This window comes from Rhodopseudomonas sp. (assembly GCF_036404135.1).
GTDB lineage: Bacteria > Pseudomonadota > Alphaproteobacteria > Rhizobiales > Xanthobacteraceae > Rhodopseudomonas_A.
Map to the genome: position 1 here is coordinate 1 of NZ_DASWPE010000014.1, position 43,607 is coordinate 43,607.

48 protein-coding genes and 1 pseudogene are annotated in these 43,607 nt (G+C 63.6%); 7 read left to right on the top strand and 42 right to left on the bottom strand.

Translation table 11 applies throughout. From position 1 onward, the window contains the following. A partial coding sequence (locus VGC77_RS01465) for an integrase core domain-containing protein (protein WP_331169797.1) occupies positions 1 to 241 on the top strand: 241 nt, incomplete at its 5' end. Here the strand turns inward: VGC77_RS01465 and VGC77_RS01470 are convergent. After that, entirely contained in the window at positions 238 to 792 is a 555-nt protein-coding gene (locus VGC77_RS01470; protein ID WP_331169798.1) for an ActR/PrrA/RegA family redox response regulator transcription factor, read from the bottom strand. The genes VGC77_RS01465 and VGC77_RS01470 overlap by 4 nt on opposite strands. Positions 793 to 907: 115 nt before the next feature. After that, positions 908 to 2,236: an ActS/PrrB/RegB family redox-sensitive histidine kinase gene (locus VGC77_RS01475; protein WP_331169799.1), complete on the bottom strand. Its 1,329-nt coding sequence runs from the start codon at positions 2,234 to 2,236 to the stop codon at positions 908 to 910. Between the two features lie 320 nt (positions 2,237 to 2,556). Between VGC77_RS01475 and VGC77_RS01480 the strand changes: the two genes are divergently transcribed. The 4 genes from VGC77_RS01480 (at position 2,557) to VGC77_RS01495 (ending at position 6,709) form a co-directional block, all read left to right on the top strand. Further along, positions 2,557 to 3,369 (top strand): ABC transporter ATP-binding protein, encoded by an 813-nt coding sequence (locus VGC77_RS01480; RefSeq protein WP_331169800.1) that lies wholly within the window; start codon positions 2,557 to 2,559, stop codon positions 3,367 to 3,369. Continuing rightward, entirely contained in the window at positions 3,366 to 4,181 is an 816-nt protein-coding gene (locus tag VGC77_RS01485; RefSeq protein WP_331169801.1) for an ABC transporter permease, read from the top strand. Before VGC77_RS01480 ends, VGC77_RS01485 begins: the two co-directional genes overlap by 4 nt. 114 nt (positions 4,182 to 4,295) lie before the next feature. Next, positions 4,296 to 5,624, top strand: coding sequence for a polyhydroxyalkanoate depolymerase (locus tag VGC77_RS01490; protein ID WP_331169802.1), 1,329 nt, complete (start codon positions 4,296 to 4,298; stop codon positions 5,622 to 5,624). A gap of 245 nt (positions 5,625 to 5,869) precedes the next feature. Beyond that, a complete protein-coding gene (locus tag VGC77_RS01495) occupies positions 5,870 to 6,709 on the top strand; it encodes a SprT family zinc-dependent metalloprotease (RefSeq protein WP_331169803.1) in 840 nt (279 codons plus the stop codon). Positions 6,710 to 7,047: 338 nt separating this feature from the next. Here the strand turns inward: VGC77_RS01495 and VGC77_RS01500 are convergent, their stop codons facing one another. From VGC77_RS01500 to VGC77_RS01670, 35 genes are all read right to left on the bottom strand, one after another. Further along, positions 7,048 to 7,842 (bottom strand): SDR family oxidoreductase, encoded by a 795-nt coding sequence (locus VGC77_RS01500; protein WP_331169804.1) that lies wholly within the window; start codon positions 7,840 to 7,842, stop codon positions 7,048 to 7,050. A 104-nt stretch (positions 7,843 to 7,946) separates the two neighbouring features. Then, the gene (locus tag VGC77_RS01505; protein WP_331169805.1) at positions 7,947 to 8,564 is read right to left on the bottom strand and encodes a hypothetical protein; all 618 of its coding nucleotides are present in this window, start codon (positions 8,562 to 8,564) and stop codon (positions 7,947 to 7,949) included. 43 nt (positions 8,565 to 8,607) lie between these two features. After that, complete coding sequence (locus tag VGC77_RS01510) at positions 8,608 to 8,808, bottom strand: hypothetical protein (protein WP_331169806.1); 201 nt, start codon at positions 8,806 to 8,808, stop codon at positions 8,608 to 8,610. 53 nt (positions 8,809 to 8,861) lie between these two features. Beyond that, positions 8,862 to 9,269 (bottom strand): 50S ribosomal protein L17, encoded by a 408-nt coding sequence (rplQ, locus tag VGC77_RS01515; RefSeq protein ID WP_331169807.1) that lies wholly within the window; start codon positions 9,267 to 9,269, stop codon positions 8,862 to 8,864. Between the two features lie 148 nt (positions 9,270 to 9,417). Then, positions 9,418 to 10,449 carry a DNA-directed RNA polymerase subunit alpha gene (locus tag VGC77_RS01520; protein ID WP_331169808.1) on the bottom strand — a complete coding sequence of 344 codons (1,032 nt, stop codon included), beginning with the start codon at positions 10,447 to 10,449 and terminating at the stop codon, positions 9,418 to 9,420. A 95-nt stretch (positions 10,450 to 10,544) separates the two neighbouring features. Continuing rightward, positions 10,545 to 10,934, bottom strand: a complete 390-nt coding sequence (gene rpsK, locus VGC77_RS01525) for a 30S ribosomal protein S11 (RefSeq protein WP_331169809.1) — start codon at positions 10,932 to 10,934, stop codon at positions 10,545 to 10,547. Between the two features lie 126 nt (positions 10,935 to 11,060). Next, positions 11,061 to 11,429, bottom strand: a complete 369-nt coding sequence (rpsM, locus tag VGC77_RS01530) for a 30S ribosomal protein S13 (protein WP_184259595.1) — start codon at positions 11,427 to 11,429, stop codon at positions 11,061 to 11,063. A 177-nt stretch (positions 11,430 to 11,606) separates the two neighbouring features. Beyond that, positions 11,607 to 12,629, bottom strand: coding sequence for an adenylate kinase (locus tag VGC77_RS01535; RefSeq protein ID WP_331169810.1), 1,023 nt, complete (start codon positions 12,627 to 12,629; stop codon positions 11,607 to 11,609). After that, entirely contained in the window at positions 12,626 to 13,957 is a 1,332-nt protein-coding gene (gene secY, locus VGC77_RS01540) for a preprotein translocase subunit SecY (protein ID WP_331169811.1), read from the bottom strand. The genes VGC77_RS01535 and secY overlap by 4 nt, the downstream gene beginning before the upstream one ends. A 144-nt stretch (positions 13,958 to 14,101) precedes the next feature. After that, complete coding sequence (gene rplO / locus VGC77_RS01545) at positions 14,102 to 14,590, bottom strand: 50S ribosomal protein L15 (RefSeq protein ID WP_331169812.1); 489 nt, start codon at positions 14,588 to 14,590, stop codon at positions 14,102 to 14,104. A gap of 12 nt (positions 14,591 to 14,602) precedes the next feature. Continuing rightward, positions 14,603 to 14,797, bottom strand: a complete 195-nt coding sequence (gene rpmD, locus VGC77_RS01550; RefSeq protein ID WP_331169813.1) for a 50S ribosomal protein L30 — start codon at positions 14,795 to 14,797, stop codon at positions 14,603 to 14,605. An 87-nt stretch (positions 14,798 to 14,884) separates the two neighbouring features. Beyond that, the gene (gene rpsE / locus VGC77_RS01555; protein ID WP_011473858.1) at positions 14,885 to 15,457 is read right to left on the bottom strand and encodes a 30S ribosomal protein S5; all 573 of its coding nucleotides are present in this window, start codon (positions 15,455 to 15,457) and stop codon (positions 14,885 to 14,887) included. A gap of 58 nt (positions 15,458 to 15,515) precedes the next feature. Beyond that, positions 15,516 to 15,878, bottom strand: a complete 363-nt coding sequence (rplR, locus tag VGC77_RS01560; RefSeq protein ID WP_011473859.1) for a 50S ribosomal protein L18 — start codon at positions 15,876 to 15,878, stop codon at positions 15,516 to 15,518. Between the two features lie 11 nt (positions 15,879 to 15,889). Further along, a complete protein-coding gene (gene rplF / locus VGC77_RS01565; protein ID WP_331169814.1) occupies positions 15,890 to 16,423 on the bottom strand; it encodes a 50S ribosomal protein L6 in 534 nt (177 codons plus the stop codon). Positions 16,424 to 16,436: 13 nt separating this feature from the next. Continuing rightward, positions 16,437 to 16,835 carry a 30S ribosomal protein S8 gene (gene rpsH, locus VGC77_RS01570; RefSeq protein ID WP_044411664.1) on the bottom strand — a complete coding sequence of 133 codons (399 nt, stop codon included), beginning with the start codon at positions 16,833 to 16,835 and terminating at the stop codon, positions 16,437 to 16,439. A 10-nt stretch (positions 16,836 to 16,845) separates the two neighbouring features. Next, complete coding sequence (gene rpsN / locus VGC77_RS01575; RefSeq protein WP_011473862.1) at positions 16,846 to 17,151, bottom strand: 30S ribosomal protein S14; 306 nt, start codon at positions 17,149 to 17,151, stop codon at positions 16,846 to 16,848. 42 nt (positions 17,152 to 17,193) lie between these two features. Continuing rightward, the gene (gene rplE / locus VGC77_RS01580) at positions 17,194 to 17,751 is read right to left on the bottom strand and encodes a 50S ribosomal protein L5 (protein WP_011473863.1); all 558 of its coding nucleotides are present in this window, start codon (positions 17,749 to 17,751) and stop codon (positions 17,194 to 17,196) included. Beyond that, positions 17,744 to 18,058: a 50S ribosomal protein L24 gene (rplX, locus tag VGC77_RS01585; RefSeq protein ID WP_331169815.1), complete on the bottom strand. Its 315-nt coding sequence runs from the start codon at positions 18,056 to 18,058 to the stop codon at positions 17,744 to 17,746. Before rplX ends, rplE begins: the two co-directional genes overlap by 8 nt. Then, positions 18,058 to 18,426: a 50S ribosomal protein L14 gene (rplN, locus tag VGC77_RS01590; protein ID WP_011473865.1), complete on the bottom strand. Its 369-nt coding sequence runs from the start codon at positions 18,424 to 18,426 to the stop codon at positions 18,058 to 18,060. The genes rplX and rplN overlap by 1 nt, the downstream gene beginning before the upstream one ends. 38 nt (positions 18,427 to 18,464) lie before the next feature. Continuing rightward, complete coding sequence (gene rpsQ, locus VGC77_RS01595) at positions 18,465 to 18,713, bottom strand: 30S ribosomal protein S17 (protein WP_011473866.1); 249 nt, start codon at positions 18,711 to 18,713, stop codon at positions 18,465 to 18,467. 9 nt (positions 18,714 to 18,722) lie between these two features. Further along, on the bottom strand, positions 18,723 to 18,929 hold the full coding sequence (rpmC, locus tag VGC77_RS01600; protein WP_331169816.1) for a 50S ribosomal protein L29: 207 nt from the start codon (positions 18,927 to 18,929) through the stop codon (positions 18,723 to 18,725). Positions 18,930 to 18,940: 11 nt separating this feature from the next. Next, positions 18,941 to 19,354 (bottom strand): 50S ribosomal protein L16, encoded by a 414-nt coding sequence (rplP, locus tag VGC77_RS01605; protein ID WP_331169817.1) that lies wholly within the window; start codon positions 19,352 to 19,354, stop codon positions 18,941 to 18,943. 32 nt (positions 19,355 to 19,386) lie between these two features. Continuing rightward, on the bottom strand, positions 19,387 to 20,085 hold the full coding sequence (rpsC, locus tag VGC77_RS01610; RefSeq protein ID WP_011473869.1) for a 30S ribosomal protein S3: 699 nt from the start codon (positions 20,083 to 20,085) through the stop codon (positions 19,387 to 19,389). Positions 20,086 to 20,108: 23 nt separating this feature from the next. Further along, positions 20,109 to 20,495 carry a 50S ribosomal protein L22 gene (gene rplV, locus VGC77_RS01615; protein ID WP_331169818.1) on the bottom strand — a complete coding sequence of 129 codons (387 nt, stop codon included), beginning with the start codon at positions 20,493 to 20,495 and terminating at the stop codon, positions 20,109 to 20,111. A 10-nt stretch (positions 20,496 to 20,505) separates the two neighbouring features. Further along, a complete protein-coding gene (rpsS, locus tag VGC77_RS01620; RefSeq protein ID WP_100417518.1) occupies positions 20,506 to 20,784 on the bottom strand; it encodes a 30S ribosomal protein S19 in 279 nt (92 codons plus the stop codon). Between the two features lie 12 nt (positions 20,785 to 20,796). Next, positions 20,797 to 21,630 carry a 50S ribosomal protein L2 gene (rplB, locus tag VGC77_RS01625; protein WP_331169819.1) on the bottom strand — a complete coding sequence of 278 codons (834 nt, stop codon included), beginning with the start codon at positions 21,628 to 21,630 and terminating at the stop codon, positions 20,797 to 20,799. Positions 21,631 to 21,643: 13 nt separating this feature from the next. Continuing rightward, on the bottom strand, positions 21,644 to 21,943 hold the full coding sequence (locus VGC77_RS01630; RefSeq protein WP_184259583.1) for a 50S ribosomal protein L23: 300 nt from the start codon (positions 21,941 to 21,943) through the stop codon (positions 21,644 to 21,646). After that, on the bottom strand, positions 21,940 to 22,560 hold the full coding sequence (gene rplD / locus VGC77_RS01635; RefSeq protein WP_011473874.1) for a 50S ribosomal protein L4: 621 nt from the start codon (positions 22,558 to 22,560) through the stop codon (positions 21,940 to 21,942). Before rplD ends, VGC77_RS01630 begins: the two co-directional genes overlap by 4 nt. Before the next feature lies 1 nt (position 22,561). Continuing rightward, positions 22,562 to 23,293, bottom strand: a complete 732-nt coding sequence (gene rplC / locus VGC77_RS01640) for a 50S ribosomal protein L3 (RefSeq protein ID WP_331169820.1) — start codon at positions 23,291 to 23,293, stop codon at positions 22,562 to 22,564. Between the two features lie 55 nt (positions 23,294 to 23,348). Beyond that, positions 23,349 to 23,657 carry a 30S ribosomal protein S10 gene (gene rpsJ, locus VGC77_RS01645; RefSeq protein WP_011473876.1) on the bottom strand — a complete coding sequence of 103 codons (309 nt, stop codon included), beginning with the start codon at positions 23,655 to 23,657 and terminating at the stop codon, positions 23,349 to 23,351. A 94-nt stretch (positions 23,658 to 23,751) separates the two neighbouring features. After that, on the bottom strand, positions 23,752 to 24,942 hold the full coding sequence (gene tuf / locus VGC77_RS01650) for an elongation factor Tu (RefSeq protein ID WP_331169821.1): 1,191 nt from the start codon (positions 24,940 to 24,942) through the stop codon (positions 23,752 to 23,754). 40 nt (positions 24,943 to 24,982) lie between these two features. Further along, positions 24,983 to 27,055, bottom strand: a complete 2,073-nt coding sequence (gene fusA, locus VGC77_RS01655; protein WP_331169822.1) for an elongation factor G — start codon at positions 27,053 to 27,055, stop codon at positions 24,983 to 24,985. Between the two features lie 30 nt (positions 27,056 to 27,085). Next, the gene (gene rpsG, locus VGC77_RS01660) at positions 27,086 to 27,556 is read right to left on the bottom strand and encodes a 30S ribosomal protein S7 (RefSeq protein ID WP_331169823.1); all 471 of its coding nucleotides are present in this window, start codon (positions 27,554 to 27,556) and stop codon (positions 27,086 to 27,088) included. Between the two features lie 15 nt (positions 27,557 to 27,571). Continuing rightward, positions 27,572 to 27,943, bottom strand: a complete 372-nt coding sequence (gene rpsL / locus VGC77_RS01665; protein WP_011473880.1) for a 30S ribosomal protein S12 — start codon at positions 27,941 to 27,943, stop codon at positions 27,572 to 27,574. An 838-nt stretch (positions 27,944 to 28,781) separates the two neighbouring features. Beyond that, complete coding sequence (locus VGC77_RS01670) at positions 28,782 to 29,924, bottom strand: GNAT family N-acetyltransferase (RefSeq protein WP_331169824.1); 1,143 nt, start codon at positions 29,922 to 29,924, stop codon at positions 28,782 to 28,784. A 159-nt stretch (positions 29,925 to 30,083) separates the two neighbouring features. Here VGC77_RS01670 and VGC77_RS01675 point away from each other — a divergent pair, with 159 nt between their 5' ends. Continuing rightward, the gene (locus tag VGC77_RS01675; RefSeq protein ID WP_331169829.1) at positions 30,084 to 31,289 is read left to right on the top strand and encodes an NAD(P)/FAD-dependent oxidoreductase; all 1,206 of its coding nucleotides are present in this window, start codon (positions 30,084 to 30,086) and stop codon (positions 31,287 to 31,289) included. A gap of 138 nt (positions 31,290 to 31,427) precedes the next feature. Here the strand turns inward: VGC77_RS01675 and VGC77_RS01680 are convergent, their stop codons facing one another. Next, positions 31,428 to 33,674 carry a M10 family metallopeptidase C-terminal domain-containing protein gene (locus tag VGC77_RS01680; RefSeq protein ID WP_331169825.1) on the bottom strand — a complete coding sequence of 749 codons (2,247 nt, stop codon included), beginning with the start codon at positions 33,672 to 33,674 and terminating at the stop codon, positions 31,428 to 31,430. A 15-nt stretch (positions 33,675 to 33,689) separates the two neighbouring features. On the opposite strand from VGC77_RS01680, the gene VGC77_RS01685 reads away from it, so the two are divergent. Next, a complete protein-coding gene (locus VGC77_RS01685) occupies positions 33,690 to 33,854 on the top strand; it encodes a hypothetical protein (RefSeq protein ID WP_331169826.1) in 165 nt (54 codons plus the stop codon). Between the two features lie 81 nt (positions 33,855 to 33,935). Here the strand turns inward: VGC77_RS01685 and VGC77_RS01690 are convergent, their stop codons facing one another. The 4 genes and pseudogenes from VGC77_RS01690 to VGC77_RS01705 all read right to left on the bottom strand — a co-directional run. Continuing rightward, positions 33,936 to 36,077 (bottom strand): ABC transporter ATP-binding protein, encoded by a 2,142-nt coding sequence (locus VGC77_RS01690; protein WP_331169827.1) that lies wholly within the window; start codon positions 36,075 to 36,077, stop codon positions 33,936 to 33,938. A 239-nt stretch (positions 36,078 to 36,316) separates the two neighbouring features. Beyond that, on the bottom strand, positions 36,317 to 38,371 hold the full coding sequence (locus VGC77_RS01695; protein ID WP_331169830.1) for an FAD-dependent oxidoreductase: 2,055 nt from the start codon (positions 38,369 to 38,371) through the stop codon (positions 36,317 to 36,319). Positions 38,372 to 38,667: 296 nt separating this feature from the next. Further along, entirely contained in the window at positions 38,668 to 42,873 is a 4,206-nt protein-coding gene (gene rpoC, locus VGC77_RS01700; protein ID WP_331169828.1) for a DNA-directed RNA polymerase subunit beta', read from the bottom strand. 224 nt (positions 42,874 to 43,097) lie between these two features. Continuing rightward, positions 43,098 to 43,607, bottom strand: a pseudogene (locus VGC77_RS01705) (DNA-directed RNA polymerase subunit beta); the annotation flags it as partial.

Consider the following 43,607-nt stretch of genomic DNA (forward strand, 5'->3'; position numbering starts at 1 on the left):
GCATGTCCGCACCAGGCCCTATACGCCCAAGACCAACGGCAAGGCCGAGCGCTTCATCCAAAGCGCCCTCCGAGAATGGGCCTATGCAAAAGCCTATCCGACCTCACAACGCCGCGCCCTCGAACTGCCGGTCTGGCTGCACAGATACAACTGGCATCGCCCCCACGGCGGCATAAAATCACAAACACCCATCAGCCGACTCGCTCTGTTCGGGGACAACCTGTTGAGGCTCCACAGCTAGCGCGGCGCGCGCTTCGCCAAAATGCGCTGCAGGGTGCGGCGGTGCATGTTGAGCCGGCGCGCGGTTTCCGAGACGTTGCGGTTGCACATCTCGTAGATCCGCTGGATATGCTCCCAGCGCACCCGGTCGGCCGACATCGGATTTTGCGGCAGTTCGGATTTTTCGCTGCCCGAGGCGAGCAGGGCGGCGACCACGTCGTCGGCGTCCGCCGGCTTCGACAGATAGTCCACCGCGCCCATCTTCACCGCGGTCACTGCGGTGGCGATGTTGCCGTAGCCGGTCAGCACGATGGCGCGGGCGTCGGGGCGCTGCTGCTTCAGCGCGGCGACGACGTCGAGGCCGTTGCCGTCGCCGAGCCGCAGATCCACCACCGCGAAGGCCGGCGCCGCGCGGCCGATCTGCACCAGGCCCTCGGCGACGTTGTCGCAGGCGGTCACGGCGAAGCCGCGGGTCTCCATGGCGCGCGACAGCCGCTCGAGAAACGGCTTGTCGTCCTCCACGATCAGCAAAGAGCGATCGGCGTAGCCGGACAATTCGGGAATGGCGTTCACGGTTCGTGCATCTCCTGGCGGCCCTTCAACATATGGCGAGCCGCGCCGGCGCTGCCAAGCCCGTCGGCCGCGGATCGGGCCGGCGCGCTGCGCGACAAAAGCGCGCGACGCCGGCTCAGGCGTCGGCTTCGGCCTCCGCCGAGGGGTGGACGGTTTCGAAATCGGCGCGCGGCCAGACGATCTGCACCACCGCGCCGTGGTCGGGGAAGGTCTTGTTGCCGAACGAGACCTTGGCGCCGGTGCGCTCCAACAGGGTGCGGGCGATGAACACGCCGAGCCCGAGCCCGACATGTTCGCCCTGCGCCTCGGCGGCGCGGCGGCGCGACAGATACGGCTCGCCGATCCGCCGCAGCATGTCCGGCGCGATGCCGGGGCCGTCGTCGGAAATCACGATCTGCACCGTCTCGGCATTCCACCAGGCGTTGACCTCGACGGTGGCACGGGCGAAGTCGACGGCGTTCTCCAGAATGTTGCCGACGCCGTACAGAATCGCCGGATTGCGCATCACCACCGGCTCCCTGACCCCGGCGACCGCGATCCGCACCCGGATGTCGATGCCGAAATCGCGGTGCGGCGCCACCGCCTCCTCGATCAGCGTCGACAGCGGCATGCGGTCGAACGGCGCGCCGGAGGACGACAACTGGGTGATCTTGCCGAGGATGTCGCGGCAGCGCTGCGCCTGTTCGCGCAAGGTCTTGAGGTCGCCGGCGATCGGGCTGCCGGCGGGGACGCTGTGATCGAGTTCGCGCGCGATCAGGAAGATGGTCGACAGCGGCGTGCCGAGTTCGTGCGCGGCGGCGGCGGCGAGGCCGTCGAGCTGGGTCAGATGCTGCTCGCGGGTCAGCACCAGCTCGGTGGCCGACAGCGCGTCGGACAATTTGCGCGCCTCCTCGGTGACCTGGAAGGTGTAGAGGCTGGTGACGCCGATCGCCAGCAGGATCGAGAGCCAGACCCCCATCAGATAGATCTGCGGCAGCACCACCGGGTCCTCGGGGTCCCACGGCAGCGGCAGGTGGTAGAACAACAGCGCGCCGGCGCAGCCCGCCGCGAAGATGCCGAGCGCGATCGTCATCCTGGTCGGCAGCGCGGTGGCGGCGATCAGCACCGGGCCGAGGAACAGGAACGAAAACGGGTTCTGCAGCCCGCCGGTCAGAAACAACAGCCCGGCGAGTTCGGCGATGTTGAGCGCCAGCAATGCTGCTGCATGCAGCGGTTCCAGCCGCTGCATCGGATTGAAGGCGATCTGCAGCGCCAGATTGACGAGGCCCGACAGCGCGATGATGGCCAGGCAGGGCACCACCGGCAGCTCGAATTCGAGGCCGTGGGCGACCACGAAGACCGCGGCGAGCTGCCCTAGCGCCGCCAGCCAGCGCAGCCGCAGGATGGTATCGAGCCGGACGTGGCGGCGCGGATGGCGGAAATCGGCGGCTGCGGTATCGGTCATGCGGGAACACTAGCCGTGGCGCCGCGCGATCACAAACCGGATATGCCGTCATTCCGGGGCGGGAGGGCGACAGCCCGGGCGAACCCGGAATCTCGCAACTCGTAGGAGGGGCGATCCGCCGTAACGTGCGGCAAGATTCCTGGTTCGCTCGCAGCAAGCTGCTCGCGCCCCGGAATGACCCGGTGGTTTGTGGGCGAGCCGCTCGGGACCGGAGCCACCGCACGTCCGCGCGGTCAATCACCGCCGCGCCGCCGCGCGATCACAAATCCACGCCGCGCCGCATCTTGCGCTGGCGGCGCTGATGGCTCAGGAACGGCGGCATGACCCACAAAAGATCCGCCTCGCCGCAAGGCACCCCTGCGCCCGATCCGGACCACGCCGCGGCGATCGACGTTGCGCATCTGGTCAAGATCTACAAGACCGCCCGGGCGGTCGACGACGTCTCGTTCAGCATCGCGCGCGGCAGCATCACCGGGCTGCTCGGCGGCAACGGCGCCGGCAAGACCACCACCATCGCGATGATCATGGGGCTGGTGCTGCCGACCTCCGGTTCGGTGCGGGTGCTGGGCTACGCGATGCCGGCGCAAAGCGAGGACGTGCTCGGCCGGATGAATTTCGAAAGCCCCTATGTCGACATGCCGATGCGGCTGACGGTGCGGCAGAATCTGACGGTGTTCGGCAAGCTCTATGCGGTGCCGGACCTGCGCGAGCGGATCGCGCAGCTCGCCAGCGATCTCGATCTCAACGAGTTCCTCGATCGCGCCAACGGCAAGCTGTCGGCCGGGCAGAAGACGCGGGTGGCGCTGGCGAAAGCGCTGATCAACCGGCCCGACCTGCTGCTGCTCGACGAACCGACCGCCTCGCTCGATCCGGACACCGCCGACTGGGTGCGGCAGCGGCTGGAGGCCTATCGCAAGCAGCACGGCGCCACCATCCTCTTGGCCTCGCACAACATGCTGGAGGTCGAGCGGTTGTGCGACCGCGTCATCATCATGAAGCGAGGCCGCATCGAGGACGACGATAGCCCGGACGCCATCATGCAGCGCTACAATCGCGCCACGCTGGAAGAGGTGTTTCTCGACGTCGCCCGCGGCCGGGTGCAGGACGGGGTGTTGCAGGGCGAGGAATCATGAACGCCGTGGTCCATCGCGGCATCGCCGCCCACCGCATCGGCGCGATGATCCTGCGCTACTGGTATCTATTGCTGTCGTCATGGCCGCGGCTGTTGGAACTGGTGTATTGGCCGGCGCTGCAGATCGTCACCTGGGGCTTCCTGCAGAACTACATCTCGCAGAATGCCGGGTTCTTCGCCCAGGCCGGCGGCACGCTGATCGGCGCGGTGATCCTGTGGGACATCCTGTTCCGCGGCCAGCTCGGCTTTTCGATCTCGTTCCTGGAAGAGATGTGGGCGCGCAATCTCGGCAATCTGATGATGAGCCCGCTGAAGCCGATCGAATTCCTGATCGCCTTGATGCTGATGAGCCTGATCCGGCTGGCGATCGGCATCGTGCCGATGCTGGCGCTCGCCACCCTGATGTTCGACTTCAACCTGTTCGGCTTCGGGCTGCCGCTGGTGGCGTTCTTCTGCAACCTGATCTTCACCGGCTGGGCGCTCGGTATCTTCGTCTCCGGGCTGGTGCTGCGCAACGGGCTCGGCGCCGAAAGCATCGTCTGGACCGTGATGTTCGGGCTGATGCCGCTGGCCTGCGTGTACTATCCGGTTACGGTGTTGCCACATTGGCTGCAGTTGGTGGCATGGATGTTGCCACCGACCTATGTGTTCGAAGGCATGCGGGCGCTGTTGATCGAGCATGTCTTTCGCGCCGATCTGATGATTTCCGCGTTGCTGATCAATGCGGTGCTGTTCGCGGCGTCATTTGCGAGCTTCCTGTGGCTGCTCAACAGCGCGCGGCGGTATGGCTCGCTGATCCAGGGTGGTGAGTAATTCTACCGGGCGCGCGCGGCGGAACCTGATCTTGCCCAATCAAGGAACTGCGCATTGACGCTGTGCTGCGCAATCGCCACTATGCCGCGCTGGAACCGGATGTAGAGGGACGCGATGCCGAACGTCATTGGTGAATTTGGCCGCCCGCCGGAGCTGCCGGCCGAAGTCAGTCCGGCGCTGACCACGCCGATGTACTGGTTCTACGAGCTGGCGCATGCCTCGCTCAATCCGGCGCGGGCGCTCGGCGACGTCACCAAGATCATGTTCCAGAATCCGCTCAATCCGTGGACCCATACCGAGCTCGGCAAATCGATCGCCGCGGCCTGCGAAGTGTTCGAGCGCACCACGCGGCGCTACGCTAAGCCGGAATGGGGCCTCGACTCTACCGAAGTGCTGGGCGTGCGGACCCCGATCGCGATCGAGCCGGTGTGGGAGAAGCCGTTCTGCCGGCTGTTGCATTTCAACCGCCTGCACGAGCGGCCGCTGCGTCACGCGCAGCCGCGGGTGCTGATCGTGGCGCCGATGTCCGGCCACTACGCCACTCTGCTGCGCGGCACCGTGGAGGCGTTTCTGCCGACCCACGACGTCTACATCACCGACTGGTCCGACGCCCGCATGGTGCCGCTCGCCGACGGCCGCTTCGATCTCGACGACTATGTCGATTACGTCATCGAGATGCTGCAGCACCTCGGCGGCAACGTGCACGTGATCGCGGTGTGCCAGCCCTCGGTGCCGGTTTTGGCCGCGGTGTCGGTGATGGAAGCCGCGCATGATCCGTTCGTGCCGCTGTCGATGACGCTGATGGGCGGGCCGATCGACACCCGCAGCAATCCGACCGCGGTCAACAATCTGGCGGCGGAACGCGGCATCGACTGGTTTCGCAACCATGTCATCACCAAGGTTCCGTTCCCGCATCCCGGGGTGATGCGCGACGTCTATCCGGGATTCCTGCAGCTCAACGGCTTCATCAGCATGAATCTCGACCGCCACATGGACGCCCACAAGAACCTGTTCAATCATCTGGTGCAGGGCGACGGCGACCTCGCCGACAAGCACCGCGACTTCTACGACGAATATCTCGCGGTGATGGATCTGACCGCGGAATATTATCTGCAGACCGTCGACGTGGTGTTCGTCAAGCACGCGTTGCCGAAGGGCGAGATGATGCACCGGGGCAAGCGGGTCGATCCGGGCAAGATCACCCGCACCGCGCTGATGACGGTGGAAGGCGAGAACGACGACATCTCCGGGCTCGGCCAGACCGAGGCGACGCATCGGCTGTGCACCGCGATCCCGAACGAACGGCGGGTGCACTACGTGCAGAAGGGCGTCGGCCATTACGGCGTGTTCAACGGCTCGCGTTTCCGCTCCGAAATCGTGCCGCGGATTTCCGACTTCATGGTGTCGGCGGCCAATGCCAAGCCGGCCAACGCCGCGGAGTAGCACTGCTACGCGTGACGCCGCGCGCCAGCGCAGCGATGCGGCGTGCGCGGTGTGGACGGTGATTCGGCGTCGAGCAAGTTAAGCTGCTGATATCGCCGCGAGAATGCAGAAAACCGGGCCAGTTATACAATTGGCCGGAGATTCATTACTTCAGCCCGAAAAACCATTTTTTGAATCCAGGATCAGGTGTTCCGGGCCCCTTTTGGTAGGGGTGCCATAAGCCGGCTCAGCTGTATATTGGGCAAATGATTTGTTTTTGCGCCGAGCGCTTCCAATGGCGGCGGATATGGCAGAATCCGGGGGAATTCTCCCTGTTCGGATCTGCAGAAATGGCCTTTCGCGCACTCCTTTATCGGCGTCCCGCCGAGCCCCAATCCATTGCCGTCAAGTTCGGCTCCCAGATTTTCGCCATCCGGCTGCGACGTCACCGGCGCGCGCGACGTTACACCTTGCGGATTCATCCGAGCGATCGCGAAGCGATCCTGACCATGCCGCCGCGCGGCACGCTGGTCGACGCCAAGGAATTCGCGCAGCGTCACGGCGCCTGGATCGCGGCGCGTCTTGGCCGGCTGCCGAAGGCGGCGCCGTTTCATCCCGGAACTCTGGTGCCGTTGCGCGGCACCGACCATAAGATCGTGCACCGCGCCGGCGTCCGCGGCACGGTGTGGGTAGAGACCCGCGAGTCCGGCGAGCGCATCATCTGCGTCGCCGGCGAACCCGAACACATCGATCGAAGGGTGCATGACTTTCTCAAACGCGAGGCGCGCCGCGATCTGTCCAAGGCGGCGCAGCATTATGCCGAGCTGCTCGGCGTCAAGGTAAAGCGGATCTCGATCCGCGACCAGTCCAGCCGCTGGGGCTCCTGCACCTCGGCGGGGTCGCTGTCGTTTTCCTGGCGGCTCATTCTGGCGCCGCCCTATGTGCTGGATTACCTCGCGGCGCACGAGGTCGGGCATCTGGTGGAGATGAACCACTCGGCGAAGTTCTGGCGGGTGGTCGGCAAGGTCTGTCCGCAGATGGAGCGCGCCAAGAAGTGGCTCGACGGCTTCGGCAACGACCTGCATCGCTACGGCATCACGGATTGAGGGCGGTGGCGCCGCGGCGCTGCCGATGGTCCGTGGGTTGCGCGACTGTGCCGGTGGCTTCCCCCTCCCCGACCCTCCCCCGCAAGCGGGAGAGGGAGTCCGGCTGCCAATGCGGCGGCGGGCGCGGACAAACTCAACGTCAGCGACGCTGATCAATCGCTTGCAACCCCTCTGGCCTGCTGATCCCGTTGTCTCTCCTCCCGTTACTTCGCCGCTGAACCAGCCCCGACGGCAGCGAGCCCCTCTCCCGCTTGCGGGGGAGGGTTGGGGTGGGGGCAGCGAATCGCAGGAGCGCCCTGCCTCGATTGTGCCGCCCGTCCCGCGGGTCTCCGGCTCTGCTACGCAATCGTCTGCAGCAGCCCGCCCTCGACGCGCAGCGCGGCGCCGTTGGTGGCGGAGGCCTCTTTGGAGCTGACATAGACCACCATGTTGGCGACCTCCTCGACGCTGGCGAAGCGCTGGATCAGCGAGCCCGGCCGGTGCTGCTTGATGAAGTTCGCCGCGGCTTCCTTCTCGGATTCGCCGTTCTGCCTGGCGAGATCAGCGACGAAGGTCTGCACGCCCTCCGACATCGTCGGCCCCGGCAGCACGGCGTTGACGGTGACCGCGGTGCCGCGGGTCATCTCGGCGAGCCCGCGCGAAATCGACAGCTGCGCGGTCTTGGTCATGCCGTAGTGGATCATCTCCTTCGGAATCATGATCGCGGATTCCGAGGCGATGAAGACGATGCGGCCCCAGTTGCGGCTCAGCATCGCCGGCATGTAGGCGCGCGACAGCCTGATCCCGCTCATCACGTTGACGTCGAAGAACCGCTCCCAGTCCTCGTCGGGAATGTCGAAGAAGCCTTTCGGCTCGAAGATCCCGGCATTGTTGATCAGGATGTCGACGTCGGGATAGGCGGTGACCAGCGCGTCGCAGCCATCCGCGGTGGAAACGTCGGCGGCGACCCCGATGATCTTGCCGCCGGCGGCGACCTTGCCGATCGCTTCGACCGCGGCGTCGACCTTGCCCTGGCTGCGGCCGTTGACCACCACATTGGCGCCGGCGGCGGCGAGCCCCTTGGCGATGGCGTGGCCGATGCCGGCGGTGGAGCCGGTGACCAGCGCGGTCTTGCCGGAAAGATCGATCTTCATCTGCTGTCTCCTTGGTTGATGACGCAGATATCGGGTGCGGGGGGCCGCGGCGCAATTGCGGTGCGCGCGAGAAATATCGGCGGCGCCGGAATGGCCGGCAAACGTTATCTCACCAGCGACAACACCGGCGCATTCCATTCCGGCTTGGTCATGTCGTAGAATAGCGTGCGGTAGATCAAATAAAGCGCATGCGGCGACACATTCTTGTGCCTCAGCAGCGTAGCAATATCGAATTTCAGATTTCTGGCCAGGTGCAATTCCTGCAGCCGATGTCCAATGTGATCCGTGCTATCGATGAGATCCTTGTACTCAAAATACACACACAGACGCAGCCCCACCAGAAACGCGCAGACCTCGTTGACCGCCAGGAGGAATCTGTCCTGCTCTGCGGTGGGATGCTGGGCCGAATGGCGCTCTGACCAGCCGACCACCATTCTGCGGCGCAGCCAATATGCGAGGAAACCCGCCTGCTTGAAATGATCCGGGATGGTGTCGCCAAGAATATCAATGCGGCCGGTATCGCGCTTCCACAACAGCCGCACCTCTTCGAGACGCGTCGGGGAAATTCTGATTTCGCACGAATGTCGCTTGGCGATGTCGTCGTACTGGAATGCCAGGCAGCTTGCGAACCACTGCCGCGCATCCAGCGGATCGGCAAAACCGTCGCCACGGAAGCGCTCAAAGATATCCGGCCGATAAAGCGTAATAAAATCGTCCGCCACAGCGCATACTTCAAAACGACGACGCTTCGAATTATCAGTAGGTCTAGGAATTATCTGCCGGAGCGACCGTCCCGATGCGGTTTGCCAATTCGCTCTCGGCGTCCGAGAGCGCCCGGCTCGGTCGGTAAAGATTATTTCCGCCGTAGGACGGCACCCTGGCCTTTTCGTCGAGGGCCTCTATCCCCGAATCTCGATCATCCACAAACAGATGATCGAGCTTACCGTCGACTGTTATCTTTCGCATGAGAAACTCCTCAAAAGAATTTCTACGAAGATATTCTAGCCGATTCTCGGCGCTTACGCCGCCTTGTCGTCGGCCTGGCCGGAGTCGAGGCCCTTGGCGTTCTCGTCGCGGTCGACGAATTCGATCACCGCCATCGGCGCGTTGTCGCCGTAGCGGAAGCCGGCCTTGATGATGCGGGTGTAGCCGCCCTGGCGGTCGGCGTAGCGCTTGGCCAGCACGTCGAACAGCTTCTTGACCTGATCCTGGTCCTTCATCTCGCTGATCGCCTGGCGGCGCAGCGCCAGCCCGCCCTTCTTGCCGAGCGTGACCAGTTTCTCCACGATCGGGCGGAGCTCCTTGGCCTTCGGCAGCGTGGTGACGATCTGCTCGTGCTTGATCAGCGACGCGCACATATTGGCGAACATCGCCTTGCGATGCTCGGCGGTGCGGTTGAGCTTCCGATGAACCTTGCCGTGACGCATGATAAAATCCTCAAATTTCAAACTGTCGCGACGGTTCGTCGGACTTTTTGCTCAGGTGGGCTGCCTGCGTTCGCCCGGGGAAGCGAGTAGTGAGTGGCGAATAGCGAATGGTCCAATTTCCATTCGCTACTCGCCATTCGCCATTCGCTCAGTAGTGGTCTTCGAAGCGCTTGGCCAGTTCGTCGATGTTTTCCGGCGGCCAGCCCGGCACTTCCATGCCGAGATGCAGCCCCATCTGGGCCAGCACTTCCTTGATCTCGTTCAGCGACTTGCGGCCGAAGTTCGGGGTGCGCAGCATTTCCGCTTCCGACTTCTGCACCAGGTCGCCGATATAGACGATGTTGTCGTTCTTCAGGCAGTTCGCCGAACGCACCGACAATTCCAACTCGTCGACCTTCTTGAGGAACGCCGGATTGAACGCCAGATCCGGGATGATCTCCTGGGTGACTTCCTTGCGCGGCTCTTCGAAGTTGACGAACACGTTGAGCTGATCCTGCAGGATGCGCGCGGCATAGGCCACCGCGTCGTCCGGCGAAATCGCGCCGTTGGTCTCGATCGTCATGGTCAGCTTGTCGTAGTCGAGGATCTGGCCCTCGCGGGTGTTCTCGACCTTGTAGGACACCTTGCGCACCGGGGAGAACAAGCTGTCGACCGGGATCAGCCCGATCGGCGCGTCCTCGGGACGGTTGCGCTCGGCGGCGACGTAGCCCTTGCCGCCGGACACGGTGAATTCCATGCGGATCTCGGCGCCCTCGTCCAGCGTGCAGATCTGCAGATCCGGGTTCAGCACCACGACGTCGCCGACGGTCTGGATGTCGCCGGCGGTGACGGTGCCGGGGCCTTGCTTCTTCACGACCATGCGCTTGGGGCCTTCGCCCTGCATCTTGATCGAGATGTCCTTGACGTTCAGCACGATGTCGGTGACGTCTTCGCGCACCCCGGCGATCGAGGAGAACTCATGCAGCACGCCGTCGATGTGAACCGACTGCACCGCGGCACCCTGCAGCGATGACAGCAGCACGCGCCGCAGCGCGTTGCCGAGCGTCTGGCCGAAGCCGCGCTCGAGCGGTTCGGCCACCAGCGTCGCAAAACGCGTCGGGTCGGAGCCCGGCGTGACCACGAGCTTGTTCGGCCGAATCAGTTCTTGCCAATTTTTCTGGATCGTCACTGTTTCACCCATGCCAATGAAAATCTCTGGCGTTGGAGATCGCGGAGCAGTCCGCGCGATAGCATCAAAACGAAACGCCGGCGGCCGGGCCGCCGGCGGTTGAAATATCAGACCCGCCGACGCTTGCGCGGGCGGCAACCATTGTGCGGGATCGTGGTCACGTCGCGGATCGAGGTGACGGTGAAGCCCGCGGCCTGCAACGCGCGCAGCGCCGATTCACGGCCCGAACCCGGACCCGCGACCTCGACTTCCAGGGTGCGCATGCCGTGTTCCTGCGCCTTCTTGGAGACGTCTTCGGCCGCAACCTGCGCCGCATAGGGGGTCGACTTGCGCGAGCCCTTGAAGCCCATCGTGCCGGCCGACGACCAGGCAATGGTGTTGCCCTGCGCGTCGGTAATAGTGATGGTGGTGTTGTTGAACGACGAATTGACGTGCGCGATGCCGGAGGCGATGTTCTTGCGCTCGCGACGGCGGACGCGGGTGGCTTCCTTGCTCATTCTCTACCTTTCCACAGATCTCAACGCCGCCGTCATGCCAGCGGCTACACCGAAAATGCCAATGGCGAATAGCGAATGGCGAATAGAATTCTATTCGCTATTCGCCACTCGCTATTCGCAGAAAACTTACTTCTTCTTGCCGGCGATCGACTTCGCCGGACCCTTGCGGGTGCGCGCGTTGGTATGGGTGCGCTGACCACGTACCGGCAGACCGCGGCGATGCCGCAGGCCGCGGTAGCAGCCCAGATCCATCAGCCGCTTGATATTCATGCCGGTCTCGCGACGAAGATCGCCCTCGACCATGTAGTCGCGGTCGATCACTTCGCGGATCTGCAAGACTTCCTGGTCGCTCAGCTGGTTGACGCGCTTGTCAACCGCGATCTTGACCTTGTCCAGGATGTCGGCCGCGTTCTTCTGGCCGATGCCATGGATATACTGCAGCGCGATCAGGACGCGCTTGTTGGTCGGAATGTTCACGCCGGCTATACGGGCCACAGACTTCTCTCCTGTCGCCGGCCATCTCGACCGGCTGTTCTTTCGCTAACTCGGGCGGTTGTTCACCAACGGCGAACACGACGCCCTCCCCTCTGGTCTCTTGGGGCCCGGCATCGTCCGAAAATCCGACGGAATGGGGCCTTATTAAAGGACTCGAGTCGGTTTCGTCAACCGACTCTAGACCTTAGCTCGCCGTTTCGTGACCTTTTTGGCCGTTTTACCGGCCGCCTTTCGCGACGTTGCCTTGGCGACCTTGGCGGCCTTGCCCGGCTTGGAAGCCGGCTTTTTCGCCTTGGCGGCGGGCTTTTTAGCCTTGCTCGCGGGCTTTTTGGCCTTGGCAGCGGTGCTCTTGGCCGCTGCCTTGGTGGTCTGCTTCGCAACCTTCTTGGGCGCCTTCGACTTCGCAGCCTTCTTGGTCACCTTAGCGGCCTTTTTCGCCGCGGCCTTCTTGGTCACCTTGGCGGCCTTCTTGGCCGCCGGCTTCGCCGCCGATTCGGTGGCCTTGCCGGACGCCTTGCTGGAAGACGCCTTGCGGCCCTTGCCGACCGCCTTCGAGGCCCGCCGCGCGGATTTCGCCGCCGCAGCCTTGGCCACCGTCTTCTTGGCGTCGGCGCTGCGGATCGCCGCCAGCACCCGGTCGATTTCCTTGGTGACCTCTTCGATGGTCATCATGCCGTCGACGGTGAGTAGCTTGCGCTGCTCGGAGTAATAATGGATCAAGGGCTCGGTCTGGCTGCGATAGCTGGCCAGCCGCTTCGACAGCACCTCGGGCGTATCGTCGGCCCGCACCGCTTCGCCGCGCGCCTGCATTTCCGCGACCCGGGTCTCGACCCGCGCCAGCAGCGCGCCCTCATTGACCCGCAATTCGATCACGGCATCGAGCTTCACCTGCTTGGCCTTGAGCAGCAGGTCGAGCGCCTCGGCCTGCGGCACGGTGCGCGGAAAGCCGTCGAGGATGAAGCCGTTGGCGGCGTCCGGCTGATCCAGCCGATCCGAGATGATGCCGACCACCACGTCGTCGGGCACCAGCGCGCCGCTCGCCATGATGTCCTTGGCCTTCAACCCGATCGGGGTCTCCGCCTTGACCGCGGCGCGCAGCATGTCGCCGGTGGAGAGTTGAACGATGCCGTAACGCTGAACCAGCCGAAGTGCCTGCGTTCCCTTGCCCGCCCCTGGCGGCCCGAGAAGGATCAGTCTCATTTGCGGCGGCCCCTTAGTTTCGACTTCCGGATCAGTCCTTCGTACTGATGCGCCAACAGATAGCCCTGCACTTGGGCCACCGTATCCATGGTCACGCTGACCACGATCAACAGCGAGGTGCCGCCGAAGTAGAACGGCACCGCGGCGTAGGAGATCAGGATCTCAGGAATGAGGCACACCACCGCGAGATAGGCCGCGCCCAGCACGGTGATCCGCGACAGCACGAAATCGATGTATTCCGCGGTGCGCTCGCCGGGACGAATGCCGGGGATGAAGCCGCCATGCTTCTTCAGATTGTCCGCGGTCTCGGTCGGGTTGAACACGATCGCGGTGTAGAAGAACGCGAAGAACACGATCATGCCGATGTAGAACAATAGGAACAACGGCCGGCCGTGGCCGAGCTGCGTGGTGATCCACTGGAACCATTCCGGGCCCTTGCCGGCGTTGAAATTCGCCACCGTGGCGGGCAGCAGCAACAGCGACGAGGCGAAGATCGGCGGGATCACGCCGGAGGTGTTGAGCTTCAAGGGCAGATGCGAGGACTGGCCCTCGAACATCTTGTTGCCGACCTGGCGCTTCGGATACTGGATCAACAGCCGGCGCTGCGCCCGCTCCATGAACACGATGAAGGCGATCACGACCACGGCCATCACCAGCACCACCAGGATGATGCCGGTCGACAGCGCGCCCTGGCGGCCCAATTCCAACATCCCGGCCAGCGCCGAGGGCAGTTCGGCGACGATGCCGGCGAGAATGATCAGCGAAATGCCGTTGCCGATGCCACGCGAGGTGATCTGCTCGCCGAGCCACATCAGAAACATCGTGCCGCCGGTCAGCGTCACCGCGGTCGACAGCAGGAAGAACAGCCCGGGATCGCTGACCACGTTGCCGGCGCCCTGCAGGCCGACGGCGATGCCGTAGGACTGGAACGCGGCGAGCACCACGGTGAGATAGCGGGTGTATTGATTGATGGTCTTTCGGCCGGACTCGCCCTCTTTCTTCAAGGCTTCGAGCTGCGGCGACACCGTGGTCAGCAGCTGAATGATGATCGAGGCGGAGATGTAGGGCATGATGTTGAGGGCAAAAATCGCCATGCGATTGATGCCGCCGCCCGCGAACATGTTGAACATGCCGAGGATGCCGCCGGCCTGCGACTTGAACACCTGGTCCCAGATGTGCGGATCGATGCCCGGCAGCGGAATGTAGGTCCCCAGCCGATACACCAGCAGCGCACCGAGGGTGAACCAGATGCGCTTCTTCAACTCCTCGGCCTTGCCGAGCGCCGAGAAGTTGAGATTGGCTGCAAGTTGTTCCGCTGCAGAGACCATGTTCGGCTTTCTCCTGCGCCGCTCGCACCGTCATGCCCGTCCGGGCATGCGGTTGACGCCGGACATCAAATTGGGGCGCGCCTTGCGAAAAATCCACCGTCCCGGCGTTGCCGCCGCCGCTTTGCCAAGCGGATGACGCGGATGTTACGCGGCCTCGCCCTCGTCCTTCTTCGCCGGCGCCAGGATCTTCACGCTGCCGCCAGCCTTCTCGACCGCCTCGATCGCCGACTTGGTGGCGCCGTGCACTTCGATGGTCAGCTTGGCCTTCAGCTCGCCGCGACCGAGCAGCCGCACGCCGTCCTTGGCGCGCCGCAGCACGCCGGAAGCCACCAACGTCTCGGCGTTGATCACCCCCGACCCGTCGATGGTCTTGGCGTCGATGGCTTCCTGCAGCCGGTCGAGGTTGATCTCGGCGAAGTCGAGCCGGAAGATGTTGTTGAAGCCGCGCTTCGGCAACCGCCGATGCAGCGGCATCTGGCCGCCTTCGAAGCCCTTGATGCGCACGCCGGAGCGCGCGGTCTGACCCTTGCCGCCACGGCCAGCGGTCTTGCCCTTGCCGGAACCGATGCCACGGCCGACGCGCATACGCTTCTTGCGCGAGCCGGCATTGTCGGCGATATCGCTGAGCTTCATCGCCCTGTCTCCTTATTTCTCGTCGACGATGCGAACGAGGTGCTGAACCTTGGTGATCATGCCGCGAACTTCAGGGGTGTCCTGCAGTTCGGCGACGCGACCGATCTTATTGAGATTGAGGCCGATCAGCGTCGCGCGCTGCGAATGATGGCGGCGAATAGCGCTGCCGATCTGTTCGACCGTGATTGTCTTTGCGGCGTTGGCCATCGTCATCAACTCCAGATCGCATCTTGTCGAGCTTGGCACGAGCGGCCCGGAGCAACCGTAGCGGTTTCTCCGGATCGTGCCACGTTGTTATTCGGCGACCACTTCGGCGTCGCCACCGACACGGCGCGACTGCAGGGTGGAGACCTTGAGGTTGCGGCGCGCCGCAACCGAGCGCGGCGAGTCCTGGTGCTTCAGCGCGTCGAAGGTGGCGCGAACCATGTTGTAGGGGTTCGAGGAGCCGATCGACTTCGCCACCACGTCCTGGATGCCGAGGGTTTCGAACACCGCACGCATCGGGCCGCCAGCGATGATGCCGGTACCGGCCGGCGCCGCACGCAGATAGACCCGACCCGCACCGTGGCGGCCGGCGATATCGTGATGCAGCGTACGACCTTCGCGCAACGGCACGCGGGTCAGGTTGCGCTTCGCGGACTCGGTCGCCTTGCGGATCGCTTCCGGCACTTCGCGCGCCTTGCCGTGACCGAAACCGACCCTGCCCTTCTGATCGCCGATCACGACCAGCGCGGCGAAGCCGAACCGCTTGCCGCCCTTGACGACCTTCGCAACCCGGTTGATGTGGACGAGCTTGTCGACGAATTCACTGTCGCGCTCTTCCCGGGGGCCCCGGTGGCCTCCACCGCGTTCGCGTTCACCTGCCATGGTGTTTTCCAATCCTTGAGAGGCTTGCGCCCCCGACCTCGTGTCCGTTATCCAAAACTTAGAAGCTCAGTCCGCTCTCGCGCGCCGCATCCGCGAGCGCCTTGATGCGCCCGTGATACAGATAGCCGCCGCGATCGAACACCACTTCGGTGACGCCGTTCTTCACCGCGCGTTCCGCCAGCAGCTTGCCGACCGCCTTGGCGGCGTCGATATTGGCGCCGGTGTTGCCGGTATCGCGCATCGCCTTCTCCAGCGACGACGCCGACGCCAAGGTCTCGCCCTTGAGGTCGTCGATGACCTGCGCGTAGATGTGCTTCGACGAGCGGAACACCGACAGCCGCGGCCGGCCATTGGCGATCCGGCGCAACGACAGCCTCACGCGTTGCTTGCGCCGGGCATTCGTAATCTTGAGTTTCGACATGACCGGCTCCGTTACTTCTTCTTGCCTTCCTTGCGGAAGATAAACTCGTCGGAATAACGCACGCCCTTGCCCTTGTAGGGCTCCGGCGGACGATAGCTGCGGATCTCCGCGGCCACCTGACCGACGCGCTGCGAATCATTGCCCGAGATGTTGATCTCGGTCGGCTTCGGCACCGTAATGGTGATGCCGTCCGGAATGTCGTAAACCACATCGTGGCTGTAGCCGAGCGCGAGCTGCAGCTTCTTGCCCTGCAATGCTGCGCGATAGCCGACGCCGGTGATATCGAGCTTCCTCTCGAAGCCCTTTGTGACGCCTTCGAGCAGGTTCGCGACCTGGGCCCGCGCGGTGCCGTACAGCGCTCGCGCCCGGTTGGTCTCGACCCGCGGCTTCACCGTGACCGAGCCGTTCTCGAACTTCACTTCGACGTCGTCGTGCACGATGAACTGAAGCTGACCCTTCGGTCCCTTCATCGTGACGGTCTGTCCCTGGACGCTCGCGGTTACTCCCGAGGGGACCACGACGGGCTTTTTGCCAACACGTGACATGGCTAATCCTTCCTCAGAACACCGTGAAGAGAACTTCACCGCCCACGTTCGCGTCACGCGCTTCGTGGTCGGCCATGATTCCCTTGGGCGTCGACAAAACCGAAATTCCGAGGCCGTTGTTCACGCGCGGCAGGTTCTTCACCGACGCGTAGACCCGACGTCCCGGCTTCGACACCCGCTCGATTTCGCGGATCACCGGCTCGCCGTCGAAATATTTCAGCTCGATCTCGAGCTCGCTGCGGCCAGACGCGTGCTCGACGCTGGCGTAGCCGCGGATGTAGCCTTCGCTCTTCAGAACTTCGAGAACGTTGGCGCGCATCTTCGAGCCCGGGGTCGACACCTTGGACTTGGCGCGCATCTGCGCGTTGCGGATACGGGTGATCAGATCGCTGATTGGATCGTGCGTTGACATGCCCGCCCCCTTACCAACTGGACTTCACGAGACCCGGGACCAGGCCCCGGGACCCGAGATCGCGGATCGCGATACGGCTGAGCTTGTTCTTGCGATACACCGAACGCGCGCGGCCGGTGATCTCGCAACGGTTGCGGATCCGCGTCGCCGACGAATTGCGGGGCATCTCGGACAATTTCAGCGTCGCCGCGAAACGCTCTTCCATCGGCTTCGACTTGTCGGCGATGATCGCCTTCAGCTTCGCCCGCTTCGGCGCCGCGTTCTTGGTCAACCGCTTGCGCCGGTTATTCTTCTCGATCGAACTTTTCTTCGCCATGCTTGGCTCCTGAGTTACCGCGTTTGAGAGCTTTTCAGCGTCTCACTGCCGGAACGGGAAATTGAAAGCGGTCAACAACGCGCGGGCTTCGTCGTCGGTACGCGCCGTGGTGCAAACCGTGACGTCCATACCCCACGTCTCCCCCATCTTGTCGAAGTCGATTTCGGGGAAAATGATGTGCTCTTTGATGCCGAGCGAGTAGTTGCCGCGGCCGTCAAAGCTCTTCGGGTTCAGGCCGCGGAAATCTCGCACGCGCGGCAGCGCGACGTTGATCAGCCGGTCGATGAACTCGTACATCTTGGCCTTGCGCAGCGTCACCTTGGCGCCGATCGGCTGGTTTTCACGCAGCTTGAAGGTGGCGATGGCGACCCGCGAATAGGTCACGATCGGCTTCTGGCCGGCGATCAGCGCGAGGTCGGCGGCCGCCGTCTCGGCCTTCTTGCGGTCGTTGACGGCCTCGCCGATGCCCATGTTGAGCACCACCTTGTCGAGCCTGGGCACCTGCATCACATTGGCATAACCGAATTGTTCGGTCAGCTTGCCGCGGATTTCCCGGTCGAACTGCTCGCGTAAACGCGGAACGTATGCGGTCTCAGCCATCGATCTCTGCTCCCGAGCGTTTGGCGATGCGTACCTTCTTGCCATCCGCCTGAATCTTGAAGCCAACGCGGGTCGGCTTGCCGTCCTTGCCGACGATTGCGATGTTGGACAGGTGGATCGCCGCCTCTTTCGAGATGATGCCACCTTCCTGGGTCTGGGTCTGCTTCTGGTGACGCTTCATCAGGTTGACGCCACGAACCAGCGCCTTGTTCTCGGTGGGACGCACCTCGAACACTTCGCCGGTGCGACCCTTGTCGCGACCGTTCAGCACGATAACCTTGTCACCCTTCCGGATCTTGGCAGCCATCACAGCACCTCCGGCGCGAGCGAAATGATCTTCATGTGGTTCTTGGCGCGCAGTTCGCGCGGCACCGGCCCGAAAATACGGGTGCCGACCGGCTCCGACTGATTGTTGATCAGCACCGCGGCGTTGCGGTCGAACCGGATCACCGAACCGTCGGCGCGGCGGATGTCCTTGCGGACCCGCACCACCACGGCTTTCATCACGTCGCCCTTCTTCACCTTCCCGCGCGGGATGGCTTCCTTGATCGACACGACAATGACATCGCCAACGGTGGCATACCGGCGCTTGGAACCCCCAAGCACCTTGATGCACATAACACGGCGTGCGCCGGAATTATCGGCCACGTCGAGGTTGGTCTGCATCTGAATCATTGATGCACCTCGTCCTCTCTCTGATGCGCAACAAGCGCTTAGGCGGTTTTCTTCTGTTCGCCCCGGACCACGGTCCAGCGCTTCAGCTTCGAGATCGGCTTGCTCTCCTCGATCCACACCACATCGCCCGGCTTGAACTCGTTGTTCTCGTCATGGGCGTGGTAGTTCTTGGAACGGCGGATCGTCTTCTTGTAGATCGGGTGGGTGAAGCGGCGGTCGACGCGCACCACAACCGTCTTGGCTTGCTTGTCGCTGACGACCACGCCCTGCAGCGTACGTTTTGGCATGTCGGCCCCTTATTTCTTCGCGTCGCGCTTTTGCGCGGCGATGGTCTTGATGCGTGCGATGTCGCGGCGGGCCTCGCGCAGCCGCGAGGTGTTCTCGAGCTGCCCGGTGGCGCGCTGGAAGCGCAGATTGAAACGTTCCTTCTTCAGATCGGCGACGGCGTCGTCCATCTGGTCAGGGCTCATCGCGCGGATATCGGCGGTCTTCATCTCGGCCATCACCTGAATCCTTACTCCGCAATGCGCGCAACGAAGCGCGTCTTGATCGGCAATTTGGCGGCGGCGAGCGTCAGCGCCTCCTTGGCGATCTGAACGTTGACGCCGTCGATCTCGAAGATCACCCGGCCGGGCTTGACGCGGGCGACCCACAATTCCGGGGTGCCCTTGCCGGAGCCCATGCGGACTTCGGCGGGCTTCTTCGACACCGGCACGTCCGGGAAGATCCGGATCCAGACCCGGCCGGCGCGCTTCATGTGGCGGGTCAGCGCACGACGGGCGGCTTCGATCTGCCGGGCGGTGATCCGCTCGGGCGCCATCGCCTTGAGGCCGAACTGGCCGAACGACAACGTCGCACCCGAGGTCGCCACGCCGTGAATGCGGCCCTTATGCGCCTTGCGGAACTTCGTCTTCTTTGGTTGCATCATGGCTTACGCCCTCAAACCTTCTATCAGACCGATCAAGCGGCGTCGCGGCGCGGCCGGGAATTGTCGCCTTCGGCCATCCGCTTGTCCTGCGCCATCGGGTCGTGCTCGAGGATCTCGCCCTTGAAGATCCAGACCTTGACGCCGCAGGTGCCGAACGTGGTGAACGCGGTGGCGACACCGTAGTCGATGTCGGCGCGCAGCGTGTGCAGCGGCACCCGACCTTCACGGTACCACTCCATGCGGGCGATTTCCGCGCCGCCGAGACGGCCCGAACAATTGATCCGGATGCCTTCGGCGCCCAGACGCATCGCCGACTGCACCGCGCGCTTCATGGCGCGACGGAACGCAACGCGGCGCTCGAGCTGCTGGGCGATCGATTCGGCGACCAGCGTGGCGTCGAGCTCCGGCTTGCGGATTTCGACGATGTTGATCACCACGTCGGAGGCGGTGATGTCGGCAACCTTCTTGCGAAGCTTGTCGATGTCGGCGCCCTTCTTGCCGATCACCACGCCCGGACGCGCCGAGTGGATCGTGACGCGGCACTTCTTGTGCGGGCGCTCGATCACGATGCGCGCCACCGCGGCCTGCTTCAATTCCTTGTGCAGGATCTCACGGATCTTGACGTCTTCGTGCAACAGTTTGCCGTACTCGTTCTTGCCGGCGTACCAACGGGAATCCCACGTCCGGTTGATGCCGAGGCGCAGCCCGATTGGATTGATCTTCTGACCCATCGAAAGTCTCCCGCGCCCTGGCTTTAAGCGCTTGCTTCGGCTTCGACCTGACGAACAACGATCGTCAGCTGCGCGAACGGTTTAAGAATACGGCCCGAACGGCCACGGCCGCGCGGTGCGAAACGCTTCATCACGATGCCCTTGCCGACATGCGCTTCGGAAACGATCAGCGCGTCGACGTCGAGGTCGTGATTGTTCTCGGCATTCGCGATCGCCGATTCGAGGCACTTCTTAACATCGACCGCGATCCGCTTGCGCGAAAACTGCAGGTCGGCGAGCGCAGCCGAAGCCTTCCGGCCGCGAATCAGCTGCGCGACGAGATTCAACTTCTGCGGGCTGACCCGAAGCATCCGGGCGATCGCCTTGGCCTCGTTATCGGGGAGGCTCCGTTCGCGCTTTAGTTTGCTCATAACTAGATCCTCAAGCCTTCTTGGCTTTCTTGTCGCCCGAATGGCCGTGGAAGGTCCGGGTCGGCGAGAACTCGCCGAACTTGTGCCCGACCATTTCCTCGTTGACCGAAACCGGAACGTGCTTCTGGCCGTTATAGACCCCGAACACCAGGCCGACGAATTGCGGAAGGATCGTCGACCGACGGCTCCAGATCTTGATCACGTCGTGCCGGCCCGAGGAGCGAGCGGCATCCGCCTTCTTCAAAAGCGAGCCCTCGACGAACGGGCCTTTCCAGACTGAGCGAACCATGTCCGGCTATCCTTACTTCTTCCGCTTGTGGCGGCTGATGAGAATGAACTTGTTGGTCGACTTGTTCGACCGCGTCTTCTTGCCCTTGGTCGGCTTGCCCCACGGGGTCACCGGATGGCGGCCGCCCGAGGTGCGGCCTTCGCCGCCGCCGTGCGGATGGTCGACCGGGTTCATGGTGACGCCGCGGTTATGCGGCTTGCGGCCGAGCCAGCGGGCGCGACCGGCCTTGCCGATCGAGATGTTCATGTGGTCGGGGTTCGACACCGCACCGATCGTCGCGGTGCAGCGGCCGTGAACCAGGCGCTGCTCGCCGGAATTCAAGCGAACGATGACGTAGTCGTGGTCGCGGCCGACCAGCTGGGCGTAGGTGCCCGCCGAGCGCGCGATCTGCCCGCCCTTGCCGATCTTCAGTTCGACGTTGTGGACGATGGTGCCGATCGGCATGTTGCCGAGCGGCATCACGTTGCCCGGCTTGACGTCGACATAGGCGCCGGCAACCACGGTGTCACCGACCGCCAGGCGCTGAGGCGCCAGGATATAGGCCTGGGTGCCGTCGCTGTACTTGATCAGCGCGATGAACGCGGTGCGGTTCGGATCGTATTCCAGCCGCTCCACCACCGCCGGCATGTCGACCTTGGTGCGCTTGAAGTCGACGATCCGGTAGGTCTGCTTGTGACCACCGCCGCGGAACCGGACCACGATGCGGCCGGTGTTGTTGCGGCCGCCCGCCGAATGCTTGCCCTCGGTCAGCGACTTGACCGGCTTGCCCTTGTAGAGCGCCGAACGATCGACCATCACCAGCTGGCGCTGGCCCGGCGTCGTCGGATTGAATTTTTTCAGTGCCATCGTCGTATCCGCCTCATAGCCCGGTGGTGACGTCGATGCGGTGGCCCTCTTCGAGGGTCACGATCGCACGCTTGACGTCGGACTGCGAACCGAACTGGCCGCGGAAGACCTTGGTCTTGCCTTTGCGAACCAGCGTGTTCACGCTCTTCACCTTGACGTCGAACAACTTCTCAACCGCTTCCTTGATCTGCGGCTTGGTGGCCTTGCTCGCGACCTTGAACACCACCTTGTTGTGTTCGGACGCGACGGTGGCCTTTTCGGTCACCACAGGGGCGACGATGACGTCGTAGTGGCGCGGATCAATAGTCTTCATTTGAAGCGCGCCTCCAACGCATCGACCGCCGCCTTGGTCAAAACCAGCTTCTGACGACGAAGAATGTCATAGACGTTGATGCCCTGGATCGGCAGCACGTCGATGTTCGGAATGTTGCGAGCCGCAACCGCGAAACCGTTGTTGAGCTCGGCCCCGTCGATGATCAGCGCGCTGGTCAGCCCGAGACCCGAGAAGTGCCCGACCAGAGCCTTGGTCTTGGCGGCTTCCAGCGTCGCGGATTCGATCACGATCAGCCCGCCGTCCTTGGCCTTGGCCGACAGCGCGTGCTTCAGAGCCAGCGCGCGGACCTTCTTCGGCAGATCGAAGGCGTGCGAGCGAACCACCGGCCCGAAGGCCCGGCCGCCGCCGCGGAACTGCGGCACCCGCTGCGAGCCGTGCCGCGCACCGCCGGTGCCCTTCTGCTTGTACATCTTCTTGCCGGTGCGCCAGACTTCCGCGCGGCCCTTGGCCTTGTGGGTGCCGGCCTGGCGCTTGGCGAGCTGCCAGTTGACGCAACGCTGGATGATATCGACGCGCGGGTCGAGACCGAAGATCTCGTCGGACAGCTGAACGGAGCCAGCTTCCTTGCCCTCAAGCGTGGTGACTTTCAATTCCATCTCACACGCCCTCCTGCTCGGCGGCAGGCGCTGCGGCGACCTGTTCGCCTCCGCCATCAGCCAGGCGGAACTTGCCAGGCTTCGGCGCATCCGCCGGCAACACCTTTTTCACCGCGTCGCGCACCGCGATCCAGCCGCCCTTGGAGCCGGGAACGGCGCCTTCGACGAGGATCAGGCCGCGCGCAACGTCGGTCTGGACCACGCGCAAATTCAGCGTGGTGATGCGATCGACGCCCATATGACCGGGCATCTTCTTGTTCTTGAAGGTCTTGCCGGGATCTTGCCGGCCGCCGGTCGAACCGATCGAACGATGCGACACCGAGACGCCGTGGGTGGCGCGCAAGCCGCCGAAATTCCAGCGCTTGATGCCGCCGGCGAAGCCCTTACCGACCGAGGTGCCGGTGACGTCGACGAACTGCCCGACCACGAAATGGTCGGCCTGGATCTCGGCGCCGACCGGGATCAGCGCGTCTTCCGACACGCGGAATTCCGCGACCTTACGCTTCGGCTCGACCTTGGCGACCGCGAACTGGCCGCGCTCCGCCTTCGGCAGATAGACCGTCTTGCGGCTGCCCGAACCGAGCTGCATCGCGACGTAGCCGTTCTTCTCGGTGGTGCGATGACCCAATACCTGGCAATTGCCCAGCTTGAGCACGGTCACTGGGATATGTTCGCCGGTCTCTGTAAAGACCCGCGTCATCCCGACCTTTTGTGCGATCACTCCGGAGCGCATCGGCGTGCTTCCTGTTCTTTCTGTCCGCTAAACCCGGACGGGAATCCAAATAATCTTAAAGCTTGATCTCGACGTCGACACCGGCGGCCAGGTCGAGCTTCATCAAAGCATCGACGGTCTGTGGGGTCGGATCGACGATATCGAGAAGGCGCTTGTGGGTGCGCATCTCGAACTGCTCGCGGCTCTTCTTGTCGACGTGCGGCGAACGGTTGACGGTGAACTTCTCGATGCGCGTCGGCAGCGGGATCGGTCCACGGACCTGCGCGCCGGTTCGCTTCGCGGTGTTCACGATCTCACGGGTCGATGAATCGAGGATCCGATGATCGAACGCCTTGAGGCGGATGCGAATATTCTGGCCGTTCATTGCCGTGTCTTTCTTTAGGAGCGAATGGTGAGTAGCGAGTGGCGAGCAGCGAGTGAGAAGAACCCCATTCGCCGCTCCCTATTCGCTATTCGCCTTATTCGATGATCGAGGCCACCACGCCGGCGCCGACGGTGCGGCCGCCTTCGCGGATCGCGAAGCGCAGCTTTTCTTCCATCGCGATCGGCACGATCAGGTGAACTTCCATGGCGATGTTGTCGCCCGGCATCACCATCTCGGTGCCTTCCGGCAGATGCACGACGCCGGTGACGTCGGTGGTGCGGAAGTAGAACTGCGGCCGATAGTTGGTAAAGAACGGGGTGTGACGACCGCCCTCTTCCTTGGTGAGGATGTAGGCCTCGGCCTTGAACTTGGTGTGCGGCTTGACCGAACCCGGCTTGCACAGCACCTGACCGCGCTCGACTTCCTCGCGCTTGGTGCCGCGCAGCAGCGCGCCGATGTTGTCGCCGGCCTGGCCCTGATCGAGCAGCTTGCGGAACATTTCCACGCCGGTGACGATGGTCTTCTGGGTGTCGCGCAGACCGACGATTTCGATTTCCTCGCCGACCTTGATGATGCCGCGCTCGACGCGGCCGGTCACCACGGTGCCGCGACCGGAGATCGAGAACACGTCTTCCACCGGCATCAGGAACGGCTGGTCGATCGGGCGCTCCGGCTGCGGGATGTAGGCGTCGACCGCCTTCATCAGCTCCAGGATCGCGTCATGACCGAGCTTCGGGTCCTTGTTTTCCAGAGCGGCCAGCGCCGAACCCTTGACGATCGGAATGTCGTCGCCCGGGAAGTCGTACTTCGAGAGCAATTCGCGGACTTCCATTTCCACGAGCTCGAGCAGTTCCGGATCGTCGACCATGTCGCACTTGTTCAGGAACACCACCAGCGCCGGCACGCCGACCTGACGGGCGAGCAGGATGTGCTCGCGGGTCTGCGGCATCGGGCCGTCGGCGGCGGACACCACCAGGATCGCGCCGTCCATCTGCGCGGCGCCGGTGATCATGTTCTTCACATAGTCGGCGTGGCCGGGGCAGTCGACGTGGGCGTAGTGCCGGTTCTGGGTCTCGTATTCGACGTGCGCGGTCGAGATGGTGATGCCGCGGGCCTTCTCTTCAGGGGCCTTGTCGATCTGGTCATAGGCCGTGAACGTCGCACCGCCCGTTTCCGCCAACACCTTGGTAATCGCCGCGGTCAGCGACGTCTTGCCATGGTCGACGTGACCGATGGTACCGATGTTGCAATGCGGCTTGTTTCGTTCAAACTTAGCTTTGGCCATGAGACTTCTCCGTTCAGTCGTTGACTGTCATCAACGACAATCAGGCAAACTTCTTTTGGACTTCTGCCGACACATTGGCCGGCGCTTCCGCGTAGTGATCGAACTGCATGGTAAAGGTCGCGCGGCCCTGGCTCATCGAGCGCAGGTTGTTCACGTACCCAAACATATTCATGAGCGGCACCATCGCGTTGATGACGTTGGCATTGCCGCGCATGTCCTGGCCCTGGATCTGGCCGCGCCGGGAGTTCAAGTCGCCGATGACCGAGCCGGTGTAGTCTTCCGGGGTCACGCATTCGACCTTCATGATCGGCTCGAGCAGAACCGACTTGCCCTTCTGCAGCGCTTCGCGGAACGCAGCCCGCGAGGCGATTTCGAAGGCCAGCGCCGAGGAGTCGACGTCGTGATAGGCACCGTCGATCAACGTCACCTTGACGTCGACCACCGGGAAGCCGGCGACCACGCCCGAGCTGAGCACGCTGTTGAGGCCCTTTTCGACGCCGGGGATGTATTCCTTCGGCACCGCACCGCCGACCACCTTGGATTCGAACTCGAAACCCTTGCCCGGCTCGTTCGGCTCGACGATGAACTTGACCCGCGCGAACTGGCCGGTACCGCCGGTCTGCTTCTTGTGGGTGTAGTCGACTTCCGCGCGCTTGGTGACGCGTTCACGGAACGCCACCTGCGGCGCGCCGATGTTGGCGTCGACCTTGTAGGTGCGGCGCAGGATGTCGACCTTGATGTCGAGATGCAGTTCGCCCATCCCCTTGAGAATGGTCTGGCCGGATTCCAGGTCGGTGGAGACGCGGAACGAGGGATCTTCCGCCGCGAGCTTCGCCAAAGCGACGCCAAGCTTCTCCTGGTCGGCCTTGGTCTTCGGCTCGATCGCGATCTCGATCACCGGCTCGGGGAATTCCATCTTTTCCAAGATCACCGGCTTCGCCGGATCGCACAGCGTATCGCCGGTGCGGGCTTCCTTCAGGCCGGCCAAGGCGACGATGTCGCCGGCATAGGCTTCCTTGATGTCTTCGCGGTTGTTGGCATGCATCAGCAACATGCGGCCAATACGCTCCTTGCGGTCCCGCGTCGAGTTGACGACGCCGGTGCCGGAAATCAGCGTGCCGGAATAGATGCGGCAGAACGTGATGGTGCCGACGAACGGATCGTCCATGATCTTGAAGGCCAGCAGAGCCAGCGGCTCGCTGTCTTTCGGCAGGCGGATGATCTCGTTGCCGTCGTCGTCCACGCCCTTGATGGCGGGAACGTCGACCGGCGACGGCAGATAATCCACCACCGCGTCGAGCAACGGCTGCACACCCTTGTTCTTGAAGGCCGAACCGCACAGCACCGGATAGAAGGCGCTGGTCAGCACCGCCTTGCGGATCAGCCGCTTAAGGGTGGCTTCGTCCGGCTCAACGCCATCGAGGAAAGCCGCCAGAACGTCGTCGTCGAGTTCGACGGCGGCTTCGACCAGCTTCTCGCGATATTCCTTGGCCTTCTCGACCAGGTCCGCCGGAATGTCGATGTCCTTGAAGTTCGCACCGAGCGCTTCGTCTTCCCAGATCACGCCCTTCATGCGGACCAGATCGACCAGGCCCTTGAAGTTGCTCTCCTCGCCGATCGGCAGCTGGATCGCAATCGGCTTGGCGCCGAGACGGTCGATGATGTCCTGCAGGCACTTGTAGAAGTCAGCGCCGGTCTTATCCATCTTGTTGGCGAACACGATGCGCGGCACGCGATACTTGTCACCCTGCCGCCAGACGGTCTCGGTCTGCGGCTCGACGCCCTGGTTGCCATCGAGCACGACGACCGCGCCGTCGAGCACGCGCAGCGAACGCTCGACTTCGATGGTGAAGTCGACGTGGCCGGGGGTGTCGATGATGTTCAGGCGCTTGCCGTTCCAGAACGCGGTGGTCGCGGCCGAAGTAATCGTGATGCCGCGTTCCTGCTCCTGCTCCATCCAGTCCATCGTCGCGGCACCTTCGTGCACTTCGCCGATTTTGTGGCTCTTGCCGGTGTAATACAGGATGCGCTCGGTCGTTGTCGTCTTGCCGGCATCGATATGCGCCATGATACCGAAGTTGCGGTAGTCCTCAATGGCATGAACGCGGGGCATAGGGTTATCCTTGAATCCGTTGCTTCGCCGTTACCAGCGATAGTGCGAGAAGGCGCGGTTGGCTTCCGCCATCCGGTGCACGTCTTCGCGCTTCTTGACGGCGTTGCCGCGGCCGTTCGAAGCATCGAGCAGTTCGGCGGAGAGCCGCTCGGTCATGGTCTTTTCGTTGCGGTCGCGCGCCGCCGAGATCAGCCAGCGAATCCCCAGCGCCTGGCGGCGGGTGCTGCGCACTTCCACCGGCACCTGGTAGGTGGCGCCACCGACGCGGCGAGAGCGCACTTCGATGGTCGGCATGACGTTTTCTAGCGCCTGCTCGAATACCGGCAGCGGACCCTGCTTGGTCTTGGTTTCGATGATCTCGAGCGCACCGTAAACGATGCCCTCGGCGACCGATTTCTTCCCGGCGTACATCACCGAGTTCATGAACTTGGTCAGGATAATGTTTCCGAACTTCGGATCCGGAAGCACTTCGCGCTTTTCAGCAGAATGGCGACGAGACATCGATCAGTTTCCCGCTTATTTCGGACGCTTCGCGCCGTACTTGGAGCGACGCTGCTTACGGTTCTTGACGCCCTGGGTATCGAGGACGCCGCGGAGAATGTGGTAGCGCACGCCGGGCAAATCCTTGACGCGGCCGCCGCGGATCATGACCACGGAGTGTTCCTGAAGGTTGTGGCCTTCGCCAGGAATGTAGCCAATGACTTCGAAGCCATTGGTCAGACGAACCTTGGCAACCTTACGAAGCGCCGAGTTCGGCTTCTTCGGGGTCGTCGTGTAGACGCGCGTGCAAACGCCGCGCTTCTGCGGCGACTGCTGCAGCGCCGGAACCTTCTTGCGCGACTTCTGTACGACGCGCGGACTTGCGATCAGCTGGTTGATCGTCGGCATCTTCGCCTTCACCCTTGTTCGCGCGAAACCCTGATCGGCTTCGCAAATTCGTTCGGAGCCACTCGCCCCATGAGCCGCTTGGCACGGCATTCACCGCGCAAAACGAAAATCACGCCGACCACTCATTGCTGAGCGGAAAGCGCTTCGACGCCACAGAGGACCGCGATCCTGACCGCCCGGTTTGCACCGATTGGCCTCCACCGAGGTCATGCACCCGAAATCGATCTCGAGAGGTTTCGCTCTGGAGAACGACTGTCGTCCTGGCATTGCCTAGCTATAAGCGACAGCGTTTGAGCAACATGCGTCGAGGTTGGTGCCCGCCTTGCTTCCGGAGAAGCGAGGGAGTGATCCGTTCCGACGTTGGCGAAGCTCACCGCCTGTCGTTGAGTGCGCGGGTTTTATCGGCGCACCATAGCCAAGTCAAGGCTAAAGCGGTGTGGCACAAGCACTTCTGACGCATCGCGCAAAACCCCCGCAAAGCCTGCAAAAATAGCCTCCGCCGGCGGCGCGGCCGGCGTGGCGGTGGCGGTTTCGGCGCGCTATTCAACGCGCCGCGGCGTGCTGAAGTCCAGTAAAACCCCCGGGAGCCCTCGAATCGTCGAATCCGGGCACCGCGAGCGCCGACTCGCCGGCATAAAGATTAAGAATCGACGAATCGTCCGCGCGCGTCCGCCGGTTCCCTATGGTTCTGCCGATTCTCTCATGGTGAGGAGCCCGCCCCTTGGCGGGCGTCTCGAACCATGAGGCCGCATCCCGCGAGGCGCGCGCAAGGGCGCGCTCCTTCCGGATGAGGCTGGACTTGCGGATGGCCGCATTCTCTGCGCGCCGAATGCGCGCCTCACGCCTGCCCCGCCACCGCGGGCTTCTTCGGCGCCGCCGGCCGCGGCGCCGCGAAAGCCCGCAGCCGGTTCCTCAGCTCGCGCAGCCGGGCGATGCCGAGCTGGCGGGCCGCCTCCACCGCAAAGCCGAACGACCGCCCCGGGCCGACGCCGACCACCAGGTCGACCATGCTGCGCCGCCCGCTCCATAGCTGCGCCATGAAACTGTCCTGCACCGAGCAGGAATCGATGGTCTCGATCGCGCCCTCGGCGAACAGCTGCTCGGTGAGCTTGTCGATCAACAACGCGCCGGGCGAGAACTTGCCGAATTTGGCGTCGTAGCCGGTCTTCCAGGTATAGGCCCGCGTTCCGCAATACATCAGCACCTGTGCCGCGATCGCCTTGCCGTCGACCCGCAGCAGCGCCACGCTGGCGTCGCCGCGCGCCGCCAGCGCCCGGATCAGCTCGCGGGTGAAGCGGGCATCGGCGGGGTCGCAGGTCAGCGCGGTTCCCCGCTTGCCCTTCCAGCCGCCCGCCTCCAGCGCCAGGAAGATCTCGAACGCGGCGCTGGCCGCTGCCTCCGAGCGGTCGTTGAGCAGCTCGACGGCGCCTTGCGCCGACAGCCGGTTCCAGTCCTGCCGCAGCTTCTTGCGGGTTGCGCCCGAATGCTTGACGCCGTGGTCCTTGCTGGCGAACGGCCGGGCGAATTGCTTCAGCTCCAGTTGCTCGCCGCCCTTCCCGGTCAGCGCGGTGCGCAGCGCGGCATAGCTCGGCGCTTCGGCGTCGAGCGATTTCAGGGTGATCACCTTGGGCAGCGCCGGATCGCGCTCGATCGCCGCCAGGAACGCCGGCATCACCTGTCCGGCGAACGCCGGATCGACCACCGGGCTCGACAGGAAGGCATAATAGAACGGCAAGGCCTCGAGGATCGCCGGCAGCAGCGGTGCCACGACGCGGCGGCGCAGCGCCCACAGCCCGACCAGACGCCGCGGCGAGGCGCCCTCGTCCCAGGCCAGCAGCACCCGCACGTCGGCGAAGCCGCAGCTCTGCGCCGTGCGCAGCGCCGCCGGATTCATGAACACATTGGGCGAGGCGCGCCGGGCGAGATCGTCCCACGGCGCGGCCTGCGCCCGCTCTGGCGAACAAATGGTGACCGAAATCATCCGCGGCGACCCGACGACATGCAGAGCGGCGACTGTGATCGCAACAGCCTTGCGATCCGGTTAAGCGGCGCCGTTGCGGCTGCGACGCGCTGTCGCTTTCAAGCTTTGTTTGCCTTTTCGGCGCAGTCTCCGGCTCCCGGAACCCGGACAATGCAGCAGATGCGAACGACCGATATTGCCATCGTCGGCGGCGGCCTCGCCGGCTCGCTGTGCGCGGCGATGCTGGGGCGCGCCGGCGTCAACGCCGTGCTGATCGACCCGCATCCGGTGTATCCGCCGGATTTCCGCTGCGAGAAACTCAGCGGCAACCAGCTCGCGATCCTGCGCAAGACCGGGCTCGCCGAGGCCGTGCTGCGCGCCACCACCCATGACGGCGCGGTCTGGATCGCCCGGTTCGGCTATTTGATCGACGACAAGCCCAGCGACCAATACGGCGTGCGCTATGAAGTCTTGGTCAACGCGCTGCGCGCCGAGATTCCGGCGAGCGTGGAGTTCATCGCCGCCACCGTCTCGACGATTGCGACGAGCGACGCCCTGCAGCGCCTCGTATTGTCCGATGGCGAAGAAATCTCCGCCCGCCTAGTGGTGCTCGGCAACGGCCTCAACAAGGGCCTGCGCCGCCGGCTCGGCATCGAGAACCACGTCATCAGCGAATGCCATTCGCTGACCATCGGCTTCGACCTGGCGCCGCTCGACCGCCCGGCCTTCGCATTTCCGGCGCTGACCTATTATCCGGAAAACTCCGCGGCGCGGATGGCCTATCTGTCGCTGTTTCCGATCGGCGGCGCGATGCGCGCCAACCTGATGGTGTACCGCCGGCTCGATGACCCGTGGCTGCAGCAATTGCGCGAAGCGCCGGTGGCCGCACTGCACGCGCTGATGCCGGGGCTGCGCGCCATCACCGGCGAGTTCGAACTGGCCGGCGAGCTGAAGATCAGGCCGGCCGACCTCTATGTCAGCGAAGGCCATCATCGCTCAGGCCTGGTGCTGGTCGGCGATGCCTTTGCCACCTCGTGTCCGGCCGCCGGCACCGGCACCGACAAGGTGTTCACCGACGTCGAGCGGCTGTGCAACGTGCACATCCCGCGCTGGCTGGCGACGCCGGGGATGGCGCGCGACAAGATCGCGGCGTTCTACGACGACCCGGTGAAGACCGCCTGCGACCGCTGGGCGCGCGGCAAGGCATTCGAGCTGCGCGCGCTGTCGACCGACGACGGCCTCAACTGGCGGGCGCGGCGCTGGGCGCGGTTCGTGCTGCGCGGCGCCCAGGGCCTGATCCGGCGGCTCGGCGGAGCCCAGCGCACCGCGCGGGCTGCGCAGCGCTATCAGTCCGATCCGCGTCCCGAACCGATCGTCCGGCGCTGACGCGGCATGCCGCAGCGCCGGCGCCGCCGGCCTTGCCCTGCAAGCCGGCTGACGCGTGGTGCAGGCGTCATCCGGCGCGCCCTCTCGATCGAGCATGATCGCGTCCGAAACCGCGTCTCGCGGTCATGCCGCGGCGGCTCACACGATATCGTAGTGATGCGTGACCAGCGACCAGTCAGTGCCGACGGCCGCCGTCAGCACGTTGGTGGTGAAGGCGTTGCCGGTGGATTGCCAGGTCGTGATCGTTCCGCTGTCATTGCGGAACAGGATATCGTCGCGGCCGTCGTCGTTGTAGTCGCCGATCGCGCTGATATGCCAGCTGTTGTCGACGAAGCTGGTGAAGCTGTTCGCCGTGAAGCTCGATCCGGTGGATTGCCACTCGGAGATGGCGCCGCTGTTGTTGCGGAACAGGATGTCGCTGCGACCGTCGCCGTTGAAGTCGCCGACCCCGGCGAAGTGCCAGCTGGTGTCGGCGGCGCTCATGAAGGTGTTGGCGATGAAGCCGTTGCCGGCGGCGTTGGCCTGCCACTCGGTGAACGCGCCGCCATTATTGCGCCAGATCAGATCGTCGCGGCCATCGCCGTTGAAATCGCCGATCGCCTGCAGGTGCCAGGAGGGATCCACCAGATTGCTGACCACGACGTTGGCGTTGAAGCCGCCGACGCCGTTGGACTGCCATTCGGTGAACGCCCCGTTGACGTTCCGAAACAGCAGGTCGCCATAGCCGTCGCCGTTGAAATCGGCCAGCGCGCCGATCTGCCAGGAGGTGTCGACGTTGCCCATAAACACGTTGGCGGCGAATCCCGATCCGGTGGAATCCCAGATCGTGAAGGCGCCCGATGTGGTGTTGCGCCACAACAGATCCGAGGCGCCGTCGCCGTTGAAATCGAACGTGCCCTGGCACTGCCAGCTATTGTCGACCGCGCTGCTCATAAAGGCGTTCGGCGTCACCGCATTGCCGGAGATGTTGCCGGCGACGTCCCACACCGTGAAGGTGCCGCCATTGTGCCGCCACAACAGATCGCTGTGGCCGTTGCCGTCGAAATCGTTGATGTAGGTGTCGTGATTCTGCAGCCGCAAATCGATGCCGCCATAGCTGGTGTCGGCGGCCACGACGAAATGTCCGACCGGATTGTTCGACAACGTCAGGCCGTAGCCGTAGTTCAAGTGCGTGCCGATCTGCGTGTAGTTGAAGTTGTTGAGGCTGGCGTCGGTGAAATTGATCCGGTCCCCGACATTCATATCGGTCAGCGTGTAGCTGCCCAAACCATATTGCGTGGACTGGAAGGTGTCGTTGCCGCCGCCGCCGGTGAGGGTCCCGATCAGCGTGCCGTTGGGGATGATCAGATCGTTGCCGCTGCCGCCGATCGCGTTGTGGATCAGGGTGTTGGTCTCGATGCCGATATTGTTGACATAGCCGCCGATCGAGGACCAATGGCCGCCGTTGAGATCGATCACCTGATTGTTGGAATAGCCGGAGCAATCCAGCGTGTTGATGCCGCCGGCGTCGTAGATGGTGAAGGCCGGGGTTCCCACATAGCTGGAAAAATTGTACAGCGATCCCGCGGTGGAGTGAAAGCCATAGACGGTGTCGCCGGTCCGCGTCGCGGTCTGCACGCCGTAGATCGACTGGATCGCCATGATATCGGCCATCTCCGGCGTGATCACGTAGTCGTAGCTGGCGCCGCCGTAATTGTTCTGCGACATGTACGACATGACCGACCACTGCCAGGTGTCGTTGGTGTAGATGTTGTCGACCCCGTAGGTGGCGCTGCCATTATAGGGTCCCTGGTGCCCCAGCCCGAGCGCATGACCGATCTCGTGGATGTAGGTCTGGAACATGTAGCTGTAGATGTTGGTGTTCGGCCACCAGTCGGAGCTGATATCGATCACCGCGCTGGTCGTGTTGGTTCCCGACCAGTTCGACGAGGTGACGGCCTGTCCGCTGCCGTTGTTGTTCATGGTGATGTTGGCGGCGCCGGACGTGAAGGTGAAGTTCACATTGGCGACGTCGTGCCACAGCTGAAAGGCGTTGATCGCCAGGCTTTGTTCGGCCGCGGTCAGGTCGGTGATGTTGACGGTGATGTTGTTGCTGGCCCAATGGTGCGGGCTCCAATAGCCGCTGACCAGATAGTTGGCCAAGGTCTGGACCGAGGCGAAGGTCGCATTGTTGGCCGACACCGCGCTGCCGGACACCGCGTCCGCCGACACCGCATTGGCCGGACCCGCGTTGGCGAACGTCGCAGACGCGCTGCCGTCTGACGCCGCGGCCGCGTGGCCTGCTGCACTCACATCGAAAAAGCTGAAGTCCAAGGAGTCGCTGCCGCTATTCGGGTCGTCGGAATTGGCGGGCTTGGCTTGCGTCGAAAATTGGATCTTGCTCATTTTCAAAATCCTTTAATGGGAAATCGTGACTACCTCGAAAATTCCAAGATACACAAAAATTTCGACAAATCATATCCGGATGTTGCGATCTATTTCCGCCCGGCAGCGCACAAGCGGGCCGGCGATGTCGCGAAAAACCAATGGAAAATCAGCGGGATTACCGCGCGCGGTAGCGACTGACCGTGACCCGGCGGGTTCGGCGCCGCAGCACGCCGCGCGCCGGCCGCGGCAGCAGCCCCAGCATCGCCGATCGCCGAGGCCTTACGCCTCGTCCTCTTCGTCATCATCCTCATCGTCGTCAGCGGACGGCGTGTCGGACTGATGCGGCACATGGTTCTGGTCGTCCCACAGCTTGCGGTACATGCCATTGGCGGCCAACAGCTGCTTGTGCGAACCGCGTTCGATGGCGCGGCCGCCGGCGATCACGATGATCTCGTCCATCTCCACCACCGAGGTCAGCCGGTGGGTGGAGAAGATCATGGTGCGGCCCTTGGCGACCTTCAGCAGCGTGCGGTTGATAGCGGCTTCGGTGGTCTGGTCGAGCGCCGAGGTCGCCTCGTCGAGCAGCAGCACCGAAGGATTGCGGATGATGGCGCGGGCGATGGCGATGCGCTGGCGCTGGCCACCGGACAGCGTGTCGCCGCGTTCGCCGACCTGGGTGTCGTATTTGTGCGGCAGGCTCATGATGTAGCGGTGGATCTCGGCCTTGCGCGCCGCCTGCTCGACCTCCTCGTCGCTGGCGCCTTCCTTGCCGAGCCGGATGTTCTCGCGGATCGAGACGTTGAACAGCATGTTCTCCTGGAACACCACCGCCATCGAACGCCGCAGCGATTCCCGCGTCACCTTGCGGATGTCGACGCCGTCGATCGACAGCCTGCCCTCGTCCGGCAGATAGAGCCGCAGGATCAGGTTTAGCAGCGTGCTCTTGCCGGAGCCGGAGGGGCCGACGATGGCGATGGTCTTGCCGACGTCAAGCCGCAGGCTGAGATTGTCCAGCACCGGGGTCTGGCTGCCTTCGTATTTGAAGCTGACGTGCTCGAACGAGATGTCGTGGGTGATGCGCGGCAATTCCGGCGCGGCCGGCAGATCGGCGCCGCGGGTCGGCTCGTCCAGCAGTTCCTCGATGTGGCGCACCGCCGCGGCGGAAGCGATCGACACCGGGATGAAATGCATCACATGGGCGATGTTGTACGACACCTCCCAGAACGCGCTCTCGAAGGTGACGAAGGTGCCGACCGTGATCTGGCCCTTGGTGGCGAGATAGGCGCCGATCGCCAGCACCACCAGATGCAGCAGCAGCACCGAGATGGTGACGGTGCGCTCCACCATGGTCGATAGAAACGTGGCCTGCGCGATCTTGCGCCGCGCGTCGTCGTTGCGCAGCCGGAAGAAGCCGAGCATCTTGCGCTGCAGGCTGAACGCCTTGACCACCGCCTGCGCCGCGACGTTTTCCTGCACCATGCCGAGCAGCGCGGATTCCTGCTGCTTCTGCTCGTAATTGGCGTTGACCGCCTTCGGCGTCAGGATCCGCGGCCCGATCAGCGTGATCGGAAACACCAAGAGCGCCACCGCGGCGAGCTGCCAGTTCAGGAACAACAGCAGTACGATGCCGGCGATCAGTTCCAGGAACGGCAGCGCCGCGCTGCTGGAGAAGCTCTTCACCGAGCCTTCATAGGCCGACAGGTCGATCGAGAACCGCGACAGGATTTCGCCGCGCTTGGTGCGGGCGAAATACGCCGAGGGCAGGTTCTGGATGTGCTCGAACAATCGGCCGCGCACCTCGGCCACCACCGCTGCCGCGAGCCGCGCGTCCCAGCGCTCGTACCACACCGCGACGATCGAGGTGACGATGCCGGCCACCGCCAGCACCGACAGGATGGTGATCAGCGCCTCGAAATCTTCCTCGCCGAGCGCGTCGTCGATCAGGTATTTCAGCGACAGCGGCATGATGACGTTGAACAACGTCTCGATCACCACGCCGATGCCGACGAAGGCGATGATCTTCTTGTAGTTGGTCAGGAACGGCTTGGTGAAGCGGTAGATCGTGGCGAGCGCGCCGGCGGCCTCCTTGGCGGTGAAGACCACCAGTTCCTCGTCGTCGTCATCGTCGTCGAGCTCGACAGCGTCCTCGCCGTCGTCATCGTCGTCATCGTCGGGCGCAGGCTTGGCGAGCGGTTTCTTTTCGCCGGCTGCGGCGAGCTTCTTTTCGCCGGCTGCGGCGACCTTGGCGGGTGCCGCGACTTTGGCGGGTGCGGCGACCTTGCCCGGCCCCGGCGGCTTGATGCCCTGCACCGGGGTTGCGTCGACGCCGACCGGCAGCGCGAATTTTTCGTCGAGCGGCGATTTCGGATCGGGCTTCGGCGCGCGATCTTCAGTGTCCGACGGGGGTCGCTTGGGCGCCATGAATCAAACCGATCAAACCGATGCTGAACGGCGCATTCGCCGCGAAAATGAGCCGTGGTCGAACCACGAACCGGATGCTACGCGATCGCCGCGGCTTCGGCAAAGCGCGCCCGCTGTGCATCGGCTGTTCCCGTGACAGTCCGATGAAGCGGGCCAATGCAGCAGTCCGACGGAACAGTTCGCCCGGCGAATCGTCGGTCGACGATAAGCCGGGCATGACGCGGCTCTGCGCGGCGGTGTTACTCCGCCGCGAGCTTGTCGAAGAACGAATAACGCAGGCTGTCAGAATCGGCGTACCAGTTGCCCGGCCCCTTGTTGGCGGCCAGCGTGGCGGCCCACACCGCGTCGGTGCAGTCCGCGCGGTGCATCGACAGGTCGAAGCCGTTGGCGAAGAACAGTTCCGACCATTCCCACCAGGTGCCGAGCTTCTTGACGCCGCGCAACAGGTCGTAGCGGTCGATCACCGCCGGCGCCATGTCGCTGGTCACCGAGCCGAACACCAGGCCGGTTTTGACCACGCGGTTGAGTTCGGCGATCGCCCGCGGCACCCGCTTTTCCGGCACGTGGCACAGGCAGGTCTCGAACACGAAGTCGAATTCGCCATCCTTGAACGGCAGATCGACCACCGAGCCGAGCTGGTTGAACTCTTTCAGCGCGTCCGGCGTCTTTGCGTGGATGCCGCGGTTGTTCTCGATGCCGTAGGCGTCGATGCCGCGTTCGCGCAGCGCACCGACCAGCTCGCCGCTAGCCGAGCCGGCCACCAGCATCCGCGCGCCCGGCGCCGGATTCCACACGATCTTGATCAGCTCGAGCAGATAATCCGGGTTGGTGAACTGGTTCCAGACCTCGTGATACGGCCCCAGCCCGCGATAGTTCTTGAAATAATCGCGGTCGATCTTGTCGGAGACCGGCTTGCCCTCCTGCTGCGAGCGAACCCGGCGCAGCTTGATCATCTCGGTGAGGATGATGTCGGTGGCGGCGTCGGAGGAATCGAACAGCCCATTCAGCGTGGAATCGAACAGATAGTCGCCGACCACCACCAGGCCCGGGTGGTTCTTCGGCTCCGGGCGATGGTTGGTCATCACGTCGCGAGTCGGCAGCCCGCCGGGAATGGCATTCACCGACGACAGCCAGCGATGGGTCTTGCCTTCCATGAAATGCGCACGCGCGTCGCCCAGCGACGCCGGCAGCGACTTGAGTGCGGCGTCGATCAGTTCGTCGTCGCTGAGGTTGGAATAGGCCAGCGCGTCGGAGCCCGGAATCAGCCAGTTCAGCACGCCGTATTTGCCGACGTCGTGGCGCGAGCCTTCGTTGTAGATGCAGCAGCCGCCGAACGCCTCCGACATGAACCAGGAGCCGGGAATCTTGTCGCCCCAGAACGGACTGTCGAACAGGATCGAGACCCGCAGATAATGCGCCGGGCGATCGAAATAGGCGACGTGCTTGACCATCGCGCGGCGCAACTGTTCGTTGCCCCAGCCGATCGTCGCCAGCCAGTTGTGCGGCAGGCACATCAGCACCAGGTCGAAGTCTTTGGTCTCCGGCCCCTTGCCGTTCATCATGTTGAGCTGGTAGCGGCCCTGCTCGGTCTTGCCGACCTTGAGCACGCGGTGATTGAGCTTCACCGTGGCGTCGACCTCGGAATGCAGGCAGGACACCAATTGCTCGTTGCCGTTCTGGATCGAATACAGCCCGATATAGCCGTCGATATCCATCACAAAGTTCTTCAGCGCGTTGAGGCCGTTGGTGTTGTGGCTCTCGGTGGCGATGTCGGAGCGCGCCATCGCCTTGAAGAAGCGCTTGGCGGTGGGGTCATTGACCTCCTTGTCGAGCAATTGCTCGCAATTGGTCCAAGCCCAGGGGTGTTCGTTGTCCTGGGTGCCGACGCCTTCGTAATATTGGATCGGCGTGATCATCTCGGTGCAGCGCTTGCGGAACGCCTCGATGGCGTCGGCGGTGACGTCGCCGTATTTCTTGCGCATCCCCGGCACGTCGTTGAGCAACTCGCCGTCCAGCATCACCTGCTCGGCGTCCATCGGGATGGTCTGCAGGCCGAAATGCTGCACCAGTTCGCGCAGCGGGTCCGGCCCGGACATCGAGTAGTCGTACAATTCGGCGACCCCGGCCTCGTACATCGCCGGCGCGGAATCGAAGGTCCGGGTGACGATTTTGCCGCCGACCCGGTCGGACGCCTCATAGATGGTCACGCGACACAAATCGCCAAGCTTCTTCTTCAGGTACCAGGCGCTCATCAGACCGCCCGGGCCACCACCGACAATTGCAAGATCGAACATTTTCATCTTTCGCCGCATCATGGCCGCGTTGCCGTAGGCAACGCGACGCTCCCCATCCATCAGCGTTCCGGAGGACGTCGGTTTCGGAGCAGGAGTCCGATTCTTCAATCGTTCTAGCCGGTAATTCCGGCGGATTGGAGCCGGTGATCCGGATCGCGTGAGGTCCCCCCTAGCAAAAGCGCTTTTCACCTGAAGGGAAGATGAACAAACGGTAATCCCGCAGTAAAAACCGGCAAAACGCCAAAAAGGCCGGCTTTCGCCGGCCTTTTCAACGGTTTGCTAAGAACTGCTCGCAGCTACGGAGCGTCCGGGGTCGGCAGCGCCAACGGTTCCGGTTCCGGCGCGCTCGGCACGATGGTCGCCTGCTTCTCGCGCTCGTCGAGAATCAGCTTGTCGCGCTTCACAGCCACTTCGCGGATCTTGGCCATCGAGGCGCCGGTGCCCGCCGGGATCAGCCGGCCGACGATGACGTTCTCCTTGAGGCCTTCCAGCGGGTCCACCTTGCCGTTGACGGCGGCTTCGGTGAGCACGCGGGTGGTCTCCTGGAACGAGGCCGCCGAGAAGAACGAGCGGGTCTGCAGGCTGGCCTTGGTGATACCGAGCAGCACCGGGGTGCCGGTGGCGATCTTGCGGCCCTCTTCCTTGGCCTTGGCGTTGATCTGGTCGAATTCGATCTTGTCGATCTGCTCGCCCGAAATCATGTCGGTCTCGCCCTGATCGGTGATCTCGACCTTCTGCAGCATCTGGCGAACGATCACCTCGATGTGCTTGTCGTTGATCAACACGCCCTGCAGCCGATAGACCTCCTGGATTTCGTTGACCAGATAGGCCGCGAGTTCTTCGATACCCTTGATCGCCAGAATGTCGTGCGGCGCCGGATTGCCTTCGACGATGAAATCGCCCTTTTCGACGATGTCGCCGTCTTGCAGATGGATGTGCTTGCCCTTCGGAATCAAATACTCGCGGGTCTCCTCGGTGGTGTCCACCGGCTCGATCGAAATCCGACGCTTGTTCTTGTAGTCGCGTCCGAACCGGATGGTGCCGGCGATTTCCGCGATGATGGCGGCGTCCTTCGGCTTGCGGGCCTCGAACAGTTCCGCCACCCGCGGCAGACCGCCGGTGATGTCGCGGGTCTTGGCGCTTTCGGTGGAGATACGGGCGAGGATGTCGCCGGTCTTCACCTTGGCGCCGACGTCGACCGACAGAATCGCGTCGACCGACAGCATGTAGCGGGCCTCGCCGCCGCGCGCGAGCTTGAGGATCTTGCCGTCCTTGCCCTTGATAACGATCGCCGGACGCAGATCAGCGCCACCGCGCTGGCTGCGCCAGTCGATCACCACGCGCTTGGCGATGCCGGTGGATTCGTCCAGCGTCTCCGAGATCGACTGGCCTTCGACCAGATCCTCGAAGCCGATGATGCCTTCCACTTCGGTCAACACCGGGCGGGTGTAGGGATCCCACTCGGCGATGCGCTGACCGCGCTTGACCATGTCGCCTTCGTCGACGCGCATCCGCGCGCCGTACTGGATGCGATGGGTGGCGCGCTCGGTGCCGTCGGCGTCGGTCACCGCCACCACCATGTTGCGCACCATCGCGATCAGATGGCCCTCGCCGTTCTTGGCGATCGCCTTGTTCTTGATCGTCACCTTGCCGTCGAAATTCGACTCGATGAACGACTGCTCGTTGATCTGCGCGGCGCCGCCGATGTGGAAGGTCCGCATCGTCAGCTGGGTGCCGGGCTCGCCGATCGACTGCGCGGCGATGACGCCGACAGCCTCGCCGTGGTTGACCGGGGTGCCGCGGGCGAGATCGCGCCCGTAGCACTTGCCGCAGATGCCGTTGACCAGTTCGCAGGTCAAAGCCGAGCGGATCTTGACCTCCTGGATGCCGGCCTGCTGCAGCGCGTCGACGTGGCTCTCTTCCATCAAGGTGCCGCGCTTCACCACCACCTTGTTGGTCAACGGATCGCGCAGATCCTCGCCCGCGGTGCGGCCGAGAATCCGCGACGCCAATGAGGCCACCACGGTGCCGGCATCGATGATGGCGCGCATCTTGATGCCGAGCTTGGTGCCGCAATCGTCCGCGGTGATGATGCAGTCCTGCGCAACGTCGACCAGACGCCGCGTCAAGTAGCCGGAGTTCGCGGTCTTCAACGCGGTATCGGCCAGACCCTTACGGGCGCCGTGGGTCGAGTTGAAGTATTCGAGAACCGAGAGGCCTTCCTTGAAGTTCGAGATGATCGGCGTCTCGATGATTTCGCCGGACGGCTTGGCCATCAGGCCGCGCATGCCGGCGAGCTGGCGCATCTGGTCCTGCGAACCGCGGGCGCCGGAGTTCGACATCATGAAGATCGAGTTGATCTGGGCTTCGCCGCCCTTCGGATTCTTTTTGACGGCGGAGATTTCCGTCATCATGTCTTCCGAGATCTTCTTGGTGCATTTCGACCAGGCGTCGACCACCTTGTTGTACTTCTCACCATGGGTGATCAGGCCGTCATTGTACTGCTGCTCGAACTCCTTGGCGAGCGCGCGGGTGTCCTCGACGGTCTTCCACTTCGACGCCGGCACCACCATGTCGTCCTTGCCGAACGAAATGCCGGCCTTGAACGCATTGTAGAAGCCGAGCGCCATGATGCGGTCGCAGAAGATCACGGTCTCCTTCTGGCCGCAGTGGCGGTAGACCTGATCGATCACGCCGGAGATTTCATTCTTGGTCATCAGCTTGTTGATGATGTCGAAGGGCATCTTGGTGGATTTCGGCAGCACCTGGCCGAGCATGGCGCGGCCGGCCGTGGTTTCGTACCACTTGCTGATCTGTTTGCCGGTCTCGTCCATGCCTTCCCAGCGATACTTGATCTTGGTGTGCAGGTGGATGACCTTGGCGTGCAGCGCGTGCTCGATCTCGGCCATTTCGCCGAACAGCTTGCCCTCGCCCGGCAATCCTTCGCGCAGGATCGACAGGTAATACAGGCCGAGCACGATGTCCTGCGACGGCACGATGATCGGCAGACCATTGGCCGGATGCAGGATATTGTTGGTCGACATCATCAAGACGCGGGCTTCGAGCTGGGCTTCCAGCGACAGCGGCACGTGCACCGCCATCTGGTCGCCGTCGAAGTCGGCGTTGAACGCCGCGCAAACCAAGGGGTGCAGCTGGATCGCCTTGCCCTCGATCAGCACCGGCTCGAACGCCTGAATGCCGAGCCGATGCAGCGTCGGCGCGCGGTTCAAGAGGATCGGGTGCTCGCGGATCACCTCGTCGAGGATGTCCCAGACCTCGGGACGCTCTTTTTCGACGAGCTTCTTGGCCTGCTTCACCGTGGTCGACAGACCCTTGGCGTCGAGCCGCGAATAGATGAACGGCTTGAACAATTCGAGCGCCATCTTCTTCGGCAGGCCGCACTGGTGCAGCCGCAGTTCCGGACCCACGGTGATCACCGAACGGCCGGAATAGTCGACGCGCTTGCCGAGCAGGTTCTGCCGGAACCGGCCCTGCTTGCCCTTCAGCATGTCGGCGAGCGACTTCAACGGACGCTTGTTGGCGCCGGTGATGACGCGGCCGCGGCGGCCGTTGTCAAACAAGGCGTCGACGGCTTCCTGCAGCATGCGCTTTTCGTTGCGGATGATGATGTCAGGCGCGCGCAGCTCCATCAGCCGCTTCAGGCGGTTGTTGCGGTTGATGACGCGGCGATACAGGTCGTTGAGATCGGAGGTCGCAAAGCGGCCGCCGTCGAGCGGCACCAAGGGGCGCAGGTCCGGCGGAATCACCGGCACCACGGTCAGGATCATCCATTCCGGCTTGTTGCCGGAGAAGCGGAACGCCTCGACGATCTTCAAGCGCTTGGCGAGCTTCTTGTGCTTGATGTCGGATTCGGTTTCCTGCATCTCGACGCGCAGCGAGGCCTCGAGCTTCTCGAGCTCAAGCCCCTTCAACAGCTCGCGGATCGCTTCGGCGCCGATCATGGCGGTGAAGGAATCCTGACCGTATTCGTCCTGCGCGCGCAGATATTCTTCTTCGGACAGCAGCTGACGGTCCTTCAGCGCGGTCAGACCGGGCTCAAGCACGACGTAGTATTCGAAGTAAAGAATCCGCTCGAGATCCTTCAGCGTCATGTCGAGCAGAAGCCCGATCCGCGACGGCAGGGATTTCAGGAACCAGATGTGGGCGACCGGGGCCGCGAGTTCGATGTGGCCCATGCGCTCGCGACGGACCCGCGACAACGTCACTTCGACCGAGCACTTCTCGCAGATGATGCCTTTGTACTTCATCCGCTTGTACTTGCCGCACAGGCACTCGTAGTCCTTGATCGGCCCGAAGATGCGGGCGCAGAACAGCCCGTCGCGCTCCGGCTTGAAGGTGCGGTAATTGATGGTTTCCGGCTTCTTGATTTCGCCGTAGGACCACGACAGAATCTTTTCCGGCGACGCGATCGAAATGCGGATCTGGTCGAAGACCTGAGCCGGCGTCGTCGGATTGAACAGATTCATAATTTCTTGGTTCATCGTATTCTCCTCGCCTGCAGGCTTGGCCACCGCCTGCTGCAAAATTCAAACCTTCGCGCGCGCCTTCATGGTTCGAGACGCGCGGCCCTCGATCGCACCTTGCATGGATGCGCCGGCGCAGCCGCGCTCCTCACCATGAGGAGCCCTCATCCTGAGGAGCGGCGTCTTTGCCGCGTCTCGAAGGATGAGGTAGTCCGGGCGGCGCTTCCGCCGCCCGCCGCAGACTATTCGGCCGCCTCGGATGTCGGCGTCGCCAGCTTGGAATTGTGCAGGTCGACGTTGAGGCCGAGCGAGCGCATTTCCTTGACCAGCACGTTGAACGATTCCGGGATGCCGGCTTCGAAGGTGTCGTCGCCGCGCACGATCGCCTCGTACACCTTGGTCCGGCCGGCGACGTCGTCCGACTTCACGGTCAGCATTTCCTGGAGCGTGTACGCCGCGCCGTAAGCTTCGAGCGCCCACACTTCCATTTCACCGAACCGCTGTCCGCCGAACTGCGCCTTGCCGCCGAGCGGCTGCTGGGTGACCAGCGAGTACGGGCCGATCGAACGGGCGTGGATCTTGTCGTCGACGAGATGGTGCAGCTTGAGCATGTAGATATACCCAACCGTCACCTTGCGGTCGAAGGTGTCGCCGGTGCGGCCGTCATAGACGGTCGATTGTCCGGAGGCATCGAGACCGGCGAGCTTCAGCATCTCCTCGATATCGGCTTCCTTGGCGCCGTCGAACACCGG

Coding starts and splice junctions, on each gene's coding strand:
- VGC77_RS01475 (WP_331169799.1), bottom strand. CDS start 2,236: ATGACCGATACCGCAGCCGCCGATTTCCGCCATCCGCGCCGCCACGTC.
- VGC77_RS01480 (WP_331169800.1), top strand. CDS start 2,557: ATGACCCACAAAAGATCCGCCTCGCCGCAAGGCACCCCTGCGCCCGAT.
- VGC77_RS01485 (WP_331169801.1), top strand. CDS start 3,366: ATGAACGCCGTGGTCCATCGCGGCATCGCCGCCCACCGCATCGGCGCG.
- VGC77_RS01490 (WP_331169802.1), top strand. CDS start 4,296: ATGCCGAACGTCATTGGTGAATTTGGCCGCCCGCCGGAGCTGCCGGCC.
- VGC77_RS01495 (WP_331169803.1), top strand. CDS start 5,870: ATGATTTGTTTTTGCGCCGAGCGCTTCCAATGGCGGCGGATATGGCAG.
- VGC77_RS01500 (WP_331169804.1), bottom strand. CDS start 7,842: ATGAAGATCGATCTTTCCGGCAAGACCGCGCTGGTCACCGGCTCCACC.
- VGC77_RS01510 (WP_331169806.1), bottom strand. CDS start 8,808: ATGCGAAAGATAACAGTCGACGGTAAGCTCGATCATCTGTTTGTGGAT.
- rplQ (WP_331169807.1), bottom strand. CDS start 9,269: ATGCGTCACGGCAAGGTTCATCGGAAGCTCAACCGCACCGCCGAGCAT.
- VGC77_RS01520 (WP_331169808.1), bottom strand. CDS start 10,449: ATGGGTGAAACAGTGACGATCCAGAAAAATTGGCAAGAACTGATTCGG.
- rpsK (WP_331169809.1), bottom strand. CDS start 10,934: ATGAGCAAGGAAGCCACCCGCGTCCGCCGTCGCGAGCGCAAGAACATC.
- VGC77_RS01535 (WP_331169810.1), bottom strand. CDS start 12,629: ATGAGACTGATCCTTCTCGGGCCGCCAGGGGCGGGCAAGGGAACGCAG.
- secY (WP_331169811.1), bottom strand. CDS start 13,957: ATGGTCTCTGCAGCGGAACAACTTGCAGCCAATCTCAACTTCTCGGCG.
- rplO (WP_331169812.1), bottom strand. CDS start 14,590: ATGAAGCTCAGCGATATCGCCGACAATGCCGGCTCGCGCAAGAAGCGT.
- rpmD (WP_331169813.1), bottom strand. CDS start 14,797: ATGGCCAACGCCGCAAAGACAATCACGGTCGAACAGATCGGCAGCGCT.
- rpsE (WP_011473858.1), bottom strand. CDS start 15,457: ATGGCAGGTGAACGCGAACGCGGTGGAGGCCACCGGGGCCCCCGGGAA.
- rplR (WP_011473859.1), bottom strand. CDS start 15,878: ATGTCGAAACTCAAGATTACGAATGCCCGGCGCAAGCAACGCGTGAGG.
- rplF (WP_331169814.1), bottom strand. CDS start 16,423: ATGTCACGTGTTGGCAAAAAGCCCGTCGTGGTCCCCTCGGGAGTAACC.
- rpsH (WP_044411664.1), bottom strand. CDS start 16,835: ATGTCAACGCACGATCCAATCAGCGATCTGATCACCCGTATCCGCAAC.
- rpsN (WP_011473862.1), bottom strand. CDS start 17,151: ATGGCGAAGAAAAGTTCGATCGAGAAGAATAACCGGCGCAAGCGGTTG.
- rplE (WP_011473863.1), bottom strand. CDS start 17,751: ATGGCTGAGACCGCATACGTTCCGCGTTTACGCGAGCAGTTCGACCGG.
- rplX (WP_331169815.1), bottom strand. CDS start 18,058: ATGGCTGCCAAGATCCGGAAGGGTGACAAGGTTATCGTGCTGAACGGT.
- rplN (WP_011473865.1), bottom strand. CDS start 18,426: ATGATTCAGATGCAGACCAACCTCGACGTGGCCGATAATTCCGGCGCA.
- rpsQ (WP_011473866.1), bottom strand. CDS start 18,713: ATGCCAAAACGTACGCTGCAGGGCGTGGTCGTCAGCGACAAGCAAGCC.
- rpmC (WP_331169816.1), bottom strand. CDS start 18,929: ATGGCCGAGATGAAGACCGCCGATATCCGCGCGATGAGCCCTGACCAG.
- rplP (WP_331169817.1), bottom strand. CDS start 19,354: ATGATGCAACCAAAGAAGACGAAGTTCCGCAAGGCGCATAAGGGCCGC.
- rpsC (WP_011473869.1), bottom strand. CDS start 20,085: ATGGGTCAGAAGATCAATCCAATCGGGCTGCGCCTCGGCATCAACCGG.
- rplV (WP_331169818.1), bottom strand. CDS start 20,495: ATGAGCAAACTAAAGCGCGAACGGAGCCTCCCCGATAACGAGGCCAAG.
- rpsS (WP_100417518.1), bottom strand. CDS start 20,784: ATGGTTCGCTCAGTCTGGAAAGGCCCGTTCGTCGAGGGCTCGCTTTTG.
- rplB (WP_331169819.1), bottom strand. CDS start 21,630: ATGGCACTGAAAAAATTCAATCCGACGACGCCGGGCCAGCGCCAGCTG.
- VGC77_RS01630 (WP_184259583.1), bottom strand. CDS start 21,943: ATGAAGACTATTGATCCGCGCCACTACGACGTCATCGTCGCCCCTGTG.
- rplD (WP_011473874.1), bottom strand. CDS start 22,560: ATGGAATTGAAAGTCACCACGCTTGAGGGCAAGGAAGCTGGCTCCGTT.
- rplC (WP_331169820.1), bottom strand. CDS start 23,293: ATGCGCTCCGGAGTGATCGCACAAAAGGTCGGGATGACGCGGGTCTTT.
- rpsJ (WP_011473876.1), bottom strand. CDS start 23,657: ATGAACGGCCAGAATATTCGCATCCGCCTCAAGGCGTTCGATCATCGG.
- tuf (WP_331169821.1), bottom strand. CDS start 24,942: ATGGCCAAAGCTAAGTTTGAACGAAACAAGCCGCATTGCAACATCGGT.
- fusA (WP_331169822.1), bottom strand. CDS start 27,055: ATGCCCCGCGTTCATGCCATTGAGGACTACCGCAACTTCGGTATCATG.
- rpsG (WP_331169823.1), bottom strand. CDS start 27,556: ATGTCTCGTCGCCATTCTGCTGAAAAGCGCGAAGTGCTTCCGGATCCG.
- rpsL (WP_011473880.1), bottom strand. CDS start 27,943: ATGCCGACGATCAACCAGCTGATCGCAAGTCCGCGCGTCGTACAGAAG.
- VGC77_RS01670 (WP_331169824.1), bottom strand. CDS start 29,924: ATGATTTCGGTCACCATTTGTTCGCCAGAGCGGGCGCAGGCCGCGCCG.
- VGC77_RS01675 (WP_331169829.1), top strand. CDS start 30,084: ATGCGAACGACCGATATTGCCATCGTCGGCGGCGGCCTCGCCGGCTCG.
- VGC77_RS01680 (WP_331169825.1), bottom strand. CDS start 33,674: ATGAGCAAGATCCAATTTTCGACGCAAGCCAAGCCCGCCAATTCCGAC.
- VGC77_RS01685 (WP_331169826.1), top strand. CDS start 33,690: ATGGGAAATCGTGACTACCTCGAAAATTCCAAGATACACAAAAATTTC.
- VGC77_RS01690 (WP_331169827.1), bottom strand. CDS start 36,077: ATGGCGCCCAAGCGACCCCCGTCGGACACTGAAGATCGCGCGCCGAAG.
- VGC77_RS01695 (WP_331169830.1), bottom strand. CDS start 38,371: ATGTTCGATCTTGCAATTGTCGGTGGTGGCCCGGGCGGTCTGATGAGC.
- rpoC (WP_331169828.1), bottom strand. CDS start 42,873: ATGAACCAAGAAATTATGAATCTGTTCAATCCGACGACGCCGGCTCAG.